Raw genomic sequence first — 57,671 nt, forward strand, 5'->3', positions numbered from 1 at the left:
CGCCGTCTCATGGACGGGGTGGACCCGGCGCTGGTGGACGCGGCCGAGCACACACTGGCCGCGGAGCCCGGGGTGCTTGGCGTGCGGAGTGTGAAGATGCGGTGGATCGGACACCGACTGCACGCCGACGCCGAACTCGACATCGACCCCCGCAACAGTCTCCGCGATGCGCACCGGGTTGCCCACACGGCAGAGCATGCGCTCATCGACGCGGTTCCCAAGCTGAGCACTGCGCTGATCCACGCCTACCCCGCGCACGACACGGAGTCGGTCGGCTAGCGGTTCGGCTCCCTCAGCGTTCGGGGTCGGGCCCGGTGGCCACCGGGCGTTCGGGGTCGTTCGACCACTGTGACCACGACCCCGGATACAGGGCCGCCTCGACACCGGCAAGGGCCAGCGCCGCGATCTGATGGGCAGCCGTCACCCCCGAACCGCAGTACACACCCACGACGGCGCCCGGTTCCGCTCCCACCGCGCCGAACCGATCTCGCAGCACGTCGACGGGCGCGAACCGGCCGTCCGCAGCCAGATTTTCGGTTGTGGGAGCGCTGCGCGCGCCGGGGATATGACCGGCCTTTGGATCGATGGGCTCAGCTTCCCCGGTATAACGTTCGGCGGCGCGGGCATCGAGCAGAACGCCGTCGGCGGCGAGCGCGGCGGCATCATCCGCCGTCAACGTCGGGAAATACCCCTCCTCGAGAAGTACGTCACCGGGTGAATCCGGGTGTTCGTCGCCGGAACGGGTGGGATTGCCGGCCTCCGTCCACGCACGGAGACCGCCGTCGAGCAAAGCGACATCGGTAAGCCCGGCCCATCGAAGCAGCCACCACGCACGGGCGGCAGCGAGACTGCCCGCGTCGTCGTACGCCACGACGGCACTCCCGGTGCGGATACCCCAGCGGCGCGCCGCATTCTGGAGTGCGCCGACCGAGGGGAGTGGGTGACGACCGTGTGCCGGAGTCGCGTGGCCGGCGAGTTCGCTGTCGAGGTCGACGAACACTGCGCCGGGCACGTGCGCCTCGAGGTAGTGCCGACGGCCTTGCGTGTCACCGAGTGCCCATCGGACGTCGAGGAGCACCGGGGGTCGTTCGCCGGCCAACGCCTTCTTCAGTTCGTCCACGGTCACGACAGGTCCCATCACACGTGCCCTTTCCCTCGGTCCGCGATGTCGGCGTCCCGCATCACCCGCGATGAACGGGCGCACGACCGTACGGCTGCCGGACGGCGGGACTGTCCGGGGCGGCGGGAATCGGTTTGGTGACCGGTGAACCGTCCAGCGTGAATGTGCTTCCGTGATGAGCCAATTCGAGGGGCTCACCGGAGATCAGCCGGTACGTTGCCACCCGCGGACGGACGTCGACGTGGATCTTGCTGCCGCGCACGGTCATGCGGAACGACAATCTCGTCAACTGCTGCGGGATGCGGGGTGCGAACGTCACGTCGCCGTCGTGGTCCCGCATTCCGCCGAACCCGGCAACACATGCCGTCCAGGTGCCGGCCAGTGACGCGATGTGGAGCCCGTTCTCCACGTTGGCATGGAGGTCGTGGAGATCGGTGAGTGCGGCCTCGGCCAGGTAGTCGTAGGCGAGTTGCAGGTGCCCGACCTCCGCCGCCATCACCGCCTGCACGCACGCAGACAGGGACGAGTCGCGGACCGTGAGCGCCTCGTAATAGGCGAAATTGGCGACCTTCTGTTCCGGGGTGAAGGCATCGCCACGCAGATACATCGCCAGAACCAGGTCGGCCTGTTTGACCACTTGTTTGCGGTACAGATCGAAATACGGGTAGTGGAGAAGCAGGGGATAGTGCTCGGGCGGGGTGCCCTCGAAGTCCCATTCGTCGTGATGGGTGAAGCCTTCGGACTGCTGATGCACGCCCAGTGCCGCGTCGTACGGAATGCGCATGTGCTCGGCCGCATCCCGCCACCGCGCCGCTTCCTCGTCGTCCACCCCCAGCTCGCGCGCCCTTCCGGGTCGCCGCTCGCAGGCGATGGCCGCGTCGCGCAGGTTCTTCTGCGCCATGAGATTGGTGAACACGTTGTTGTCGGCGACGGCTGTGTACTCGTCCGGGCCCGTGACTCCGTCGATGCGGAATTCTCCGCGCGAATTGTGGTGGCCCAGAGTGGCCCATAACCGTGCCGTCTCGACCAGCAGCTCGAGGCCGCACTCGGCCTCGAACTCGGCGTCGTGAGTGGCTGCCAGGTACCGCGACGTCGCCACCGCGACATCGGCGCCCACATGGAACGCCGCGGTTCCGGCAGGCCAGTACCCGGAGCACTCGTCACCGTCGATCGACCGCCACGGAAAGACGGCACCGCCCTGACCGAGTTGCAGGGCCCGATTCTTCGCCTTGTCCAAGGTGGAATGCCGCCAGCGAAGAGCATCGCGGGCCGAATCCGGCACCGTGTAGGTGAGCAGCGGCAGCACGAACGTCTCGGTGTCCCAGAACGCGTGTCCGTCATATCCGGGGCCGGTCAGACCCTTCGCGGGGATCGCGCGCGACTCACCGCGCGCACCGGCCTGCAGCACGTGGAACAGTGCGAAGCGCACAGCCTGCTGGAGCTCGGCGTCACCGTCGATCTCCACATCCGCGGTTTCCCAGAAATCGTCGAGGTACTCGCGTTGCCGACGCAGCAGTTCGTCCCACCCGGTCTCGAGCGCACCGGCCAGGGCGCCCTCCACCTGACCGCGCAGTGCGGGCGTGGACCTGCGCGCCGACCATCCGTAGGCCAGGTACTTGGTCATCCGCAGTCGCTGTCCGCTCGGCACATCGGCGGCGACGGTGAGGCGGGCGAGGTCTTTCTCCGTCTCGATGCCGCAGCGGGCACCCGCCGGGAGGTCGATCTCGTGGTCCATGCCCGCGGCCATGCGCAGTCCCGACGTCCGCGTGTGATGGGCGAGTACCGCCCGGAAGTCGTGGGCGGCCGCGAAATCGGATATCAGTGGGTTGTCGAGGGCTGCGGCCACTCTCGGGTCGTCCGTCCGCGCCGGAATCGGCTCGTTGGCCAGGAGGTCCGACTGCATGACGAGTTCGATGTCGCCGTCGAGGGGTTCCACCTCGTAGTGGATGGCGGCGACCGCCCGCGACGTGAACGACACCAGCCGCTCCGAGTGGATGCGGACCTGCCTGCCCGTCGGGGACATCCAGTCGGTGGTGCGGCGCAGCGTGCCGGTCCGGAAGTCGAGCACTCGCTCGTGGTGCGTGGCACGGCCGTAACGCATGTCGAGTGGTTCGTCCTGCACGAGCAACCGGATGATGCTGCCGTCGGTGACGTTGACGACCGTCTGGCCGTCCTCGGGATAGCCGTAGCCGGCCTCGGCGTACGGCAGCGGACGCTGCTCGTAGAAGCCGTTCAGATAGGTGCCGGGCAGACCCCGTGGCTCACCCTCCTCGAAGGTGCCCCGAATGCCGATGTGGCCGTTGGAAAGGGCGAAGGTCGACTCGGTGGCGTGGAGTGCTTGCAGATCGAGTCCGCGCCAGCGCAGGTGCCACGGCGCGATTTCGTAGCCCTTGTCCTCTTCCATGCTCACCTTTCCAGGAGTTCGGCCAAATCGTTGACCACCACGTCGGCACCGTGCGCGCGGAGGGCGTCGGCTTGATCGTTGCGGTTCACGCCGACCACGAATCCGAACTCACCGGCCCGTCCCGCTTCCACCCCGGACAGGGCGTCCTCGAACACGGCCGCCTGATCGGGATGCACGTTGAGTGCGCGCGCTCCGGCGAGAAAGGAATCCGGTGCGGGCTTGCCCCGAAGCCCCTGATCGCGGATCACCACGCCGTCGATGCGCACATGAACGTATCGGCTGAGATCGGCGGCGTCGAGGACGGCCTTACCGTTCGCCGAAGATGTGACCACAGCGATCTTCAGGCCGGCGTCGTAGGCGGCCTTGATGTATCGCACCGAACCCGGATACGGACTCACGCCCTCTTCGTCGATCACCCTCAGGAGCCGGACGTTCTTGTTGTTACCGACGCCGTTCACCGTCTCGGCGCCCGGCGGATCGTCCGGGAGTCCCTCCGGCAGCGTGATGCCACGGGAGGTCAGGAACGTGCGCACCCCGTCGGCGCGGGGCCTGCCGTCGACGTAGTCGTAGTAGTCCTGGTCGGTGAACGGCCGGAAATTCGGGCCTTCGCGATGCTTCAGGAAGTCGTCGAAGGAGCGTTTCCACGCCTTCCGGTGCAGCACCGCGGTACCGGTGAGCACACCGTCGAGATCGAACAAGCAGGCCGAGATCGCATCAGGCAGTCCCATCACCTTCTCGACGGTACCGCCGTGGCCGGTGGTTTCGCCGAGGCGCGCGCGGGTGTCGGCGGATCGGAATCGGGTCGGTCTCGGTTTCTGTCGAAACCGGACAAACCATACCGTTCGGACTGTAGGTTCCGCGTGACCGGTAAATAGATGTGCACACGAAGGAGCTGTCCTTGAAACGCTTGGTGGTAACCGCGGCAAGTTGCGCACTCCTCACACTGTCGGCCTGCGGATCCGACACCGAACCGACACCGACATCTGAAACATCCAGCTCCACCACGAAGGCCACGACGACCTCGGCCACTTCGACGACGAAGACCTCGGAGTCGGTACCACCGGTCGTCCCGCCCGGCTCGAACGACGGTGTCGGCGGCGGTACGTCGGGGACAGGGTCGGGCGGCGGTGGCGGCGGCGGGCAAGCACCGGCCGCAGGCCAGCCGGCACCCGTGGTACCGCCGCCCGCACCCGTGGTACCACCGCCAGCCGTCGTGGTGCCGCCGCCAGCGGTAGTTGTACCGCCGCCGGCCGAAGGTGAGGATCCTCCTCCGGTCGAGGGTGAAGACCCACCGGTGGAGGGCGAAGACCCGCCTGCCGAGGGTGAGGACCCGCCCGCAGAAGGTGAGGACCCTCCTCCGGCCGAGGGTGAAGACCCGCCTGCCTAGCGCGGTTGCTGACCCGCGCCACGCGCACCCGCACCTTCTCGGCGAATGCGGCGTACCGGACCTGTCAGGTCAGGCCAACGCCCGCGTCCTCGCGTCGGTCAGGTCAGTTCGCTGAATCGTTCGGTGTCGCGGACCTGTCCGGAGACGATGATGGTGTCGCCCGCAGCGATGACGGTGTCGGCGGTGGCGTAGGTGAAACCCTCGCCGGGTCGTTTGATCGCGACGACGGTGACCCTGTATGTGGTGCGGACGGTGGTGTCGCCGAGCCGTTTCCCTATCACGGCCGCGGGTGGGGTGGTCTTGACCATCGCGAAGCCGTCGTCGAACTCGATGTAGTCCATCATCCGGCCGCGCACGAGGTGCGCTACGCGCTTGCCCATGTCGTGCTCGGGCCGCACGACGTGCGTGACACCGATCTGACGGAGGATCTTCGCGTGGGCGTTGCTGATTGCCTTGGCCCATACGTTCGGCACCGACATGTTGATCAACGCCGACGCGGTCAGCAGGCTGGCCTCGAGATCGGAGCCGATCCCGACGACGGCCCGGTCGTAGTCGTGCACCGACAGCTGGCGTAGCGATTCCTCGTCGGTGGTGTCGGCGACAGCGGCGTGGGTGAGGCGGTGGGAGACTTTCTGGACCACCGCCTCGTTCGAGTCGATGCCGAGCACCTCGGCGCCCTGTGCCATCAGTTCGAGGGCGAGGGACTTGCCGAACCGGCCCAGGCCCAGCACCACCACGACATCGGAAGTCGGTTTCCTAGCCAATGAACGGCCTTTCTTCGGGGAGTTCGTAGCGGCGATCCCGCTGCCGCGCAGCGAGGGCGCTGACCAGTGTGATCGAGCCGATCCGGCCCAGATACATCAGCAGGACCAGGATCAGCTGGCCCCACGCGGGTAGTTGCGCGGTGATGCCGGTGGACAGGCCCACCGTCGCGAAGGCGGAGGTGACCTCGAACAGCAGCACGTTCAGGTCGAAGTCGGTGCCCGCCAGCAGCACGATCGTCGGGACCATCACCAGGGCGACACCGATCAGCGCGACCGACAGCGCCTGCCGCTGCACCCGCGGCGCGATCCGGCGGTCGAACACGACCACTGCACGATCACCGCGCACCTCGGCGACGATCGCGAACAGCAGTAGCGCGAACGTGGTGACCTTGATGCCGCCGGCGGTGCCGCCGCTGCCGCCGCCGATGAACATCAGCACGTCCGTCACCAGCAGGGTCGCCGGATCCATCTGCGCGTAGTCGACACTGTTGAAGCCGGCGGTGCGGGGCATGATGCCCTGAAACGCGGCCACCAGCAGCTTCGCCCCGAGATCGTGGTCGCGCAGGGTGTAGCCCCACTCGAGTGCCAGCACCAGCACCGGACCGGCCACCAGCAGCACCGCGGTGACCGCCACGGTCAGCCGGGTGTGCAGGCTCCACCGGCCGGAGGTGGTGCCGCGGACCCGCCGCCCCACCTCGAAGAGCACCGGAAACCCGATCCCGCCGAGGATCACCGCGGCCAGCAAGGGGATACAGATCCACGGGTCGTCGGCGAATCCGATGATGTTGTCGCTGTAGAGCGCGAAGCCGGCGTTGTTGAACGCCGAGATCGAATGGAACACCCCCAGCCACAGGGCCCGACCGGGCGGCTCGTCGTAACCGACCGCGAACCTCATCGCGAGGCACAGTGCGGTGACAGCCTCGATGAGGATGCTGACCCGGACCACGCCGACGACGACGCTGCGCACGTCCCCGAGCCCGGAGGCCCGGACCTCGGCGGCGGCGTTGAGCCGGGCCCGTAGCCCGATCCGGTTCGCGAGCATCAGCCCGACCAGCGACGCCATCGTCATGATTCCGAAGCCGCCGACCTGGATCAGACCCAGGATGACACCCTGACCGAACCCCGACCAGTGGGTGGGGGTGTCGACCACGATCAGTCCGGTCAGACACATCGCCGACGTCGCCGTGAACAGCGCGTCGATGACACCGGTGTCGATGCCCGGCTGGGTCGCCGCGGGCAGGAGGAGCAGCCCGGTCCCGACGGTGATCGCCGTAGCGAAACCCAGGGCCACCACCCGGACCGGGGTCAGCGTCACCTGTCCCGCGGCACGCCGCAGCGCGGAAGCTTGCGACGCACCGGTGCGTGAAGTCACGAACAGGAGGTTAGACCTGGACGTCGCCGATGCCGTGCGCGGCACAGGACTTCGCTGTGCGACTTATCGGAAGGTCCGACTCTTGCGTCCTCGCTGATCACGCGTTTAGCATACTGACTATGCGTTCAAACGAGCGTTTTCGGGGGCCGCGTGCCGCGGCCCGCGACGGTGATCTGACGGCAGCGGCGCGGATCCGCGACGCGGCCATACTCCGGTTCAGCCGTGACGGGTTCGGGGTCAGCATCCGCGCGCTGGCCGAGGATGCCCAGATCAGCGGCGGGTTGATCCTGTATCACTTCGGGACCAAGGAGGGGCTGCGCCGCGCGTGCGACGAGTGGGTGCTCCGGGAGATTCGGGAGTCCAAGCGGGCGGTGTTGGGCACCGGTGAGACCGGGCCGTGGCTGGCGCAATTCGGGCAGGTTGACCACTTCGCGCCGCTGGCGATGTATGTGGCCCGCACCTTGCAGGCCGGCGGGGAGGCCGCCGCGGCGTTCTTCGATCACCTGGTCGACGACGCGGCCGGCTACCTCGAGGAGGGGGTACGCAACGGCGTGATCACCCCGTCCCGGGACCCCTACGCGCGGGCGAGATTTCTTACCGGCATGAGCGTAGGAACGGTGCTTCTGGAGATGTCGTTGCGCCCGCAGATGCTGCGGGACGGCGACTTCACCGGCTTCTTCCAGGCCATCGCGGAGGCCACGACCGGGCCCGGCCTCGAGCTCTACACGCAGGGATTGCTCACCGATCGGCAGATGCTCGACGACTACCTGATGTATGTGACGGATCCGCCTGCCAGGGCAGACGACGGCGGCGATATCGCCGCCTCCCACCCCTGACAACAGCAGATCCTCCCCCATTAGGAACCTCCATGAACACTGTCATCGAGGTCGCGAACCTCACGAAAACTTTCGGAACCGTCACCGCCCTCGACGAACTCGACCTGACCGTCGGCCGCGGCGAGGTCGCCGGCTTCCTCGGCCCCAACGGCGCCGGCAAGTCCACCACCATCCGGGTGCTGCTCGGGCTGCTGCGCGCCGACTCAGGAAGTGCGAGCGTCCTCGGACTCGACCCGTGGCGCGACACCGTCGAACTCCATCAGCGGCTGGCGTATGTGCCCGGGGACGTCAGTCTGTGGCCGATGCTGACCGGCGGCGAGGTGATCGACCTGCTGTGCCGGTTGCGCGGAAACGTCGACCCCGCCCGCCGCACCGAACTCATCGACCGCTTCGAACTCGACCCCCGCAAGAAATGCCGCACCTACTCCAAGGGCAACCGGCAGAAGGTCGCACTGATCGCCGGTTTGGCCTCCGATGTGGAACTGCTCATTCTCGACGAGCCGACATCGGGGCTGGACCCGCTGATGGAGCAGGTGTTCCAGCGGTGCATCGACGAGGTGAAACAGCAGGGCCGATCCGTCCTGCTGTCCAGTCACATCCTCGCCGAGGTCGAAAAGCTTTGCGACACCGTTACTATCATCCGGGACGGGCGGCGGTCGAGACCGGGACGCTCGAGCAGTTGCGGCACCTGACGCGTTCGACGATCTCCGCCGCCACCGACCGGGACGCCTCCTCGCTCACCCAGCTTCCTGGCGTGTACGAGCTGCGGTTCGAACGGGGCCGTACGGTTTTCGAGGTGGACAATGCCCACCTCGACGAGGTGATCCGGGCTCTCGCCGAGTACGGGGTGCGGAGTCTCGAGAGCGCACCGCCTTCGCTCGAGGAGTTGTTCCTGCGCCACTACGGTGATGCCCGCCAGACCGATCCGGTGGGGGGTGTGCGATGAGAGCACTCCGCGCCACCCCGGCTCTGCTGCGATTCAATCTGCGGCGGGACCGAATCAAGCTGCCCGCCTGGGTGCTTGGCATCGCGGTGATGACGATGTACTTCGGTAACGCCCTGAAGCTGGCGTACCCCACCGACCAGGACATCGCCAACGTCGCGTCCTTCGCCAACAGTCCCGCCGCGATCATGATGTCCGGGCCCGGCTACGGCATGGACAACCCGACCCTGGAGGCGTTCCTCGCCAATCAGTACGCGCTGTACCTGATGGTCGCCTCGGCGTTGATGAACATCCTGCTGATAGTGCGTCACACCCGACTCGAGGAGGAGGGCGGCCGCACCGAACTAGTCCTCGCCGGGGTGGTCGGCCGATTCGCGCCGCTGACCGCGGCGATGCTCACCGCACTGGTCGCGAACACCGCCCTGGTCGTGGCCGGAACCCTGGCCTTGGCCGGCACCGGGTTCGACGCCGCCGGCTCCCTGCTGCTCCTGACCGGTTTCGCCGCCCTCGGCCTGGTCTTCGCAGCGATCACGGCCGTGATGTGTCAGGTGACCGAACACGCGCGGGCCGCCACCGGGCTGGCCGCCGCCGTCCTCGGGGCCGCCTTTCTGGTCCGCGGGATCGGTGACCTTACAGCCAAGCACGGCAGTGCCCTGTCCTGGCTGTCCCCGATCGCGTGGTCGCAGCAAACCCGGGTGTTCGTCGACCCCCGCTGGTGGCCCCTGACGCTATCGATCGTATTTGCCGGTGCCGCGTTGGTCGGCGCCTACGTGCTCGTCGGCCGCCGGGACGTCGGCGCCGGCCTGATGGCGCCGCGGCTAGGGGCTGCGGAAGCGTCTGAGGCGCTGTCGCATCCGTTCACCATGGCGCTGCGGCTGCAGCGCGGCGCCATCATCGGCTGGGCGGTGGGACTGAGTGTGGCCGGGTTGTTCTACGGTGCGTTCACCGAATCGATCGCCGACGCGTTCGCGGACCTCCCCGACGACATCCTGGTGATCATGGGTGGCGCCGAGGACAACCTCGTCGACGGCTACCTCGGTTTGATGGGCTTCACGATGGCCTTCCTCGTCTCCTGCTTCGCGATCTTGTCCGTCCGCCGCCTGCGCAGCGAGGAACAGGCCGGGCGCGCCGACCCGGTGCTGGCCACGAAAACCAGCCGGATCGGATGGATGGGATCGGGTGTGGCCGCCGCCGCGGCCAGCTCGATCGTGCTGCTCGGCCTCTCCGGCGTCGCCACCGGAGTCGGTGCGGCGTTGGTGACCGGGGATCTCGGGTACGTCGTGACACTCAAACTCGCGTACCTCGCGCACACCCCGGCGGTTCTGGTCGTGGCCGCGGTCGCTGCGCTGCTGTTCGGTGTGGTGCCCCGGGCGTTCAACGTGGTCCGGGTCCTGCCGGTGTTCGGGTACCTGGTCGGCACCTTCGGCCCCCTCCTGCAACTGCCGGATTGGATCGGCGATCTCTCACCGCTGGGCCACATCCCGCAGATGCCGCTGGAATCCTTCGCGGCGGCGCCATTTGTCGTCCTCCTACTGGTTGCGGGTGTGGCCGCGGGTGGGGGAGTGACGGCATTCCGCCGTCGCGACATCGCCGCCACCTGAGCGCACTTTCGCGGACACCTCGGGTCGGCCGATCGGGGGACGGGGGACTTCCACCGGAACTGCGCCCGATCGGGGGACAGACGGCAACCGGCGAGGGCGGGAGAGTTGTTCCGGTGCGCCCTGCTGCACACCGGAACGCTCACCCTCGTCGACAGGAACACCCAGTCATGTCACCCATTTCCGATATCGCGGCGGCGCGGTCGCGACGGTCGCGGCGCCTGCTGTTCGTCGGTAATCCCACTCGGCATTCGGACGTGTCGCAGTGGGCGATGGTCAGGCAATGGGTGATGCTTCAGGGACTCGAACCCATCCGGTCCTTCGGCGGTGACGTGCTGTGCGTGATCGTGACCGAGGACGTTCTCGACGGCAGATGTTCCTCGGCCGACTCACTCCTCGTGCGGCAGGCCCGGGACAACGGGGTGCCGTGCATCAGCGTCCACGACACCACCACGATCTGGCACACGACGGCCCGGGTGCGAGCCCGCATGGCGCTGGGGAGCTCTGCGGTCAGGTGAACCCGCTGACCGTGAACGCCGATCGCTGGTCGGCGAGCTTGCGGTAGAACTGGAGATTGGGATTGCGCGGCGTCGTCCCAGCTGTGCGAACGGGCAAGCGCCCGGCCGTGTGCGAGGCGTCGTCGGTCTGCCGGCTGGGCGAGTGCGTCGGCCATCTCTGCGTGGGTGGACGCGAAGTGCACTGCCCCGCCGAAGATTTCGCGGAGAACGGGGAGGTCGCGGGCGACGACGCGCACGCCGGCGGCAAGGGCTTCCATCGCGGCGACGCCGAACCCTTCCTTCGTCGACAGAGCAATCCCAGATGGTCGCGCGTACGTAGGCGAACAAGACCCCGGCCCCGACCACACTGCTCGTTGTTTGCCCTCCGGTTAGACGATCTCCTCGTCGACACGGCTGTCGATGACTTCGGCAACAATGCCGCGCATGTATGCCGATAGCATTGCATTCGGTCACGGTCTCAATTCGTTGTGCGCGCTCGATCGAGAGTGTCCTATAGGCCCAACTCGGATAATCGCGGCATGTGGCGGCGATCTCCGCACGGTTTTTGCGCTCCGCACGGGTTTTGCGTCGAGAGTGGTGGCGGCACGATATAGGTCCCTTCGACGGTCCGCACGGCAACGTCAGCTGGTAAGCGATCCGCTGATTCGACAGACGTTTAGGCGCCGCTACACCGGTTTCACGTTGGCCGACGGTCACGACCGAGGGTAGAGGTGACGGCGATGTCGATCAGGACCTTGCCCGGGCACTCACGGTGAAGGCGGTAGGCTAGCGCGATTCTGAGGGGGGCTCGAGTGTTGGATCGACAGGTGCGGGACGCTCTAATTGTGCGATTACCTCTGTGAGGAAACGTTCAACTCCCTCCTGTTGGCTGCTCGTGAGCATCCCGTAGATCATGGCGGTCCTTGCCCCGAAGTCGCTGTACAGCGTCGTCGCGGCCTTCCTGCCATTCGAAGTAAGATCTACCAAGCGTTTGCGGCGATCGGTGAGGTGTGCGCGGCGGTGGGCGTACCCGACTTCTTCCAGTCGATCGATGAGTTCGGTTGCTGACGCGCTGGTGATCACGAGTTCGGCCGCGAGTTCGCCGGGCGTGAGGGGCCCGTTCGCATATAGGTGGCCTAATGCCACCATTTCGGTGAGTCCGATGTCGCGGTCGGTGGCGGCAGCGCGATACCGCGATACCGCCAGCGCAAAATCACGAACGAGCAGCGCAAGCGACTGATTTCGATCGTGATTCACCAGCACAAGTATAGCGCCAACCGCACTGAAAGAATCGCCAGAGTCGGGTCGACAGTATTTCGGCCCCTAGCCTCCGCGTATGGAGTTCGCACGCGAAACGCTAATGCACCCAACATGAGTGAGGGGCTGACACCGAGGCGAGCGCGGAGATTTCCGTCAGGTGGAAAGTTGGGCTCGGGTTCGATATGTCACGCGCAGAAGCGACCCGTGGCTCACGGGACGCTACTCCGAGGGTCCGTTGGCTGCCGACTCGAGAAAGAGTCGACATCTTCTCGCGCCGCAGGCATTCGACCGAAACCGACTCCGCAGGGGTGACGTTCGCAGCGGAAGTGGAAGAATGCAATGTGGGCCGGACGTCTACAGCTGGTCCGCCAACCGGAGCAACTGGTATGAAGTTGCTCTAGAAACACGGCAACCGAGAGAGTAACTTGAGATTATCGGCCCATACTCGACGGCCCGATGAGCAGAGAGCACCTCCAAGCGCAGTTCAAAGGCAGTTTCATGATCGACTTCGGGCTCGACCTTGGCTGTTCCCGCAGCAAGCATTCGCCTGTGGTAGCACCATCCCGACGATCATCATCGAGATTTCAGCCGGCCGGTGGCGTCGCGCTAGCGGCAGCTGCCCTTCTCCTTCTGATCCCCTAGTTACAAAGGAGTCACTTCCGAGTTCGGTCAACGACGACCGGCAAATCCGCCAAACAATCTGTGGGTGAACCAATTTCGGAGCGACATCATGTGCCCGAACGGGTAGCCCATCGTTCTACACCCGCAGCGTGTCGCAAATGAAGTGCCTGTAGCTGTAGACGGCCAGTCGGATGATCGCCGTGATCATTGGTCTGAGGATCCGGATTCCTTCTCCGGCAGGGCGAGAGGTGCAGCTGAATATGGCACGGCTAAGCGACATTAGCGCGGTCGCTCAATATGTCCTTGCCAGCGTGGTCGATGTTCCATCGCTGTACTCCGACCGGACGAACGTTGCGAACTCGGGAAGCGGATGTTCGTCCGTGGGGAGCCGCCTCAGATTCATTTCGACAGGAGTCCCCATCATGAAACCGACCAAGGCAGCCGTCCTTGCGACTGCGGCCATCTCATCCTTCGTGCTGATCGCAGGGTGCTCTAGAGAGTCGGCACCCGCTGTCCCGACGAACGAGCAGATCGACGACAGCATCGTCTACATGGAGATGACGTCGACCGGATGGGTCTACTATCCCAGCACCACCGGGTGGAAGTGGACGTCGGAGTCAGTCGACGTGTTCAGTAGCTGCACCGGGTGGTTTGCGGGTGCATCCGGCGAGATTATGACGGCTGGACACTGCGTGGATCCGGAATCGGACACGAAACGCGAGAGTCTGATCCGGGCAGTAGGCAAAGAAAACGGCTGGAATGCGGCTGACGTCAGCAAATGTTTGGACGAGTGCTCTGTCGGCGGAGAAGAGTCCGGGTCGCCCCCCGACCTGAGGGTTCAGGTGAATCAGCCCGACATCGACGGCCGCGTGATCTCAGAATGGCGAGACGTGCAGGTCGCAGACATGGTGCCCGCAGAGGACGGTGACCTAGCGCTGCTGCGTGCGAACGGCCTGAACAAGGAGACACCGTTCTTGGGTGTCGCGACGGAGGCGCCCAAGAGTGGGGAGGCCGTAACCGCGATCGGCTTTCCTGGCGTGGTTGATGCAGCCGACGGCAGCAAGACCGATGCGCTTTCGAACCCGTCGTTCAAGACAGGGACCGTGTCCTCGTCGCAAGTCGGTCAGAACGGGGTTGCAACGTTGGAGATCAACGCCGATGTCTCGTCCGGAATGTCGGGCGGGCCAACGATCAATGACCAGGGCGAAGTCATTGGTGTTAACAGTCGCAAGGCCCTCCGCAGCAGTACGGGCGGCAGCGTCGAGGGGAACGCGTTCAACTTCGTCACCGATACCGCGGATCTGAATAGATTTCTGCAAAAGAACGGGGTGACGGAGAAGTGACCCGTGTGCCGGGTACTTCTGCTGACGCTCATCAGCCCCAATGTTACTCATAGCAGCTGGGTTTACCGGACCTACATGTTCGGGGAACGATGCGGCGGTGGACAACTGAAGGTGGTCTCGTCCCCGCGATGAGTGCTGACCAAGACAGGAATCGCGAGGGTTGGCCACGGCCTCTCCGCATTCATTTGTGTTTCCCCGGAGTGCTGCACTAGCACCTGCGATTCCCGTCCCTGGCAGTGACGTGGTCTAGGCGACCGATTCCCACCATTGGAGCAAATTTTCGCTATCCGCCCCGAACGTCACCACCATGGTGAGGTCAGCCTCGTTGGTCCAGATAACTGCTGGTGAGCTTTTGATGATCGCGCAGGCACGTAGACCAGTGCTTTGTTGCCCGTAGCCCCACTCTCCGGGACTCTCGGAACCATCCAGGCAGGCCGTGACCCTCACGTTTCCAAGAACGTTTGCGAAGTCTGCATTAAGACCGTCGGAGCTGGTGTACTGGTAGTACAGAGTCCCAGCCGGGCCGCCCGACGCTGGATATTTACCGCACTCCAAGGACGCCACCGCAGGAGCATTCGGTGTGCCTACCGCGCAGTTTGAGGTGTCGTATCCGGTCGGTAGTGTGCTCGCCAGATGGTTCAGTGCAGCTTGGTTCTGTGAGTTTGTGGGCGACGAGTCGGGGGCCGCGTTGGCGACCGCCGTACCGGCGACTCCCATGGTCGACAATCCGAGTACGACGGTTGCGCTGACCAAGTTGGCGAGTGCAGAGCGAGTAAGCATGTGAAGTGGCTTTCTCTTGGCTGATGTTCTTGCTGACACCTCAAGGATCGGACCATCAGCTATCCAACTTCTTGCAAGTTCCTTATGGTCAAGACTTCGCCCGACCACGCGCTTTGTGCAGCATCGGTCTAGCCTGATATCTCGAAGGCCAGCTCGTGGTGGCCGATTCGGATGACGTCATCGTGTGAGAGGGCTGCGCTGTTGACGACGCGCTGGCCGCCGACGTAGGTGCCGTTGGACGAATGCAAATCTCTGATGACGTAGGTATCGGTGGTACCTACGATGACCGCGTGGTGCCGGCTGACGTTCCCGTCGTCGAGTACAACATCGTTGTCGGGCATCCGGCCGATGCTCGTTTCCGTTGCGTTGATGGGGAATACACGACCTGTCCTGTCGTGGAGGCGAGCATGATTCGTCACCTGCCGATCGTCGACGATCGTCATGGCGACTGCGGCTGTTGCGGCGGCCTTGGCGCGAACATTGAGGGCTTCCTGTCGCAGAATGGACGATTCCAATTCCTGGATCCGAGGACTTGGATCGATACCGAGTTCGGCGGCGAGCAGTGAACGTAGGCGCCGGCAGGTGCCGAGTGCGTCGGATTGCCGGCCGCCGAGGTAGAGCGCTGTGATCAACTGAGCCCACAGCGGTTCTCTCAGTGCATGCCTTTCCACGATTGGTGTGAGTTCGGAGATGACCGCGTCGACATGACCGCATGCGATCTCGGACTCGGCCCGGGCGGTGATGATCGCTAGTTGGTCTTCTTGCATGGCAGCGGCAAACGAATCGGCGAAACCCATGCCCCGCAGATCGTTGAGCGCTTCGCCCCGCCATTCCTGCAAGGCGTGGGTGAAGTGGGTGAATGCCTCTTCGAAGCGGTGGTCGGCGGCCGCTTTGAAACCTTGCTTCTTTCGCAGTTGGAACCGACCCACGTCACACCGCTCGTCGGAAAGGGTAAGTCGATACCCGGGCGGCGCAGAAGCGAGGACGGATCGTGCCTCGATCTTGCTGTCGCTGATCAGCTTCCGGAGGTTTGATATGACGACTTGCACGCTACCTCGGTAGTCCGGTGGGGGTCGGCCGTCCCAGGCGGTGGTGGCCAATGTTTGCGCTGACAGGGGCCGGTTTCGGTTAATGGCGAGCATCGCGAGCACCGCCCGCTGCTTCGGGCCGCCGAGGGGTCGCGTCGTATCATCGACGATCATTTCCACCGGCCCGAGCATGCGGCATTCGATTACCGGGGGGTTCCCTCGTTCGCCTTGATTCATGGTGACCCCGTTGGTGCCGGTATGGGTGCGCGTCCGATACGCCCGAGCACATGGGGGTGGGTCTTGACCAGTCGCGTCGTGGTGGCAGCGTGCTGCCTGATGTTCCTTCCGTTCACGAGTTGTTCGACCACCAATTCCACAATGCGGCCAGGTCGGTTCCCCGAACTATGGTCATGGTGAGTGCGCTGTCGTTGCTCCAGACGATGAGTGGATCGTTGCTCTCGGTGTAGCAGGCGTAGTCGCCGGCATTCTGGTTCGGACTGCGTTTGTAGTGCCATTTGAGCGGCCCAGGAGCGGTGTCGCCGGGACATGGAATCAAGCCCGTGCCGTTGTACTTCACGGTGTTACTGACATCGCGAGCAAGATCGGTCGTGTCGTCGTAAAGATAGACAGCCATGCTAATTGGTCCGCCTTGGCCAGGGTAGGCGTCACACTGGACCCCGGCCTCCGCTGGCGCGAGGTCCTCGGTGTCGGGGTCGCAATTTGCGCGGCTGTATCCGGCGGGGAGCAGACTGAAGAGTTCCTCTTGTGCTTGGTCATCCAGTGCCGTTGACGTAGATGCTCGAGCCGACGCGCCCGGATCCGCATTTCGGGAAGTAGTTACCGTGTACCACAGCCCAGCGATGCCGAATAAGCCCAGCGCAACAACGGCCGCGACGACCAGAGCTCTCCACCACCCGCGCCGGGGCTCCTGACGCCTGGGTTCGCCAAGTGCGGGATCCCACCGGGGAGCGAAATACTGGCCGGGAAAGGGAGGCGGAGGAGGTGGCGTAGAGCCGAAGTTGGGCGCATACGGCGCCCTGGGTTCTGGTGGTGGGGTCGAGTGCGTGATGAATTTGCCTGCGTCGTGGATCGTCTGAGCGTGCCCTCCTGCCGTGAGCGCGTCTTGTGCGGCGACGGCGAGATCACCCGCGGTATGGTATCGGTCGTTCGGGTCCTTAGCCATTCCTGTGGCGATCACATCGTCGAATGCCGTGGCAATGCCCGGTCGAACCCGGCTGGGAAGTGGGATGGGCTCCAGGAGGTGAGCCTTGACGACGACTCGGACACTGTCCGCGGGATAGGGCCGCAATCCCGTAAGGCATTCGTACAACACGCAGGCGAGCGAGTAGACGTCTGCGCGACCGGTGACCTCGCGATCGTCGAACCTTTCCGGTGCCATGTACGCGTAGGTGCCCACTGCTGTTCCCATGGACGTGAGCTTGGTGTCGCCCGCCGTATGCGCGATCCCGAAATCCACCAGGTAGGCGAAATCGTGTCTCGTGACAAGTATGTTTTCCGGTTTGATGTCGCGATGCACCAGTCCGTCCGCGTGTGCCGCATCCAGAGCGGACGCTATCTGGCCGACGATCTCCACTGCCCGAGTGGCTGCCATCGGCCCGTTCCTGGCCAGTAGCTCACCGAGACTTGTTCCCTCGACCAGCCGCATGTCGAGGTAGAGGACGCCGTCGATTTCACCGTAATTGTGGATCGGGATGACATGTGGTTCCTGAAGACGAGCGGCGGTGCGAGATTCACGCTGGAAGCGTTGACGATAGATCGGATCCTCAGCGAACGTCGGGGGCAGCAGTTTAACGGCGACGACACGGTCTTTCGAAACGTCGTAGGCCTCGTAAACCTCGCCCATCCCGCCCCGGCCGATCATCCTTCGCAGGAGATAAGGACCGAACTGTGCGCCTACCCGCGAACCACGCGCCATGTCACTCATGCCGTACTCCCCGGCCGCAGAAGGTGCAACGGCTTCGATGTTCTGCCGCACCAAATCGCGGGTGGTCCCTAGGTAAAGAAAGGCTGCAGGTGGCGAAGGGGCAGATCACCGCTAGAACTCACTCTAATTCGGGGCCTTACCTGAACACAAGGCGTGCGTGAGACACGGCAACCTTGGAACGTTGTCAGCTTCGGGCGAACTCGAAGTGTGAGAGGAGGGCCTTGATGTCCTCCGACACCAAGGCCCTCCTCTTCAACCAAGCCGGCTACCCGCCCGCATTGCAGCGGCCGATCAGGCTGCTACAACCATTAGATGATCGCTTGTCGCCCACGCTGCGGCGAAGACATCGACGGGAATCGCCGCGCCACGCCCCTCGTCGATTCCGCTGTCATTGAGATACACCGTCGCAGTGGCGGTGTCGATGCCGATGACGGACACGGCATGGTCTGGCCGGGTGCGATCCCCCGAAATGTTCCAAATGGTGTCGGAGTCGAGTATGGCGACGACCCGGTGGCCACTTGCGAGGGCGCGCATCACTCCCTCGATTGCTGCTTCCGGGTTGGGTGTCTGTGAGACAACGCTGTCGATGTTGTATGCCGCGAACAGAACGGGGATGTCTGCGGGCTGGGTTCCTCCCGCTGCAGGTCCAGCCGGCGACGGGTCGTCCTTGCGACGCACATCGGGATCGAAGATGGGTCCTTGCCGCACGGTACTCGGAGTGGTTTGCGCAATTCCGAGGATTTCACGTTCTGATGGCAGGTATCCCGTCAGGTCTCCCACAATGCTCGCAACCGCCATCTCCGCGCAGTCCGAAAAGTGCTGGCGTTGCCAGTACCGTACCGATTCTGCCGGATCGCCGATCATGGTCGACACGGAGACTGTGGAGGAGGCTGCGGCCGCAGGAGCAGCCGCGTTCGCGGCTTCTACGTAGCCGAGTGCGGCGAGTCCGATGAGGGCCGAGACGACAGCGGAACGGGTGAGTGTCTTGATTCGGTGATTGAACACGGTGAATGCCTTCGATCGAATGCCGGATGTGGGTGAGGCCTACTTAACGAGGTTGTGCTTATCCACTTCTGAACGGATCCTTATGCCGAAAGCGCCCCGCCGGGACGACTTGCTCGAGCCTGTCACGCTTCCGTACGTGATCCCCTCCGGCTGGATCGCGGGGGAGAGTAGCGTACGACAGATATGTCTAGGCAGAATCGGGCGGTGCGCGTCCGGTCGGCGGCCCTGCGCGCAGTGAGTGAGAATCGACCATGGGCGACAGTGAAGCGCTCGATGCGATGCGGGAGGCAGCCCGGCTCTCGCCCGGCAATTTCCCATTGCGGCGACTCCTCGCCGATGCCCTACTCGCGGCGGGGAAGTCCACAGAAGCAGAGGCGGCATATCAGGCGGCCCTGCTCCTGGCCCCGGGAGACCCGGAAGTCATCATCGGACTCGCGGAATCGTTTGTTCGACAAGGCAAAAGCGGCGCCGCACTGATCGCACTCGAGTCGCTTCCAACCGAACCCAGGCGGCCGGCCCGCGCCGGGATCGTGGCCGCAATGGCTCTTCTCGGAAACGGTGACAAAGCGGCGGCAGCCGCTCAGTATCAACAGGCCATCAACGAGGATGCCGCACTCGCCGATGCTGATATGGCAGCACGGCTGGGCGCTCTTGACACCCCACCGACAGTGGCGCACACTCCACCGGCTGACTCACAGCGGGTGCGTGTAGGTGGTGCCGGCGCGCAAGAGGACGAGCGTCCGGAAGAACCGATACTCGATGCACAGCGCTCGCACATAACCTTCGTCGACGTCGCCGGAATGGAGGACGTGAAGAACACGCTGCGGATGAAACTGCTGCTTCCCATTCAGAAACCGGAGCTGTTCGCTGCATACGGGAAGACGGCCGGCGGAGGGCTGATGCTCTATGGCCCGCCGGGCGCGGGAAAGACCCATCTCGCGCGGGCCACTGCGGGTGAGCTCGGCGCCGACTTCATCGATGTCGGACTCGCCGATATCTTGGACATGTGGGTTGGTTCGAGTGAACGCAACCTGCACAGCATCTTTCAGATGGCGCGGCGCCGCACTCCGTGTGTGCTGTTCTTCGACGAAGTGGACGCGCTCGCGTCACGTCGGTCGGACATGCGTGGGCATAGCCGCCACGTCATCAACCAGTTCCTCGCGGAACTCGACGGCGTCGATGACCGAGCAAATGAGGGGATACTCGTGCTCGCCGCCACCAATGCACCCTGGTATGTCGACACCGCATTCCGTCGACCGGGACGCTTCGGCGAAATGGTTTTCGTGCCCCCGCCCGACGCTAAAGCACGCGCAGCGATCCTCGAAATTCTGTGCCGCGGCAAACCGACAACTCGACTGGACATGAACGCCCTGGCAGCGGCCACCGAGGGGTTTGTCGGGGCCGACCTCGAGGGCGTCCTCGAGCGAGCTATCGAGACCAAGCTCGTCGACTCCATCCGCGCCGGATACCCGCTGCCGTTGACCACCGACGACTTACTGAGGGCCATTCGCACTGTGACACCGACGGCGGTGCGTGAATGGCTTCTGACAGCGCGCAACTATGTGCTCCACGCCAACGAGAGCGGTGTCTGGGACGAACTGTTGCCCTGGCTGCGCGATGTCCGATGAACGTCGAGGTCCGCATACCGGCCGTGGTGGCGCGCAGGTAGCGGTGGAGCGTGCCCGAATCCTGATGGCCGTCCGCCGGCATCTCGATGCCGAACGTGAACTGCGCCGCGCTCTGTCGGACGAACCCCAACATGCTGAAGCGCACGCCGTCCTGGCTGTTGTGCTTGCCGGGCTCGATCGGTCGGCGGAGTCGGTGATCGAAGCGCACGAGTCTGTGCGTCTTGCACCCGATTGGTGGTATCCGCATTATGTTGTGGGCCGGGTGTTCTATAACGCCGGGCACAACGACGAGGCGCTGCAGGCTGCATTGGCTGCGACGAAGATCGATCCGACCGTTTCGTCGGTCTGGACATTGATTGCTCGCGTGCACATGGCACGTCGGGAATTGGTCTGGGCGATGGGCGCCATCCGCGAAGGACTCGCACACGATCCCGAGAACAGTGAACTACTCAGCCTGATGTCGATCGCGCTTATCAACACAGGCGACGTACCAGGTGCTTTGGCCTGGGCGGAGCGGGCAGTGAGCCTCGCGCCGGAAAGCCCGTTCGCTCATCTCGCCTATGGGTTCGCAGTCCGCGCGACTGATAAGCCAGAGCGCGCGTATGCCACCTTTCGTGAAGCGCTGCGCCTGGACCCCACCATGGATGCCGCGCGGGAAGCGCTCGTCGAGACGGTAAAGCGACGGAACTCGTTGTATCGAAGCTTGTTCGATACTTTGCATGCAGACACTCATGAGTCGTGGCTGCCGTTTTGGATATGGGCGGTGCTTTTCGCGTGCCTCACCGTCGCCCATTGGGCGCTGTGGGTACTCGACGCAATACTGACCACCTTGATGTCGTACCACAGAACCGATCGTCATCTGCTCCCCTTCGCGGACGTCCGTGTCGCCCGGTTGTGCTCCGCGGTGCTCTGCGTCGGGTGCGTCATCGTTCTGGCGGGATTCGTCATGGGAGTGGTGTCGGTTGGTTGGATCGGTGTCGCGACGCTCGGGCTTGCCACCCCGATACAGGAGGCTCATGCCCAGGACGGACGGCTGGGTAAGCGACTGCTGTTGGCATGGTCAGGGTTGCTTGCCGTTGTACTTGCATGTTCCCTGGTCATGACCCTCTCGGCCGCTTCTCCCGACAGCGTCGAGGAGATCGGATTCTGGGTCGGTGGCGCCGCAATACTCACAGTGTGGGCACCACCCCGGGTACGGAAATCCTGGGCGTTCGGCCGACGCGCCGACAGGTCCGCACATCGCCGACCATCGAGTAGTAGCGGCCACTAGCTTCCCCTCGACCTTGGATTCTCGCCCTGACCGCGGCAGGACACAACCGTGACCATGCAACGTCCAACTGAGTGCCGATGTGCGCCCGAGCGTACTTTCGCGGACACCTCGGGTCGGCCGATCGGGGGACGGGGGACTTCCACCGGAACTGCGCCCGATCGGGGGACAGACGGCAACCGGCGAGGGCGGGAGAGTTGTTCCGGTGCGCCCTGATGCACACCGGAACGCTCACCCTCGTGGACAGGAACACCCAGTCATGTCACCCATTTCCGATATCGCGGCGGCGCGGTCGCGACGGTCGCGTCGCGTGCTGTTCGTCGGTAATCCCACTCGGCATTCGGACGTGTCGCAGTGGGCGATGGTCAGGCAATGGGTGATGCTTCAGGGGCTTCAACCGATCCGGTCCTTCGGCGGTGACGTGCTGTGCGTGATCGTGACCGAGGACGTTCTCGACGGCAGATGTTCCTCGGCCGACTCACTCCTCGTGCGGCAGGCCCGGGACAACGGGGTGCCGTGCATCAGCGTCCACGACACCACCACGATCTGGCACACGACGGCCCGGGTGCGAGCCCGCATGGCGCTGTCGGCCGAGACGCCGGGCGAGGGGGCGTGACGGTCCGGGAAAATGCGTCTATTCCTGCTCACGGCGGTTTGGCTGGTTCCGGCGCGTGCACCCCAAAGTTGGGGAAAGTTTTCGCCTTTGGAGTGAATGCGTCATGTCGACGACATCCGGAATGTCGATCGATAGACACCCCGGCATTGCCGCATTCGTGATCGCTACGACGGGGTCGCGGAAAGGCCCGTCACGCAGGTGGCAGAGGGCCTGATGTTCATCGCGGCGCTGTATGTGCCGGCGTCGCCGTGGATCGTGGGCTTCGGCGATAAGACCGGGTTGGCGATGTGCAACCTGATCTCGGGCATCGCTGTTGCACTACTCGCCGTCGGATTCACATCGGCGAACGGCCGCACCCATGGGATGACATTCGTCGCGCCGCTGCTGGGTTTGTGGATGATCGTCAGCCCGTGGCTGGTGGACGGTGTCACCACGACCACAGGCATGATCTGGTCGAATGTGCTCGGCGGCGCCATGGTGTGCCTGCTCGGTCTCGGTGTGACAGCAATGGGGACGATGCGTGAGGACCGCATGCAGTAATCGGTCGACTACGTACGAAAGGGAATCGGAGACAGCGCTCGCCGATTGCGACGGGCGCTGTCGCCCGCGGGGCTCGTTCAGAGCCGCCGGCGGAGGAGGCTTCGCGGGCCGCGCTGCGGTCCTCGCGGTCCTGCCTCGAGGAATCCCCACACGGCGACCAACAGGGCGGCGGCGGAGAGCAGGTCTGACATGGTCAGTCCGTGCGACGGGGTCACCACCCAGAGAATCCGACCTTCGAGTTGGCCGTTGCCGAAGATCCAGAGCACGGCGGCGACGACGGTCGCCGTGGCGGTGAGCCGCGACGGCCGGGCGAGGCACAGGGTGGTCGTCGCGAACAGAAGGTTCATGAAGACCAGTGACTGGAAGAGCGACGGCATCGGCCCATCTTCTCCGATGACGCCGTGCCGTGCGCGCGATGGGCTCTGTGCTCAGCGGTTGAGGAAGGCGTCATGATCCGCATGGGCGCGCTTGATCAGATCCAACAGAGCCGTCTCCTCGCGCACCATCTTCTTGAACTTGGGGTCGAGGTTCTTGAGCTGCTCCTCCTCCTTGACGAGCTTGGTGTAGATGCGCTCGCGCTCGTCGGCATCTGCCGTGTAGTCGAGATCAACGTAGTTCGCAGCATGGTGTCGGGCGCCGGCGATCGCCGCTTGGGCCCGGCCCTTCTGGCTTGTCAGGGAGGCGATGACGGTGACGATCAGAACTCCGATGATCACACCGAGGGACAACGCGGTGCTCACTTCCACCACGGCGACGGGTTCGCCGTCGTTGACGAACGGCAGGTTGTTCTCGTGCAGCGCGTGCAGGATCAGCTTGACGCCGATGAAGCCGAGGATGGCCGCCAGCCCGAACGAGAGGTAGATGAGGCGGTCCAGCAACCCGTCGAGGAGGAAGTACAGCTGCCGCAGTCCCATGAGGGAGAACACGGTGGCCGTGAAGACGATGAAGACATTTTGGGTGAGGCCGAAGATCGCCGGGATCGAGTCGAGTGCGAACAGAATGTCGGTGCCACCGATGGCGACCATCACCAACAGCATCGGTGTCATGGCCCGCTTGCCGTTCTCGATAGTGAAGAGCTTGTCGCCGTCGTAGTGCTCGGTGGTGTGCATGAACTTCTTCGCGATCCGGATGATGAAATTGTCGGCCGAGTGCGACTCCTCGGTCTCGGGCCGGAGCATGTTGCCGGCGGTGATGAGCAAGATGAGGCCGAAGATGTAGAACACCCACGCGAAAGAGTTGATCAGCGCGGCGCCGAGGAAGATGAACGCGGTGCGAGCGAAGATCGAGAATACGATGCCGAACAGCAAAACCTTCTGCTGGTCTTCGCGTGGCACCCGAAAGCTGGAAATGATGATGAGGAAGACGAAGAGGTTGTCCACGGACAGTGCCTTCTCCGTCACGTAACCGGCGAAGTACTCCGACCCCATGGTGACGCCACCGAAGATCAGAACGACCACGCCGAAGATCAGAGCAAGTCCCACATAGATCGACGACCAGATTGCCGCTTCCCTCAGGGTCGGAACGTGGGCGTGGCGGACGTGGAAGAAGTAGTCGAACGCGAGCAGGGCGACGATCACGACAATCGTCAGGCCCCAGACCAGCGGAGTTACATGCATCGTCTCTACTTTCACCAAGGGGAGAGGATGTTCATTTCCTTGAGCCTAGCGGGGGATCACGCGGCTGGCAGGCGCGTTCGTCAGGCAATCTTCCCGTCGGGCGGGTCGGCCTCGATGCCGTCGCCGGACGGCGGCGCGGTGCGTTCGCGCACGTCCTTCTGTGCTGCCGCTTTGCCGATCAGTATCGCGATCGGGATCGACAAGGCGATCCACGCGGCTACTGCGCCGATAATCCACCACACCGCTCAAGTATGCGACGCCTACCTTGGGGAATGCTGAGAGCGCAGCCGCGCATCATCACGCGTGCGCAACCGGTCGTTGGAGGGCACGCTGGGCCGCGGGCCAGAACTTGAATCCAGCGGTCATCAGCCCACCCAGCCCGATCAGGGTCACCGCGGCGTCGACGCTTGTAGCAGCCCTAATGCAATGGCTCAGGCGACTATCCCTCTCATCTGGGCGTCTATCTGCCAGCTGCCGGTGCGGCGGTCGTGGGTGTGGGCGCACCGGGGTACAGGCCATTCAGCGTCGACAGAACCTCGTCGGCGATCCGCATCTGCCCGAGGTTGTTCGGGTGGAAATCGTCGGCGCCGAAAGTGGAGTGGTTGTTGGCTGGGCCCCGGTTGCGCGGATCCATGAAAAGTTCGTTGATCTGCACGTAGTAGCCCCCGGCGCGCAGGCAGGTCTGGCGAGCGGCGGCTTCGTGCTCCGTGGACTTGCCGCCGGGGATCGTCCAGGCACCGGGGCAGATGAGTGTTGCTGTCGGGTTCTTCTGTCGGAACGTACCGATGAACTCTCCGTACTTCTCGCGGTAGGCGCCGATCTCCGAGCGCGACACGTCGTTGGTGACCAGCTCGATGACGCCGAGATCGATCCCTGTTGGGATATCGGCGGCAGAGTAAGAGAACACATTCCGTGCCGTACCCGGTGGCTCGCGAAGGATCGGCATGGTCACGCGCTCAGCAGGACCACCCTGCTCGAGAGCACGGAGGACGAGGTTCGGCCACGCGTACTCGACACTGGATGCGGCCATGCCCGCCGTAATCGACGTGCCGACGAACAGCGCCTTAAGCGGCCGGTCAGCAGGTCGCACCTGGTCGGGAGGTTCCACAGCGGGAATGTCCACACCGGTCGGAAGGGCTGTCGGCGGCGCGGTATAAGAACTGGCGTAGTCGTTGCTGGTGGATCGGGTGCTGTACGCAACACCGACACCGACGATCACCAGAAGCACCAGAGCACAGATCGACCCGACGATGATTCGGTTACGGCGAGTTACGGCTTCACGACTCGAAACACTTCTGACTTTGGGCACGCCTCAGCATAGGTAGGCAGCTCTGTTTTCTCTCGGCAAGCGCCCATAAACCCACACAGCAGGAGGATTCGAACGCGACCGCTCCCTTCGTGCCTGCACGAGTTGGACATTCGCGCGACATTCGACCTCAGTGACACCGGAATACAGTCGTGAGGCACTGGCAGGACGATCTGAGATCGTCCTGGCCGCAACTTTCGGCGTTCTCTCGGATTGCCGGTGCCATTCGTCGGGGCTTGGGCGGAGGCGCCTGCACCGCGCCGATCGACAGGGAGCCACCCAATGGTCCGGAGGGTGACAGTTGCTCGGTGACGGGAGACAGGCCGATGCTCGGCGGGCGTCGATCGTGTCGGCTGCGCAGCGAATGGCTGGTTCGGGGCACGACTATGAGGATGGTGGCTCCGGGAACGCAATCGGGGGAACTCGTTTACGCCGAATAAGAATCGTCGTCCGTCGAATTCGCGCTCGACACGTACCGTCACCGACTCGCTCGTGTGGTAGCGCCCCGATCGAGGTACCGGTGGAGTAACTACTGCGGGCAGACCGCGGCCTCCTGGAGGTTGTTCGCAGGAGCGAGTGGTGGAACCCGACTCGCCCGGCGGATGAATATCTCGCGGAGCCCAAGAAACATACCGGAGGATCTAATAACGCCCGAATGTCTGCAGCCTGAACAGTATTGCGACCTCAGCACCCGGGTCTGGTTTCCTTTCCGGCAGATTCTCCGTTCATCGGCACGTGAGTGGAGCCAATTTCGGTGGCCGGACGATTTGGCCCGCCGAGACGAATGCAACGTGTTGCAGTGCGGCACTTGGCCGTTGCGGTTGCGATGTCCGGCAAGTCGTGTAGAAAGAACGAGTGCCCGACAGGGTGCAGATCGGGAGTTCTCCACCAAACGCCTCGACAGGAGCAGATATGTCTTCAGCTTTCGGCAGCCTCACGGAACTGGTCACCTTCCTTGCGCAGTTCCTCACCTTCGGGTCAGAAGCTGGATCCAGCGGCGCCTAAGTCGGCATCTTTCTGAACTGGGGCTCACAGAGTGTGTGGCCCCAGTTCAGGTTTCCGGCCGTTGCACGAGTTACGGCCTCGTCATCGCGCGCTGGGCAGCGGTCCAGAACTCCAGTCCTGCCGTCATCAGCCCGCCGAGGCCGATGATGATCACTGCAGCGTCGACGCTGGTACGTCCCTCCTTGGCCCAGTACACGTCTTCCAAGTCGAGTAGCAACGCCAGTTCGTCGACAATGAGCGCGAGTCCGGTGCCATACGACAAGGGAACCGTCGGATGCCGTCGCTGCTTCTCGGAGCCGCGTACCGCGACGGCACCCACCCCGGCCAGTGCACAAATCCCGAGGTTGTAATGGTGGAAGTGGCGGCCACCGAGTGTCATCCCGCCGCTGCTGGGCCCGTGCCCGTCCTTGATCCAATGGGTCAACGCACGCACCCCACCGAAGGTCAAGGTGAATGCGGTCCATGCCACGACGGCGGACTGTTCGCTCGGGTCGAGGTTTTTTCGCCACGCGGTGCGTAACCGCATTAGGCGAGTCCGTTTCAGAGCTGTCCCGGGACTATTTCCGTTCACGAGTTCGATCGTGCCACCGAACTGTGGAATTCATCCGCGCTTCGGTCCGATGGCAAACCCCACTCGGAAGGTAACGAAACGAGACCAAACTGGGTAGTAAGTCTCGTTTCGGCAAAAAAACAGACCGGACGTCTGTTTAACGGCATACTGGACAGCATGTGGTGGGTCATAGGGATAGCAGTGGTGTGGGTACTCGGCGCGATACCGCTCGCCGTTCTCCTCGGGTCGGCTGCGCGACTGAAAGACATGCGCGAAGCACCGGGTCACGAGCCGGCGTCATCGGCCTCGAGCGCGGATGCTTCCGCGACCCCGGGTTCCGGGGCGAGTGCCGGCCACTCGGGAACGCTGTGGCTTTCAGACGTTTCCACGACACCCGAGATCGTCCAGCGCAGAGCCTGATCCGCGAGAAGACGCGCCGTCGCCGACGCACCTGCTGGACACATTCGGCCCTTGGCCGCAGCGCAGAGCCTGCCCCCGTCGGAAGGAACCTCACCATGACTACTGTCTCGCACATCGAGGTCGCGCGGGCTCGGAGGTCCCGGCTGGTGCTGTTCATCGGGAACCCCACGAGCTATTACGAGGTCACGCGGTGGGCGAAGCTCCGGCAATGGATGGCAGCACACGGTCTGGAACCGGTACGGGAACTCGACGGTGACATACTGTGCGCGATCGTGACGGACGACGTCCTCGACGGAGTCGGATCACCGAAGGACGAGGCGACGACGCAACGAGCGCGAGAGACCGGCGTTCCCTGTGTCAGCCTCCATGACACGAGCCGAATTTTGGGGCTCACCGCTCGCGCCCGGACACGCAGCATGCCCACCGCAGGCGGCGTGTCCGCGCATACCCGGCACGAAGGGGCATAAAGTGCAGCGCCCGAGCCGCTACGCGCTGCGTTTCGTCACGTACGTCCCTTGAACCGAGTACGCCTGCTCGTCGAGGCTGCGACGCACCGTGTGGAGACCGGCTGCGAGTAGTCGTTGTTCGAAGGGAACAGGTGCCTCGAACAGCATCGAGATTCCCGACAATCCAATTCTGTCCAGACGAGATGCTGACGCGCCCAGCGCCCGCAACGCGCGATAGGCGCGATAGCTCGGCTGGAGTCGCCGGCGCAGGGAACGCGGGGGTGTGGGGAAGTCGATCACCGCGTAGCCGCCGGGCCGGAGGGACGAGCTGATTTTCCGTAGGGCGGCGTCGACGCTGTCGAAGGTCTGGACGTGCTGCAAAGTGATCAGAGAGATCGCGACATCATGCCCGGGCTCAGGGTCTCTGTCATTGAGGTCGAGCGTGTCAATGTTGGTGATTCCGCGATCAGCAGCGCGCTCTTCGAGTAGTGCAATCATGCTGCGCGAGATGTCTGCAGACGTCACGCGATCGTACCGCTCGGCCAGCGCGAACGAGAGCCTGCCGGTTCCGGAACCGTAGTCGAGCACACTGTGACGCCCGGCGTCGTCCGGCAAGAAGTCCAGCACCTCGTCGATGCGTCGTGCTCCCGAGGCGTAGAACTCGTCGAGGTTCTCTGCCCACGCTCCGTGACGACGCTCCGGCCTCGACGCGACAGCCCAGTCCGCATCTACCTCACCCAGATGTTCCCAAACATTCCGTTGGCTGGTCATCGCCGAATCCTAACTCCCTCGCCGGACTCCCTCGGGTGAATTTTCGGAAAACAAGCGCTCGGGAGCGGAACGCGGTGCACGGTGAATTGCCCTCGGAGCCAATGCATACAGAAACTGAACGGACCGATGCCGGAATCAGGCCACCGACCGGTCCGGTGGATCTTCCTTACGATCCTCGTCCAGAGTGGAGGACCGCTCGTAACGGTCTTTCAGCCGAGCAGCCCGGCCCCAGCAACATCACAAGTGGAACTGTCAAGGCTGCCCCACAACCCCTATAGCCCACAGAACCCACCGCTACACGTATTGAGTATGCCGGCGGTCGGACGGCCGACCACGATGCTGCGTCTGTGCAAATTCTGTGGAAATCGATGATGAAGCTCCGGTGTCATCAGTCCGGAAAGTCCTGCGGTGAGGGAGAGGCTGCTCAACAAATGCTTGTCGAGGCAAGACCCGGGCGCGTTAACAAATACGAAACATACTCTGCCCGGCGGAAACCGGAGGCGCATCGGGTTTTCGAGCCTAGGCCGATCTCAGGGTTGGGATTCTCGTCGGTTTTGCGTAAGCCTCGCAGGTTCGGGGGGTTATAGATAGTCACTCCATGGCGAGCAGGCTGGATTACCCTGTCTCGGTAAGGATAAAGTCTACGAATCACGGAGCGCAGTCGAGAGTGCATGTGAGACTGTCTTTTCGCATCCGTTCATGCAGGATCACCCGCCATAGCGCGAATCCGTGTTGTCAAGGGCCTTTAGGCCCCATACTCGCCAGTAGCCGAACTTCCTGTGCGGGAAAAGCTCCGCTGCCCGTTGTGATTTGCCTCACATATTTCGCCGAAAATTGCTTTCGACCATGAGTCGGTGATGAAGATTAGGCCCTGACCAGCCGAATTATTGTGTTAGATCCCAACTTTGCAGTCGGCCGCAAATTCACGGTTGGCACGCGATGTACGTGTCGCGAATGCGATCATCGACACGGCAGCAATCGGGGGGACGGTTCTCCTTCTCCGTCACACAGCAATCGCCACACGGGCTGCCGACTCGGACCGACTCTAGGTGGAGGGCGTGTGATGGTTACGGCATTCAATGTTCCACTCAGCCCTATGCTCGGTGCGCGACATCCAGCGGCCGGGCCGAATGCTGGAACCGTGGGCAGCCGCCGGGACTGGCAATCGGCTTACATTCGGAGACTGAGAATCTCGGACACGGTGATTGTCATTGCGGCGGTGGCGTTCGCGCAGTGGGTCCGATTCGGAAACCGCGACGTCCTGGCGACATCCAACTCGATCCCGAACCTCAGCTACTCACTCATCTCAGCGGCGCTCATCGTCATGTGGCTCGCCACCTTGGTGATCTACCGAACCCGCACAGTTCGGGTAATCGGTAGCGGTCCGGAAGAATACCGACGCATCTTCGTCTCCGCCATTCGCCTCTTCGGAATGATCGCGATCGTATCTTTGCTCTTCCGAGTAGATCTGGCGCGCCTGTACCTCGGTATCGCATTTCCACTGGGGCTTGCAGGACTGATTACCAGCCGATGGTGCTGGCGCAGGGCGATCGCGCGCAGGCGGGCGTTGGGAGAATTCCAGACTTCCGTACTGGTCGTCGGGGGTGAGCGGGCTGTACGCAGTCTCGCGGAATCGTTCTCGCGGGGGACCGCCGACGGTTACCGCGTGGTCGGTGTCTGCACGCCCGGACGTAGTACCGAGTGTGGTCAAGCAATTCGTGTCGGCGGACACGATATCCCGGTCCTCGGCGACGAGCGACACGTACTGAGTGCGCTGGAGTTCTGTGGTGCGGACACCGTGGCAGTCACGGCTACCGAACATCTCGGCCACGATGGTATGCGTGCGTTGGCCTGGGCCCTGGAACCCCATCACGTCGATCTCGTGGTGGCGCCGGGAATGATGGACGTTGCGGGTCCGCGGCTTTCGATGAGGCCAGTGGCAGGCCTCCCTTTGATTCACGTCGAGAAGCCCCAGTATCACGGCGCTCAAAAGTTCATGAAGACCGGATTCGATATCGTTTTTGCAAGTGTGGCGCTGATCGCCGTCAGCCCCGTGATGCTCGCGGTCGCCATCGCGATCAAGCTGACAGGCAAGGGACCGGTCTTCTATAAATCCGAGCGAATGGGGCTGGACGGTAACCCCTTCCCCATGTACAAGTTCCGCAGCATGGTGGTGGACGCAGACAGGCATGTCGCATCACTGATGCAGGCGAACGAGGGTGCCGGCGTTCTGTTCAAGATGCGCGAGGACCCAAGAGTTACAAAAGTCGGCCGAATCATGCGGAAGTTCAGCATCGATGAGCTGCCGCAGTTCATCAACGTTCTGCGCCGTGAGATGAGCGTGGTCGGCCCCCGCCCACCGCTTCGCCGCGAGGTGGAGACGTACGACGGGACCGTGCGGCGCCGACTGCTGGTCAAACCGGGAATCACCGGACTGTGGCAGGTGAGCGGCCGGTCCGACCTGTCCTGGGAAGAGACCGTCAGACTCGATCTTTCGTATGTCGAGAACTGGTCGATGACGGGTGATGTCCTGATCATCGGCAAGACGCTCAGGGCGGTGATCGCGGGTGATGGGGCCTACTAGCAGCAGTAGCGACTGTGTGATCGACTCGGCCCGGGTGCGTCACCCTACCGAACGAAGCGATGAGGAATGTGTATGACTCGGTCGGTAGCAATTCTGGGAACACGGGGCTACCCGAGCTATTACGGTGGCTTCGAAACTTTGGTCCGGCGTCTGGCGCCGCACCTCGTCTCACGCGGTTGGGACGTCACCGTCTACGGGCGCAATAAATCCACCTACGACGCCGACCCGAACCGCGATCCCCGCGTGCAGGTGAGGACGACACCAGGCGTCGAATCGAAGTCCGCCAGCACTCTGTCGTACGGACTGACGTCCACAGTGGACACTGCAGTGCGTAAACCGGACGTTGCACTCGTCATGAACGTGGCCAACGGTTTCTGGTTACCCGCACTGAAGATGCGGGGCGTACCGTCCTTGGTGAACGTCGACGGAATCGAATGGGAACGGGCGAAGTGGAGTAAACGGGCCAAACAGGTGTTCAGGCAGGGTGCCCAGTTGACGGCAAGATATGCCAACGGTCTCGTGATGGACTCGCTCGAAATCCGGAGACGGTGGGAGACCGAGTTCAACCGTTCTGGATACTTCATTCCATATGGCGGCGATGCTGTTGCGCCTCTCGACGTGGTCGACGGTCTCACACCCGGTGAGTATGTGCTCATGGTCGCTCGGTTCGTGCCGGAAAATACAGTTCCCGAGTTCATCGAGGCGGCAGAGGTTCTCAGCCGAAGCCACGATGTCGTCATAGTGGGGTCGTCGGGATACGGCGGGGAACTGGATCGGAGGGTCGAGGAACTCGTGGGGCGATCGGCCCGTATCAAGTGGTTGGGACACGTCAGCGACGACACGAAACTCTTCTCGCTCTGGCAACATGCCGGAGTCTATTTTCACGGACACAGTGTCGGTGGAACAAATCCCGCACTGGTACAGGCGATGGCCTGTGGCGCCCCCATTGTCGCGCGCGACACCGTCTACAACCGAGAGGTGCTGAGAAACGCCGGAATCTTCGTCCATCCGGCCCCCGATGACATAGCGACGGCGTGTCTGGCACTGCTCGGCTCGCCCGATGAACGAAAGGAGCTTTCCCTCAGGGCCCTGGAAGAGGCGAGGACCCGGTACACGTGGGAGTCTGTGTGCGAGAGCTACGGAGAAAGTCTGCTCAGCGTTCTCGACGCGACGCGGTCTGGACTCTCTGACCTTCATCCGGGGCAATCATGCTGACAGGTGCTCTCAACGCATACATTTCGAATGCCAAGGGCAGCGACTATCGTATCGATCAGAGGATCGGCTCCGGCTACCTCGTCGACTTGACCGTGCGTCGACTGTTCATGAAACTTCGGGGATTCGCGAAGTTCCCATCCCGTCAGCACAAGCCATTCATCGGTCCTGGCGTAGGACTCAAGGCCCGGCACCTGATCTACTTCGGCAAAACTGTGACGCTCGACAGTGGCTCGTACATCGACGCCATGTCGTCGCTCGGGGTTACTCTCGGGTCCAACGTGTCGCTGGGGAAGAACTCGCGGATCGAGTGCACCGGCAATATTCAAAACATCGGTCGCGGATTCCACGCGGGCGACAACGTCGGACTGGGAACCGACAACCTGTTCGGCAGTGCAGGTGGAATCGAAATCGGGTCCGACACAATATTCGGTAACTACGTTTCGCTGCATTCCGAAAACCACAATATTTCCGACGTCGATGTACCGATACGACTGCAAGGCGTGACGCGGCAGGGGATTCGGATCGGTTCCGACTGCTGGATCGGTTCTCGCGTGACGATTCTCGACGGAGCAACTATCGGCGATGGTTGCGTCTTCGCGGCCGGCTCAGTGGTCCCGGCGGGGGAGTACGAACCGTACGGAATCTACGGCGGCGTACCTGCGAAGCTCCTGCGCAAGCGGAAGGCGTGAACACCGATGAGTGGAGAAATGATTGTCGTCGCGCATCCGTCCCCCGATCTGTATGGATCTGATCTGCAACTCCTCGAAAGTGTCGCCGCGATGGTGGACGCCGGGCACACAGTGCTCGTTGTGATACCGGAGAGCGGGCCACTCGTCCCACGCCTCGAACACGAGGGCGCTCAGGTGCGGATTGTGCCGATGCCTGTTCTGAGGAAGTCCGCACTTTCTCCACTCGGGCTCGTCCGGTTGGCGTTCGAGAGTGTTGTCGGCCTGATCTCACAGATCCGTTTGCTGCGCGAGGTTCGGCCCGCAGCAGTGTACGTCAACACCGTGACGATTCCGGGTTGGATCATTGCGGCGAAGGCAGCACGAGTGCCGGTGCTCTGCCACGTTCATGAAGCCGAGGACGCCGCGCAGCGCGTGATCCGGACGGGCTTGGCCGCACCGCTCGTGTTTGCCGACCGGGTCGTCGTCAACAGCAATGCATCCAGGATTGCCCTCACAGACGTCATTCCGCAGTTGAATCGCAAGATCGAACGGATCTACAACGGGGTTCCCATGCCACCCGGTCCGACCGTCCCCTCCGACCCCTCCGGATCCGGAACCAAACTGGTGCTGGTCGGTCGGCTGTCTCCACGAAAAGGAATCGATACAGCGATTGACGCGGTCCGAATCTTGCGACTGGATGGATTCCCCGTCGAACTCGACATCTGCGGTACCACCTTTCCCGGCTACGAGTGGTTCGAGGCCGATCTACGGAAGAAGGCCTCCGAACGATGCCTCGTCGACGCAATCTCGTTCTCTGGATACGTGTCTCCCATCTGGCCGGCACTGGAGCGCGGTGACATATCGCTCGTTCCCTCACGTGCAGAACCCTTTGGGAATACCGCAGTCGAAGCGCAGTTGGCGGGAAGGCCGGTGATCGTCTCCCGTATACAAGGCTTGATCGAAATCGTCGAGGACCGCGTAACCGGCCTACATTTCGAGGCCGGTAACGCCCACGACCTGGCGGACAAGATTCGCCAACTGATCACCGAGCCGAGCCTTGCGGCACAACTGTCGACGCACGCGCAGGGAGCCGCGCAACTCAATTTCGGCGTGGAGCGCTACCGGAAAGAGATAGTGCGCACCGTCGATGAGCTGATGGGGGATACCAATGCGTAGGCATTCTCATCCCATTACCTCCGAGACCCCCGGCGAGAACACCGATGACCCAGTATGCCGATTCCGGGTGATCGGCAACGACGCGAGAGAGGTGCACGTTGGTCTCTAGCAACCCGGACCCGCTCGTGTCGATTGTCATCGTCACGTACAACAGTGCTGCGGTGATAGAAAGCTGTCTCGCTCCGCTGAGTGATCGCGACGACATCGAACTCATTGTCTTCGATAACGCCTCCAGCGACACCACCGCGGACGTGGTTCGGGCAGCGAGCCCGCAGGCAACACTCATCACCAGCGACGACAACCTCGGATTCGCTGGCGGGGTCAACGCAGCCGCCGGCGCCTCGACAGGCAAGGCGATCCTACTGCTGAACCCGGATGCAGTGATCAGCGCGGAATCCGTCCTCGACCTGTTTCGATCGATGGAATCGGATACGCGGATCGGGATCGTCGCGCCGGTACTGCACCGGCCGGGACAGCACTTGCATGTCAGGGAAGGCGGCCATGTACCGAACCTGTGGCGCGTTTTCTGCCACTACACCGGCGTATCCCGGTTATCGCATCGCTTCCGGATATTCGAAGGTGCCTACCTTCTGCACAAGCACGCCCTGACAACTCGCGAGGTCGGCTGGGTGTCAGGTGCATGCATGATGGTGCGCTCGAGCACCTGGCGGAAGTTGGGCGGCATGAGCGAACGATGGTTCATGTACGCCGAAGACGTGGAATTGTGCCTTCGCGTACGCGACACCGGCCAGAAAGTCATCATGAATGCCGAGGTCTTCGGAACTCATGCCCTCGGCGGGAGTTCCGGAGACGCGGAGCGCACGGAACCCGGAACGGCATGGATCGAGAATCTCTACGATCTGTACAGATGGAAGATCGCATCCACCCGTCTCGCCAGTATCAGTTGGAAAGCGACGGTGGCGTCGGGATTCGGCGTCCGAGCGCTGGCCTACCGTGTCCGATCGCGACTGAAGCCGGCGACGAGGGACTCTTCCTTGGTCGAAGCGAAGCGCGCCCAAATATTCGCACGCACCGTCCTGCGGCAGAACAGTCGTTTGGTCCGGACAGGCGCCGCGGAGGGAGTGAGTTCGCGATGAACTCGACAATGACGCCCCTGACCCACGGCGCCCGACGCAGCGTAGGAACTGGAGCGACCATCGCTCTCGGAGTAGTGCTCTTTCTCGCATGCATGATGATTGCCGGTCTCCCAGAGCTGTCGATGCTCGTTGGCGCGGCCCTCGTGTTCGGTATCTCTATGCGCCACCCGCAGTTCGGATTGGTAGTCTGGCTTCTCTCCATCTGCTACCTGCCGTTCTGGTTCGGTCTCAGCAAGCCGATGTATCTACCCCCTACGTCCATCGTTGCCTTGCTCCTACTCGGAGCAATTTTCACGCGAAATCGGTGGATTCTGAATCGCTTCGATTTCTGCGTCCTTCTCTTTGCAGTGCTCTCGGTGACGGCAGGTCTCACCGGAATGTCGCGCCCCGGAGACGTGACCAATGTTGTCACCCAGTGGGTTCTGTCCTTCCTCGTAGGCAGGCTTATCATCCAGCGCGTCGGGTTCGATGCGACATACAGGTTGATCACCGTACTGTTTGCGTCGGTCGGCGCATTCGCTGTTCTCGAGTTCTTTCTCGACTGGAATCCGTATTACGAGATGGTGGCGGACAATGCTCAATACCTCGCGTGGGGAAGGCCGCAGGAGCGTGGCGGAATAATCCGTGCGGAGTGGGCCTTCGGTCACTCGATTGCTCTCGGTTGCTCACTGGGCATGGCAATACCCGTCGCACTGTCGAGCAGCTTTCGTCCGGCGATCCGCATCCTGTGCGCCAGTCTTCTGCTCGCCGGGGCGGTGGTTACCTTCAGTCGCGCCGGCCTTGTCACCGCATTGCTTTCGATCCTGATCTACCTGCTGTTCGCGCCGAGCAGGCACCGGCGGCGCGGGGCCATTCCACTGGTCGCGGTGTGTGGTGTGGCGATCATGTACTTTGCGCCGAAGGTGCTGGCGATCTACACGGCGAAGGGCACCACCGTGAGTGCCGAATACCGGGCGGAACTGTCGCAGCTGATTCCGTCGTTCAACCTGCTCGGGCTCGCGAACGGCTACCTCGAACCCTCGCCGGGTGTCTACTATTTCGAGGGCTTCAAGTCGATCGACAGCACTTTCATCCTGCTCGGGCTGAGCTTCGGAATCATTCCACTCGCGATCATTCTCCTCGGTGTGATCGCTATCGTGATTCGTGTTCTGCGGCGAGCGGGCACACCGGCGATGATCGCCCTGGCCTCAGTGATCCCGGCTTTGTTCACGGTTGCCTTGATCACTCAGTTCGGATCTCTGGTTTGGTTCTACGCCGGGCTCGCGGCACTCGCGTGGACAGCGCGCGCGAACACCGACAACACGGCGACATCGGAAGCGGTGGTTTCGACATGATGACCTCGGGCGCCGGAAGCGCAGACCGACCCTTCAGGATTCTGGTGTTGTGGGCGGACGGTGAATCTACCAACCTGGGATTGAGAGCCTTGGCCGAAGGCGTGCGAGAGGTCGCGTCCCGCGCGTGGGGGACCGACTGCGAGATGGTCTTCCACACTCATGCGAGCGAGGGGACGCCCTTGCAACGGAAGAAGGTAATGGCGGATCTCGGCAGGGGCAAGGGCCCAGTCAAGACCGAGATCCACAAGTACGACATTGTCCTCGATACCGGCGGCGGAGACAGCTTCACCGACATATACGGGTTACGCCGCCTCATGCTGATGGCATACGTCCACCGGGCCGCAAAGAAGTCCGGCGTACCCCTGGTGCTCATGCCCCAGACGATCGGACCGTTCCACAGTCTTCTCGGCGGTGTGATCGGCGCGGGTGCACTCAGGCGTGTATCGGCGGTATTTGCACGAGACCCGGTGAGCGCGGACTACTCGATGCAGCGTGGTCGCCCCGTCGATGGAATTTCGACGGATATGGTCTTCGCGCTTCCGATCCCGGAGGTCGCATCGTCTTTGGCACACGATGTCATCGTCAATGTCTCCGGACTGTTGTGGGAGCCCAACAGTCACATCGACTTTGCGAAGTATCGGGAAGCGACATCCTCCTTGATCGAAGCATTGATCAGTCGGGGGCGTACGGTATCCGTCCTTGCGCATGTACTGGATTCCGATATGGCAGACAACGATGTTCCGGCCGCAGTCGCTGTGGCCGAGAACTACGGATCCCAGGTCGAAGTGCTGGTACCGGAGGGTCTATCCGAAGCGCGGTCGCTCATGGCTAGTGCAGAACTCGTTATCGGGGCGAGGATGCATGCTTGCCTGAACGCTCTGTCGGTCGGAACCCCCGCAATTCCCTGGGCATACTCGAGAAAATTCGAGCCGCTGTTGTCGGCTTTGGGATGGGACTGGAGTATCGATCTCAAGACTGTGGGCGATGCGGCGGCGACGACGTTGGGCATGATCGATTCGCTGGATTCCGAGACGGTGCTGGAGCAGACAGCGTCTCTGCGTGCTCGAAGTGACGAGAAGATGGTTGATCTGGTGGCCCACATGCAGAGCCTTGCGACTCGTCAGAGCGTTTCGTAATCAAACTTTCCACGCAGGACGATCGCCACGAAGTGCTTCGAATCGCGCGGCCGGGGAACGAGAAGTCGTAGCGGCACCTTCAATGAGATCAGGTGAAGGCTAGTTGCGGTCAGCCACCCAGCAGCTAATCCGATTGCCGCACCATTTGCGCCCAATCGTGAGCCGAAGAGAAAGAAGAAGGCAACGCTGATTGCGAGCCCGGCTAGCTGATTCACCGTCATCCGCGCACCCTTGTTCTGCGCGGCCAGGATCTGCGCCAACACGTAACCGCCGGCGAGGAATACAGATGCCGAGAGAGCAATCAGTGTGGTATCGACTGCAGGCGCGAACGCTTGCCCGAATATCAGTGGGATGGCAATCGGCGCCGAAAGTGCGAGAGCGACGGTCGGCACGGCGGTGGCAAGCACGGTCACCCGAATTGCGATGCCACTCAGCACCGAAGAGTTGCGATCGGCCACAGCGGCATCCTTGTAGATCACCGCGGTCACGGTATGTGCGATGGTCAGCGGCAGGCCGGCTATCGTTACGGCAATCGCCAGAAAACCCGTCTCGGCAGCGCCGATGACTCCGACGGCCAACACTTGTATTAAAGTAACGTTGGCTGTTTCGGCGATCTGGCTGCCCGAATAGGTGACACCTTCGCGGAACATCCGCGGAATGCTCTCGCGCTCGCCTCTGAGCCGAATACGAGTAAGTGCAAGCCCGGCGACGAAAGAGCTGAACATACTGACGGCTGCGACAATCAGAATCCAATCGAGGGTGAGTGACCCGGCAGCCCAGCCGATGACGATACCGACCGTAAGCGAGATCGGTTGTACAGATTGGACCACCGCGATGCTCCGGTATCGCTGCTCGGCAATGAGTATGCTCTGGATGCATAGTGTTCCGATGAACAGCACCGAACATCCCATCCCGACGATGTAGAGCATGCCGGTATGAGGGGCGATTTCCGACAAAAGTGTCTTCTCGACGAGAATCCCAACCCCTACGGCGAACGGGATTGCTATAGGAAGGACGAGGTACACCGAGCGCAAGGCCCGCGCCGCAGACTCATTCGCGGCTCGCCGTCGAACAACCAGTGGCAGGCCAACGCCCAGAACAACTGGTGTCAGAATCATCGCGGCGAAACACGCGGCATAGTAGCCCCGCCCATCGGGCCCGAGTGCCCGTGCCACGACTGGCGCCGTCAGTAGCGGCGAAAGTTGTACGAGCAGGCGCGACGCAGCGATGATGCTGGGCGAATTCGATACAGAGGACAGTTTTCCGCGTTCGGTCGGTGGGCTCACGCGGTGCGTCATCTCATCATTCCTTCTCGCGCGAGTCACTCGTGGTGGGAGTTGGAGTAGACCCAGCTGACGTACTCGTCCGGGCGCATGTTCCATGGTTTCGCCTTCGCGACGAAGTTCTGTGTGTCTTCATCGAAGCGATACTTCACAATTCTGGCTGGATTACCGGCGACCACAGCGAAGTCCGGAACCTCCTTCGTCACTATGCTCCCTGCGCCGATGACGGCGCCGTTCCCGATGCAAGTGACGGGCGCCAGGATTACGGTATTGGCGCCGATCCAGACGTCATGCCCGATGACCAGAGAAGTGCGGTCGACATCAGACGAAGCATCCACCATTCCCAACGTGGGGTTGTAGAGGTAGGGGTGCAGTCCCAACTTCTCGAAGGGGTGGTTGGCACCGAAACGCCTCACACCGGGGCCGATCGAGACATAGTTCCCGATGGTTGTCCCTCTGTCACATGACGCAGGGTCCAGAAGTGAGCCGTACGAATGGTGGCCGACCTCCAATCCGTGGTGCCGGGAGAGTACTTCCCTGAGAGTCGGCGACTTCATCTCACCGCCTTCGAGGTGCGCAATGAGGCGGCGGACCCGCCGTTGTGCGGGCAACCGGGGATACACGGCTGCCAACATTCTCGCTGTGGAATGTTTGCCTCGAAGTGTCATGTCTCAGCTCCGCCTCGAAGTGTCATCGTTGCCAACGCCGAGCTCGAATGTAGGTTCCCACAGCCGCTCGCGCGGATTTCACCGGTGTCAGGACCGAGAGTCCGAGCAGCCCGAAACCCCTGTATCGCGGTGGCAGATGTCCGGCGACCCGGCCACCCAGCAGCCTGCCCGACAGTGTGCGACGCCGGACGCTCTGGGAGGGTTGAATCGCTGCTACCGAGTCCGGGTCGATGCTGCGGATCGTGATGATGCCCGCGTCTGCTGCCTCGCGAAGCAGTGTCTCACCGCGTGCAGTGCGGGCAATGAGCACACTGACGCCATCGGCATTTGCGAAGTCCGGATAGCCACGCTCATCGGCCCGCCAGTAGTCTCCGGCAGTGATGTCCGCGCTTTCACCGACCCCGTCCGGACATATTTTGCAACGACTTTGGATTGCCGGTCCCAGATAGGATCCCCAGGACACGTCATAGGACGTTCGTGCGACGTTCCCTGCGGTGTCCTGCGCCGTGAACTCGCCGGGCCAGCCGTGACCTCGGTAGCGAAGTGATGCCAACTCCTGGTCGGCTGCGATCCCCAGCTGCTCGACCAGGTTGTCCGTTGCGTGCTGGCTCGGTACTCCCGCGCAGAAGAACGACAACAGAACCGGTCCGTCGGTGCCTCTCAACTGCGTGAGCTTGCGGAGCGCCGACACTTCGCATGGTTTGGCCACCACTGCCGAACTGCTGCTGTCGATATCCACTGTCGGTGTGACGGATACCGGCGCATACCTCGAGCCGGCGGTCCTGAGTGTGTCTTTCGAGGCGGTGACTCGCACTGCCTCGGTACGACGTGGATCGGCGAGGCTGGGCTCCGCGGCATGTACCTGGGCGACACGCCCCGTCTCCAGAAGCCACGTGGACAGCGCAGTGAGAGTGCCACCGCTGCTTCCCTTGAATCTGATCTCGGGGTCGGTGGCATACGCCTCCCAAATCGAGGTGATCGGGCCGAGGATCGCGTGGCGCGTGGACGTCTCAGGCCGCTGCGCCTCGACCATTCGACCGGGACAGCATTGCGCGAACTCGCGAAGGCGGCTGGTGTCGGTGCTCGACTCGTGTCCCTTCTCCGTAACGGGCCGCATGTAGCCGTCCTCGGACAAAGTCATCCTCGTAGCGGGGTCCAGCAAAGCGCATGTGCCGCATCCCGAACAGTTCCCCCGATCGACTACGCGAGCTATCTCTACAAGCAAGTTCGTCTTCTTCACGTCAGGTCCTCCGGGTGTTCATGTTCGTACTGCCAGTCCGAGAGTGCGAGATCGCGATGTTGTGGATGGGATTGGCTGCCACCGCATCTTCTCTTAGGCGTAACCCTCTCTCAACACGGAGCTATCTGCCACCGCACCCGCTGTGTGACTGCAATATGAGAGGTCGAAATGCCGGCATGTCGTAGCTTTCCTGTGTCTACAATGACCTCGGTCGTATTCAGGGGTGCTGCAGCGCATCATCGATGGCGGAGACGATGAGAATCAGGACAGAATAATGCCTGTTCGGTTCCGAGGGAAAGACTTCCGGTGCCACCGGGCACGCAGTCGCATATATGGACGTCGCCAGCTGTGGCGTCGGACACTATGGGCGCGAACTCTGGTTGGTGCCCTTGACCGAGAGTAGGCTCTGAGCGTCGGCGCGAGAGTATTCCTGGCGCCGGGATGTCTGCAGATTTCTGCGAAGTTACGTGGGGTGGATGTGCGGATTCTGGTTACCGGCGGCGCCGGCTTCATCGGATCGAATTTTGTGAATGCGACCGTGCGAGAGCGCCCGGATGTCCAGGTCACCGTGCTGGACGCGCTGACATACGCAGGTTCCCTCTCGTCACTCTCGGCGGTGCGCGAGTCGATCGACTTCGTCGAAGGCGATATCACCGATGTCGACTTGGTCGACGCACTGGTTGCGGAGTCGGACGCTGTCGTGCACTTCGCGGCCGAGTCACACAACGACAATTCGCTCGCGGATCCATGGCCATTCCTGCAGACGAACGTGAGCGGCACCTACGCACTGCTTCAAGCGGTGCGAAAGCACGACGTTCGCTACCACCACATTTCGACAGACGAGGTGTATGGCGACCTCGCGTTGGACGATCCTGCCAAGTTCACGGAGCACACCCCGTACAACCCGTCAAGTCCGTACTCGTCGACAAAGGCTGCGTCGGACATGCTCGTTCGTGCGTGGATCCGGTCCTTCGGTGTACGGGCGACATTGTCGAACTGTTCGAACAACTACGGGCCGTACCAACATGTGGAAAAGTTCATTCCGCGGCAGATCACCAACATCCTGAACGGCGTGCGGCCCAAGCTTTACGGCGCCGGTAAGAACGTGCGCGACTGGATCCACGTCGAGGACCATAATTCAGCAGTCTGGCGGATTCTCGAATCGGGGGAGACCGGCCGCACCTACCTCATCGGTGCAGACGGCGAACTCGACAACCTGTCAGTCGTTCGGATGATCTTGGAGCTGATGGGCAAAGATCCCGATGACTTCGATCACGTCACCGACAGAGCCGGGCACGACCTGAGGTATGCCATCGACTCGTCCACGTTGCGGACCGAGTTGGGTTGGGAACCGCGGTACACCGACTTTCGGCAGGGCCTGCAGGCCACTATCGATTGGTACCAGGACAACCACACATGGTGGGAAACAGAAAAGCACGATGTCGAGGTGCGCTACGCGGCACAGGGGGCGTGACGGTGAAGATTCGACACTTGCAAGTGCCAGGCTCATGGGAGGTAACGCCCGAGCAGTTCGGCGACCACAGGGGTGCTTTCCTCGAGTGGTTCAAGGGCTCGATTTTCGAGGACAGTGTCGGGCATTCCCTCAACCTCGCCCAGGCCAACTGTTCGGTATCGGCCGCCGGAGTGTTGAGAGGAATTCACTTCGCGGACGTGCCTCCCGGACAGGCGAAGTACGTGACCTGTGTGCGAGGCGCCGTACTCGACGTCGTCGTCGACATACGAATCGGATCACCGACCTTCGGCGCGTGGGACTCGGTGCTGCTCGATGATGTCGACCGGCGCGCGATCTACCTGTCCGAGGGACTGGGCCATGCATTCCTTTCGCTCGAGGACAACTCGACCGTGGTCTACCTGTGCTCCACGGGGTACACGCCGGGCGCCGAGCACGGAATCCACCCGCTAGATTCGGAGGTCGGTATCGAGTGGCCGACGACGACACGGGCAGGTGCGCCCATGAAATTCACGCTGTCCGACAAGGACGCTGCCGCCCCGTCTCTGCACGAGGCCGTGCAAGCCGGCATTCTGCCCGGCTACGACAAGGTAAAGGAGTGGGTCAGTGGCCTCGACTAACGAACTTGACAACTCGGATGGCGCCCTCAGTGGTTCGAACGAGTCCCGCATGAGAGGCATCATCCTTGCCGGCGGATCGGGCACTCGCCTTCACCCAATCACCATCGGCGTCAGTAAGCAATTGGTGCCGGTCTACGACAAGCCGATGATCTACTACCCCCTCAGCACACTGATGTTGGCCGGCATCCGGGACATCCTGATCATCACCACCCCCCACGACGCCGAACAATTCCAGCGCCTGTTGGGCGACGGCTCCCAGTTCGGTGTCAACCTCACCTACACCGTTCAGCAAGAACCCAACGGACTTGCGCAGGCGTTCGTACTAGGTGCGCGGCACATCGGTAACGGTCCGGCTGCACTGGTCCTCGGGGACAATATCTTCTACGGGTATGGCCTCGGGCAACAGCTCGACCGGTTTGATCAGGTGGACGGTGGCTCGATCTTCGCCTACTGGGTGGCCGATCCCTCCGCGTATGGAGTGGTCGAGTTCGATGATCGCGGCTTTGCATTGTCACTCGAAGAGAAGCCGGCAACACCCAAATCGAATTACGCGGTGCCGGGACTCTACTTCTACGACAACGACGTTGTGGACATCGCGAAAAACCTCCGGCCTTCGGACCGGGGCGAGTACGAAATTACCGATGTGAACCGCGCCTACCTCGAGCAGGGGCGTCTCAATGTCGAAGTTCTCCCTCGCGGGACAGCGTGGTTGGACACCGGGACGTTCGATTCGTTGCTCGAGGCGTCGAATTACGTGCGCACCATCGAGCAACGGCAGGGACTTAAAATCGGCGTACCAGAGGAAGTCGCGTGGAGGCAAGGGTTCATTTCTGATGACGAGCTGGGTCAACGGGCAGGGGCACTACTCAAATCGGGTTACGGTGCATACCTCCTACAACTCCTCGACCGGGGGCGCACCACACCCTGATGCGTCCGGACCTACGGTCCCGCTGGATCTCTGCCAGTTCCTTCGTCCGGCCGACCGAATGATCAGGGCCTAGGCTGAAGCCGTGCGAGGGTGGAGAGGCTTGGTGGTAGGTCTGGTGTGCGCCCTCGTCTTCGCTGTCGTGGGAGTCGGGGTGGTCGGCTACTTCGTCTACACCGAAGCACGTGTAGACGACGTCCAATCGGTTGACGCCATCATCGTGCTGGGCGGTGAGCACGACGGGCGTGAGCAGTACGCCATGAGCCTTGCTCGCCAGGGCGTATCCGAGAACATCGTGCTGTCGAACGCTTACTGGACAGGCGACAAGCAGATGGCCGCCTTCTGTGCCACCACCGACCCACGATTCACCGTGACGTGCCTTCCACCGGAACCGGGCACTACTCGCGGCGAGGCACTCTTCACCCGCGACCTCGCGGCGCAGCGCGGGTGGACAAGCGTGCTGGTGATCAGCTGGCGCTACCACCTTCCTCGGGCCCGCTACATCTTCTCCCAGTGCTTCGATGGTCGGATCCTGGTGCGGGACGTACCGCGCCGGTACGACTTCAGTTTGGCCGAATGGGAATACACCTATCTGTACCAGACGGTGGGTTTCGTGAAGGCGGCACTTCAGGGTGAGTGTTGACGGGGCGGTGCTCTATCGAAGGCGTCCCGGGATCTTCTCGAAGGCAATGCTGCCCATGTCTGCCACGGTATAACCCAGAATCGCCATCGACACACCGGCCAGCGCCGTCCACGCCGCCAGTAGTGCCGTCCGCCGCCACGGCTCCCGAGGAGGGCGGTCCGCCACTGACCCGACCACCGCGGTGAAGGGTGCGATGGAACCGAGAAGACCAACGCCCACCAAGGCGTAACCGTCACCATGACGCCCGGACGCAACGACGATGCCCAGCACAGCGCAAACGCACATGGTGAGTGCCACGGTGAGGCGACGCACCCCTACGGTCGGGCCGATCACCGTCACTGCGAGGTAGTACAGCACAGCTCCCAGGGCGCCGCCCACCGCAACCCACCACCCGAAATGAGCTGAAGGCAGCGCGTTCACCGGACCTGCCGCCCTAAGCGTGCACCCACCACCGCCGCACCCAGCGCCGCCACAGGCGTGACCAGGAGGTACAACCCCCCCACACGGGGCGACGTGAGCGTGACGCCTTGCACCGCGAAGAAGCTGAAGGTGGTGAAGCCACTCATGACACCGAAAACGACGAAGGTTCGGATCAGCCCGACGGGGCCGCGGGCCGGAACGAGACAGAACAGCAATCCGAAGACGAAGCAACCCATCACGTTGATCGCGAAGGTGGTGAAGGGAAACTCGTCGATATCATCGGGCCACCAGCGCCACAACTGACAGCGCGCCGCGGCGCCTACCGCGCCACCCACCATGACGGCGAGTAGCGTGGCGGGACGCAGCTTCGTATCGATCGCTCAACCTCCGCAGACTGGGACGTTCACCGACACCGTCGGATCATCGACTAACGGCTGCACAGGAACCCGCGCCTCACCGGGCACGGTAGGTTCCGTCAGCTCGTACTTCACTTCGGTCGTGGCGCCCAATCGGATAGGGACGAGGGTGTCGAACACCGGATGTCCCAGCTCCTTTCCGGTGAGGAACATCGTCGGCTTCCCGTCGATGGTCACGTTTCGGAGCTGAGCCCCCTGGGTAGCGAGAAGCGAAAGAGCAGACACGTTGGTCCCCTTGGGCACGTTGAGGGTGTTGATGAACGTTCCCGCCACGTAGTCCGGGAAGTCTGCGGAAGGCACGGTGTTGGTCAATCTCACCGTCACCGTGGATCGTCGCGTATCTCCCTCACAGCTCTCCGCCGTGTAGTCGATCTCGCGCGTCAGGTAGTAGTCGAGCTTGCCGCCCGCCTGATTGTTGATCACCACACCGGCGAACGGAGCGGGGTCCTCGGGAACGGTGTGACCCAGTGGGGTCCCCGCGAGAACAGCTTGCTCGTCCGCCTGGGCGCTCCACACGGCGATGCGGCGCTCACTCACACCGCGGCCCAGTGCATCGAGCAACTTCTGCGGTGACGTGATCTGGCCGGTCATCTTGTCGATCACACGGGCCGCGACGGTCTGCAAATACTGCTTGCGGGCGTTGTTGTCGTCGGCGAAACGGACATAGGAGGTTGATTCGGTGAGTTCGACGACGTTGTCGGCGTTGATCACCTCGCCGTCCGGCATGGTGACCGGTCCGATGGCGCCGAGAACATAACTGAGAGCCACCGGATCGGTGGCGATGGCACCGTCTACCTGCTCACCCGAGTCCTGCGCCCACAGCGACTTCCAGATCTGCGCGGCGTACGGGAAGTGCGAGCTGAGATTACTGTTGCGCGAATCCGTGGTGGGGCGGCTGCGGCCGTACTGGGCGGCGAACTCAGGGCCGAGGTCGAGAGGCTGACTGTTCATGGGCAGGTCGGAGTTGCGTCCCAAAGTGTCGACCCGCGTCACCCCGTCGTTCGCCCGGACGACGCCGTACCCACCCAGCAGACCGCCGGTTCCGCGGGCTTCGGCGTTGGTCTGAAAGGCCATGAAATAGCTGCGGGGGCCGTCGGCGCCGAGCATGCCGGGTGCGATCTCGGCGGCAATTGCCGTGTTACCGAGGAGTTTCGCCAACTCTTCGGTTTGTACTTGAAGTTGGGTTCTGGCATCGATAACAGCTCCGAGGTACGAAGGCTCCTCGATATCCTGTGCCTTGATATTCAATTGTGCAGCGGCAGCGGCCGTCTCGGCGAGTACCGGGGCGGCATCCCGGAGCGGCTGCAGGTTTACCTTCCCTCCGGTCGCGATCAACTCGTTGGGGGCCAATGATGTTCCCGCGGCCACCGCCGGCGTCAGCACCTCGGACGTGAGACCCCGTATGACGGCCGAAATTTGCTGCGACGCCTCGAACGGGCTGCCCAGCCACGGTACGGCCGACGCGATGCTCCACGGGATCGAGTGGGTGTTGTCGAACGCTCGGGACGCGTACTTGTCCGCATCCGCCGACGACCGCTCTGCGTCAACTGGATTACCGTCCAGTAGGGCGTCTTTCGCGAGCTGAGCGTGCTGCCGGGCCTCGGTGAGATTGGCCTGTGCCTCGCGGGCGGTGTATCCGAGCCAGGCCCCGAAGGCCACCACCACCACGGCCGCCACGGAACCACCAGCGATAATGCGACGCCGTCGCTTGTAGGCCTTGCTACGCACCGTGGTGCGCTTACGTACACGCCTGGGGGCGTCTGCTGGGTGAGTTGCGTCCTGGGGGTCAGGAATCTCGTCTCCCGATGTGCCCGTGACGTTGTCGTCCATGCAGATCGGCTCCTGTCTAGTCGGTGGGGTGAGCGTAGCGCGAAGTTCGCTGCTCGTCCCTCTCCGAGTAGAGGACCATCGCTCGGCAAAGTATTGTCCCCCTAACGGAACCCGCAATCCTTCCGAAATCGAGAAGGCGGCCACGAGAGCCGGTGGTGTCAGCAAAGATGGGGTTCGGTGACGGGGTGACGGCTCGATGCGGTGCATCGCTGATGAGGGGGTGGCGCTTGTGAGTGCCTTCCCTCTGTCGCGTGCCCAGCAGGGGCTGTGGTTCGCTCAGCAACTCAACCCGGACGTCCCCCTGAACGTGGCGTTGTACGTTGAGGTTCGCGGGGCCCTGGACGTCGTTGCATTGACCGACGCGACCACCCGTGCGGCGCGCGAACTGCAATCTCCATTCGTCCACATCGTCGAGCGCGACGGAGTGCCGTCGCAGTCGTTCGACCCGTTCGATCCAAATGTGCTCAGCTACCTCGACCTGCGGGGATTCGCAGATCCCGTGGCCGAAGCGCGACGGTGGATGACCGAGCGATATAGCCGTCCGCTGGACCCGACCGCCGATCTGATGATCGTGTCGACGCTTCTGCACCTGGGCGAGAACCACTTTTACTGGAACACGTTCGCGCACCATTTGATCGTCGACGGCTACGGCGCGATGAATGTGGTCGAGCGCATCGCGGAGCTGTACACCCACACCGTGCGCGGGACGGAGGCGCCGGCTCCACGGGTGCTGGGGGTACGCGACATCTTCGACGCCGAAAGCGCGTATGAGAGTTCGAGCAGGGCGGCGGTCGATCGGGAGCACTGGAGGGAGCGTCTGGCCGACCTTCCCGCGTCTTCGCGGCTGACTCGCGGCGAGGCTCCACCCGCCGCCGTCTCGCGGACCGTCAGTCGTTCGATCGACACGAAATCCGCCGTTGTGATGGACGAACTCGCGCGTCGCTCGAACTCGTCCGAAGTACCGATCGTGGTTGCCGCCTTCGCGGCATATCTGGCTCGGATGACCGGCAACACCGACGTCGTGCTGAGTCTTCCGGTGTCTGGGCGCACCACCGCGGTGATGCGCCGATCGGCCGGCATGGTGTCCAACCTCGTCCCGGTGCGTGTGGCAATCGGCGCCGCAGACCCCACTGAGGACGTGGTGCGCCGCGTGCAACTCGAACTCACCGGAGCGTTGCGTCACCAGCGATATCGATACGAAGACATGCTGCGTGACCTGTCGCTCGAGTCGCATTCGCGCGCTGCCTTCGGGCCGGTGGTCAACATCATGGCGTTCTTGCACGATGTCACCCTCGGTGACGTAACGGGCGAAATGCACCTCCTTTCAGCGGGGCCGGTCGACGACCTGGCCGTCGACATCTACCCAGGAGTCGGCGGAGGTCCGCCGCGGGTCTGCTTCGAGGCCAACCCCGCCCTGTACGAACAGGTCGAGGTGGAGCGACTTCTCGAGCGGTTCATGTGCTACCTCGCCGACTTCGTGGGAGCGGGCGCCCCAGTCGCCGATCTCGAGCTTCTCGACGAGACCGAGCGCAAAGTTCTCGTGCCGGCATCCGGGCCCAGCGCTGCTGAACCGGTGGCCCTCGCCGCCCTGCTGACCGTTCCGGAGCACGCGGACAAACCGGCAATCCGCTCCGGCGGAGGGGAAGTGACATATCTCACACTCGACGAGTGGTCTAACCGGCTGGGACGGAGGCTGATCGAGCGAGGAGTGGGCCCTGAAGACCGGGTAGCGGTGATCGCTCCCCGTTCCGTCGAGTCCGTCGTGGGGTTGTGGGCCGTCGCGAAGACGGGCGCCGCTTTCGTACCCGTCGACCCCGGATATCCGGCCGAACGGGTTGCGCACATGTTGGCCGACAGTGAGGTCACCCTCGCGCTCGCCATGGATCCCGATGTCGTACCCGAGTGCGTCGAGTGGATGTCGCTGGCCGACGGGGACGGCTCCCGCGCGCCGATCACGGACGAAGACCGCGTACGTCCGCTGCGCATCGATCATCCGGCGTACGTGATCTATACATCCGGGTCGACCGGTACACCCAAGGGTGTGGTGGTCACTCATCGCGGGCTGTCGAGCCATGCGGCAGCACTGCGCAGGCTCTACCGGGTGACGCCGGATTCGCGGGTACTCGCGTCCGCGTCGCCGAGTTTCGACGCGTCGATCCACGAGATGCTGTCGGCGTTCACCGCCGGCGCCACGTTGGTGATCGCCCCGGCAGACGTGTACGGCGGCGACGAACTGACCGCACTACTGCGCCGGGAGCGAATCACGCACTGGACGGTGACCCCAGCCGTGCCGGCCCTGACGAACCCCGACGGGCTCGACGAACTACGGGTGGTGGCCGTGGCAGGCGACGTATGCCCGCCCGAAGTGCTCACCCGGTGGGCGCCGGGCCGGACACTGCTCAATCTCTACGGGCCCACCGAGGCGACCGTGTGGTCCACGGCCACACCGCCATTGCGACCCGGCGACGCCGTCACCATCGGTGCCCCCATCGAGGGTGTTTCCGCGTTGGTGCTCGACTCCCGGTTGCGTCCGCTGCCCGTCGGCGCAGTAGGGGAGTTGTACCTGTACGGGCCCGGGGTAGCGCGCGGATATCTGGGACAGCCGGGGCGCACCGCCACCCGGTTCGTCGCCAATCCCTACGGAGACGGACGCCTGTACTGCACGGGCGACCTGGTGCGCTGGACCCCCGAGCTGGCGCTCGAGTTCGTCGGTCGCGCCGACGATCAGGTGAAGATCCGTGGTCACCGGGTCGAGCTCGGCGAGATCGACGCCGTCCTAAGGACGTATCCCGGTGTGGATCTGTCGGTGACCGTTGCCGCCGCGGGCGTGGGCGGTCGGGAGTTGGCGACCTACGTGCACGGCCGTGACCTCGAGGCCGAGCGGGTGCGGGACTACCTCGTCCACCGGTTGCCGGACCACCTCGTTCCGTCGTCGATCACTGTGCTCGATTCGGTGCCGTTGACACCAGCGGGCAAGGTGGATAGAGCAGCGCTGCCCACGCCGTCGCCGCTCGGGACCGGTGATCGCGCACCGCGATCTCTGGTCGAGGAACTTCTCGTCGGAGCGTTCGCCTCCGAGACGGGGCTGACCACCGTCGGCGTGGATGCCAATTTTTTCGCGATGGGTGGAAACTCGCTGGGCGCAGCGCGCCTCGCCTCGCGGTGTAGCGCGGTCCTCGGGCGCCGGGTGACGGTGCGCGACATCTTCGACCACCCCACCGCGGAAGCCCTGGCCGCTCACCTCGGCGCGCCCGACACCGCTACCCGACCACCGCTGGTGCCGCGGGCCGTGGGCGCAGCGGTGCCGGTGTCTGCGGAACAGCGACGCCTGTGGTTGGTGAATCAACGGAACCCCGAACGCGACCCGTATGTGGTGACGTTCTCGGTGGACCTTTCCGGCGATTTGGATGTCGCCGCGTTCCGCGCCGCGATCGGTGATGTGGTGCAGAGGCACCCGACGCTGCGCACGGTGTTTCCCGACGACGGGAACGGCCCGCAGCAGGTGGTGCGAGGCGCTGAGGTCGAGCTGACAGATGCAGAAGCTGTGGCCGTTTTCGACCTCACACGCGAGGTGCCGATCCGGATGCAGCTGCGCCGAGCAGCCTCCGATCAGTACACGATGTCGGTAGTGGTGCACCACATCGCGATCGACGGTCTGTCCCTTCCTCTCTTCGTCCGCGATGTCTCGGCCGCATACGCCGACCGTCGTCGAGGGCGCCCGCCGGTGTGGGAGCCGTTGCCGCTGCAGTACACCGACTACGCGTGGTGGCAACAGGAAATGCTCGGCGATCCGGACGACCCCGCCAGCCTGGTCCGCCGGCAACTCGACTACTGGGCCGACACTGTGCGTGGCCTGCCCGAGGTGCTGCCACTGCCGGTGGATCGTCCCCGGCCACCGTCCTCGCAGTCCCTCACCGCCGGAAGCTCCGAGTTCCGGGTAGATCCTGAGTTGCATCGGCGTCTGATGGCGCTGGCCCGCGACCACGACGTCTCGGTGTTCATGGTGCTGCACGCGGCACTCGCCGTACTGCTGCGCGGGGTGACCGGAACCGAAGACATCGCTGTCGGCACAGCCACCGGGGGCCGCCCCGACCCCGCGCTCGACGGCATCGTTGGCATGTTCGTGGGCACCGTCGTGCTGCGCACCCCGGTAGCGGCAGGGTCGACCTTCACCGACCTACTGGGCACCGTCCGGCGCGCCGACGTCGACGCCTTCACAAATGCCGACGTGTCGTTCGACATGGTGGTGCAGGAGGTCCTCTCCACCCGCACAACAGGCGCTCACCCGCTGTTCCAAGTGATGCTGGCGTACCAGACTCCGAATGTCACGGACATCGAGCTCGACGGGGTCACCGCCCATGTGCGGGAGCAGGAATCGCACGTCCGCGCTTTCGATCTCGACATCACGGTGGACGAACTCCCGGGCGAAGACGGCAACCCGAGCGGTCTGCGCGGTGTCATGACGTACCCGCGTGAACTGTTCGACGACCGGACAGTGAACCGGTGGGCAGGGCAACTCGAGACGATCCTGGCTGCCGTCGCGGACGATCCGTCGCTCCTGGTCGATCACATCGACCTGGTCGGTCCGGCCGACCGGGCGGCGCTCGTGCCGGCGTCCGGCGCTGCCTCGGTACCCGCGCGGACCTTGCCGCAACTTCTGCACGACGGGCTGAACCCCGACGGCGTCGCACTACGGTTCGACGGCAGCGCAATGACGTACCCGGAACTCGAACAGCGCTCGAACCGGCTGGCCCACAGGCTGATCGCACGCGGCATCGGGCCGGAAGACCTGGTGGCGGTGATGGTGCCTCGGTCTGCGGAGTCCGTCGTGGCCATGTGGGCTGTCACGAAATCCGGTGCGGCCTTCGTGCCGATCGACCCCGGCTACCCCGCCCCGCGGATCGCGCACATGCTCCGCGACTCCGGAGTCGCGGTGGCGCTCGCGCGGGACGCCTCGGTGGTCCCGTACGGTATCGACTGGATCGGCACGTCAGATCCCACCGGCGACGGCACCGCGATCGACGACCGGCACCGCACCCGTCCCCTACACCCCGACCATCCTGCCTACGTCATCTACACGTCCGGCTCGACCGGAATACCGAAGGGCGTCACGGTGACTCATCGGGGTTTGGCGGCCCTGGTGGCGGCAAATGCCGAGTACCGGAACCTCGGTCGCGATTCCCGTGTCGCGCACGTCGCCTCCCCGTCCTTCGACGTCTCCGTCGGAGAGCTTCTGCTGGCCTTCGCTGCCGGTGCCACCGTGGTGATCGCGCCTCCCGAGACCTACGGTGACGATCTCACCGAACTCTTCCGGCGCGAACGCGTCACCCACTTCCTCACCACCCCCACGGTGCCGCGACTGATGAACCCGGAGAGCCTCGACGACCTCCGCGTCCTCGAGGTCTGCGGCGAGGCGTGCCCGTCCGAACTGGTGACCAGGTGGGCACCGGGCCGTGTACTCCTCAACAGCTACGGCCCCACCGAAACCACCGTGGTCTGCACCAGCGCGGAACCACTCCACGTCGGTGATCGCATCACCATCGGCCGGCCCTACGCGGGAACCTCGGCCGTGGTGCTCGACGACCGACTGCGGCCGGTGCCCGTCGGCGCGGTCGGGGAGCTGTACCTGTCGGGCGACTGCCTGGCCCGCGGCTATCACCGCAGATCCGCTTTGACAGCCCAGCGATTCGTCGCCGGCGCATTCGGGAGTTCGGGGTCCCGGATGTATCGCACCGGTGACCTGGTGCGGTGGACCAGCGACCATCGGCTCGAGTTCGCGGGGCGCACCGACGACCAGGTGAAGATCCGCGGATTCCGGGTGGAACTCGGCGAAGTAGACGCAGCCCTGGCGGCCGCCCACGGTGTCGACACCGCCGCAACGGTGGTGCGTACCTCGGCCGAGGGTGAACCGGTGCTCGCGTCCTACGTCCACGGCACGACACTCGATTCTCATGCACTTCTGCAGTTCCTGCGTGAACGCCTGCCGGGCTACATGGTGCCCGCCTCGGTGACCGTGCTCGACGACGTGCCGTTGACCAGCAGCGGAAAGCTCGACCGGAAGGCTCTGCCCGCACCCACGGCTGCGCAAGTCAGCACCCGCGCGCCGCGCGGGCAGCTGGAAGAGCTCCTGGCCGGCGTGGTGGCCGACGTGCTGGGTGTGCCCTCGATCGATGTGGACGCCGATTTCTTCGCCCTCGGCGGAAGCTCGCTCACCGCAACACGATTGGTGTCACGATTGAGGGCGGCGTTGAACCGCCGGATCAGCGTCCGCGACGTGTTCGACGCGCCGACCGTCGCCCAACTTGCGATTCGGCTGGGGGATGCGCGCGTCACCGCACCTCTGCCGCCGCTCGTCGACGGACGTCCCTCCGGAGACCAAGGCCTTTCGCCCCTCGCGCCTGCACAGGAACGGCTGTGGTTGCACGACCGGATGAACCCCGGCTCAGCCGACTACGTGGTTCCCTTTGCGATCGACCTCGACGGTCCGGTCGATGTGAGTGCACTCGCGGCAGCCGTACGCGATGTGGTGGGGCGGCACGAGCCGCTGCACTCGGTGTTCGAGGACACTTCCTCGGGTGTGGTGCAGGTGGCGCGGCCGGTCGACCTCCACCTGTCGCCGATCGCTGTTGCCCCCGGTGCACTCGACGACGCGCTCGCGGCCGTGTCCGGGCACGGCTTCGACCTCACCCGCGAAGTGCCCGTACGAATTCGGATATTTCAACGCGCACCCGAGCTCTACACCGTCGCCGTCGCCGCGCACCACATCGCGGTGGACGGACTGTCGTTCGGCCCCTTGACCCGCGACATGATGACGGCGTATGCGGCGCGCCGCGCCGGACACGAACCCGGGTGGCCGGAGTTGCCGGTGGGCTACCGCCAGTTCGCGCGGTGGCAGCGATCGGTGTCGGCCGCCGCCGCGCCGGCGGACATCACGTACTGGTCCGAGCGGCTGCAAGGCAGTCCCGAGCTGCTTCCGCTGCCGACCGACCGCCCGCGGGTACCGGCCTCCGCCCGGACTGCCGGAAAGGTGGCGTTCTCGGTGGACCCCGCGTTGCACCGGGCCGTGGACGGCGTGGCCCGCAGCTGTGGCGTCACCCCCTTCATGGTGATGCACAGCGCGTTGGCGCTAACGCTCGCCGTGCTCAGCGGAAGCGAAGACATCGCCGTGGGCACCCCGACCTCCGGACGGCCCGACCCGGCGCTCGACGACCTGGTGGGGATGTTCGCCGGAACAGTAGTGCTGCGCACTCAGGTCGATTCCCGCAGCACGTTCGCCGAGTTCCTGGCAACGGTCCGGGATAACGATCTCGAAGCGTTCGCGCACGCCGACCTGCCGTTCGATCAGGTGGTCGACGCCGTCGCCCCCGTGCGGTCGGCAACTCACCACCCGCTGTTCCAGGTGATGCTCGCGTACCAGAACTTCGGCGAAACCGAGCTACAGCTCGACGACGTCGCCGTCCGTCGTCGCAGCATCGAGAGCGCCGTCAGCCGGTACGACCTCGAACTGTCTCTCCGCGAGACGCGGGACCACGACGGGACACCCGCCGGCCTGGACGGCGACCTCGTGTACCCGGCGGAACTGTTCGACTCCGCCACCGTCGTCCGGTGGTCGGAGCTGCTGCACCGCATTTTGTCCGCGGCGGTGGCGGATCCTTCCCGGACACTCGGCGACATCGAGTTGGTAACGCCCGCCGAGACAGCCGCGCTGGTGCCGTCCCTGGGACCGAAAGCCCCGGAGCCACAGACACTTCCGGAACTGTTGCGGGGTGATCGGCCCGGAGTCGCTGCACGCTGCGGCAACGAGGAACTGACCTACCGCGAACTGGATGCCCGGTCCAACTGGTGGGCCCGCCGCCTGATCGCACTCGGTGTCGGGCCCGGTGACCGGGTCGCGGTCCTGATGCCGCGCTCGCTCGAATCGGTGATCGCGGTGTGGGCGATCGCGCGCAGCGGCGCCGCGTTCGTACCGATCGACGTCGACCAGCCGGCTGAGCGCACCGCGCACCTCCTCACCGATGCGGGTGTCACCCAAGCGCTCACGCTCGACGCCTCGCTGGTGCCCGGCGGTATCACACCACTGGACCTGTCCGGCATCGGCAGCGACCCGATCCCGGTATCCGACGACGAGCGGGTTCGGCCGCCGTCCGTCGACCACCCCGCGTACGTGATCTACACCTCCGGGTCGACCGGCACTCCCAAGGGCGTCGTGGTGACACACCGCGGCCTGTCCGGTCACGCCGCCGCACTGCGCCGCTTCTACGGGGCCACCCCGCAGTCGCGGGTGCTGCACGCGGCGTCCCTCATGTTCGATGCGTCGATCCACGAGATGCTCCTGGCGTTCACCACCGGGGCCGTGCTGGTGATCGCTCCCCCCGACGTCTTCGGCGGTGACGAGCTGCGAAACCTCTTACGGCGCGAGCAGATCACCCATTGGACGTCGACCCCGGCGGTGCCGGCGACGATCGACCCGAGCGGACTCGAAACCCTCGAAGTTCTCGCAGTCGCAGGTGACGTATGCCCGCCGGATTTGGTGTCCCAATGGGGCACTGGACGCACGGTGCTGAATCTCTACGGCCCCACCGAAACGACGATCTGGGCGACGGCCGCCGAGCTGTCCGGATCGCACATCGCGATCGGCGGCCCCGTCCACGGCATGTCGGCAGTGGTACTGAATGCGCGACTTCGACCCATTCCAGTCGGCGTAGTGGGGGAGCTGTACCTGTCGGGACCCGGTCTGGCGCAGGGGTACGTGGGCAGGCCGGGATTGACCGCGGGCACCTTCGTCGCCAACCCATACGGCGGTGGACGCCTGTACCGCACCGGTGACCTGGTGCGGTGGAACCAGTTGGGTGAGCTCGAGTTCGTCGGGCGTGCCGACAGCCAGGTGAAGATCCGTGGATTCCGGGTCGAACCCGGCGAGATCGACGCGGTGCTGGCCTCTGCTCCCGGGGTCCGCGCTGCGGTGACGATCGTGCGGGGCGGCGCACTGGCGTCGTACGTCAGCGGCAACGACCTGGAGTCGGGGGCACTGCGCGCCCTCGTCGCCGCGCGACTGCCGCGCTACCTCGTGCCGGCATCGATCACGGTGCTCGACCAGATGCCGCTGACGGCGAGCGGAAAGATCGACAGATCCGCGCTTCCCGCGCCGGAAGTGCCAGTCTCGTCCACGCGTGGGGCACAGACACCCCTCGAACAGGTGGTGGCCGACGCAGTCGCCCAGGTGCTCGGGGTGCCCGAGGTGGGAGCCGACACCAATTTCTTTGCGCTGGGCGGTAACTCGTTGTCCGCTACCCGGGTGGTGTCGCGACTGTCATCGGTGTCCGGGGTGCGCGTCGGGGTGCGTCACCTGTTCGACCATCCGACCGTCGCCGGCCTAGCGGCGTTGATTGCCGAGGGCGGGGAGCAGCGGCCGCCGCTAATGGCCCGCGACATCGACAGTCCGGCACCGGCGGCGTTCGCGCAACAACGGTTGTGGCTGCTGGGTCAGCTCGCGCCAGGGTCCTCCGCCTACAACGTGCCGTTCGCTGTCGACCTGGACGGTGCCCTCGATGTCGAGGCGCTGCAACAGGCGCTCACCGATGTCGTCGAGCGGCACGCCACGCTGCGCACCGTGTTCACGGCAACCGACACCGGCGTCGTACAGATGATCGGCCCGCCCGACGTGGAGTTGACACCGGTCCGCATCGAGGAAGCTTCCGTGGACGACGCCATTGCCGCCCTCGCCACCGAGGGATTCGACCTCGCGGTAGAGCGGCCCGTGCACCTGGCCCTGTTCCAAAGGGCACCCGAGCGATACACCCTTGCCGTCGTGCTGCATCACGTGGCCGTCGACGGACTGTCCTTCGCCCCACTGGTCCGAGACCTCACCACCGCGTAC

Annotated in this window: 43 protein-coding genes and 3 pseudogenes (2 of these 46 cut by a window edge); 24 read left to right on the forward strand and 22 right to left on the reverse strand. The window is 63.8% G+C overall.

The features are described from left to right. Positions 1-279 carry the end of a cation diffusion facilitator family transporter gene (locus NOF53_RS17460; RefSeq protein ID WP_255970973.1) on the forward strand. Its footprint begins 705 nt before the window's first position, so only the last 279 of its 984 coding nucleotides appear in the window; the start codon falls outside the window, past its left edge; it ends in the stop codon at positions 277-279. 13 nt (positions 280-292) lie between these two features. Here the strand turns inward: NOF53_RS17460 and NOF53_RS17465 are convergent, their stop codons facing one another. The 5 genes from NOF53_RS17465 to NOF53_RS17485 all read right to left on the reverse strand — a co-directional run bounded on the left by NOF53_RS17465 (position 293) and on the right by NOF53_RS17485 (position 6,990). Beyond that, a complete protein-coding gene (locus tag NOF53_RS17465; protein ID WP_255971120.1) occupies positions 293-1,138 on the reverse strand; it encodes a sulfurtransferase in 846 nt (281 codons plus the stop codon). Positions 1,139-1,181: 43 nt separating this feature from the next. Beyond that, on the reverse strand, positions 1,182-3,524 hold the full coding sequence (locus NOF53_RS17470) for a glycoside hydrolase family 65 protein (protein ID WP_255971122.1): 2,343 nt from the start codon (positions 3,522-3,524) through the stop codon (positions 1,182-1,184). 2 nt (positions 3,525-3,526) lie between these two features. Beyond that, entirely contained in the window at positions 3,527-4,252 is a 726-nt protein-coding gene (locus tag NOF53_RS17475; protein ID WP_255971124.1) for an HAD family hydrolase, read from the reverse strand. Between the two features lie 757 nt (positions 4,253-5,009). Continuing rightward, positions 5,010-5,675, reverse strand: coding sequence for a potassium channel family protein (locus tag NOF53_RS17480; protein ID WP_255970975.1), 666 nt, complete (start codon positions 5,673-5,675; stop codon positions 5,010-5,012). Then, positions 5,668-6,990, reverse strand: coding sequence for a TrkH family potassium uptake protein (locus NOF53_RS17485; protein WP_374212631.1), 1,323 nt, complete (start codon positions 6,988-6,990; stop codon positions 5,668-5,670). Before NOF53_RS17485 ends, NOF53_RS17480 begins: the two co-directional genes overlap by 8 nt. A gap of 176 nt (positions 6,991-7,166) precedes the next feature. Between NOF53_RS17485 and NOF53_RS17490 the strand changes: the two genes are divergently transcribed. The 4 genes and pseudogenes from NOF53_RS17490 to NOF53_RS17505 all read left to right on the forward strand — a co-directional run bounded on the left by NOF53_RS17490 (position 7,167) and on the right by NOF53_RS17505 (position 10,942). After that, positions 7,167-7,883, forward strand: coding sequence for a TetR/AcrR family transcriptional regulator (locus NOF53_RS17490; protein WP_255970980.1), 717 nt, complete (start codon positions 7,167-7,169; stop codon positions 7,881-7,883). 32 nt (positions 7,884-7,915) lie between these two features. Beyond that, positions 7,916-8,829 (forward strand): annotated as a pseudogene (locus NOF53_RS17495) (ABC transporter ATP-binding protein). Next, complete coding sequence (locus tag NOF53_RS17500) at positions 8,826-10,427, forward strand: ABC transporter permease (RefSeq protein ID WP_255970982.1); 1,602 nt, start codon at positions 8,826-8,828, stop codon at positions 10,425-10,427. Before NOF53_RS17495 ends, NOF53_RS17500 begins: the two are co-directional and overlap by 4 nt. A gap of 167 nt (positions 10,428-10,594) precedes the next feature. After that, positions 10,595-10,942 (forward strand): hypothetical protein, encoded by a 348-nt coding sequence (locus tag NOF53_RS17505; protein ID WP_255970983.1) that lies wholly within the window; start codon positions 10,595-10,597, stop codon positions 10,940-10,942. Here the strand turns inward: NOF53_RS17505 and NOF53_RS17510 are convergent. After that, positions 10,935-11,232 (reverse strand): annotated as a pseudogene (locus NOF53_RS17510) (glycosyltransferase); the annotation flags it as partial. The gene NOF53_RS17505 and the pseudogene NOF53_RS17510 sit on opposite strands and share 8 nt — an antisense overlap. Before the next feature lie 475 nt (positions 11,233-11,707). Then, positions 11,708-12,178 carry a MarR family winged helix-turn-helix transcriptional regulator gene (locus tag NOF53_RS17515; RefSeq protein ID WP_255970984.1) on the reverse strand — a complete coding sequence of 157 codons (471 nt, stop codon included), beginning with the start codon at positions 12,176-12,178 and terminating at the stop codon, positions 11,708-11,710. Between the two features lie 1,046 nt (positions 12,179-13,224). On the opposite strand from NOF53_RS17515, the gene NOF53_RS17520 reads away from it, so the two are divergent. Further along, positions 13,225-14,145, forward strand: a complete 921-nt coding sequence (locus tag NOF53_RS17520) for a S1 family peptidase (protein WP_255970985.1) — start codon at positions 13,225-13,227, stop codon at positions 14,143-14,145. A 908-nt stretch (positions 14,146-15,053) separates the two neighbouring features. Here NOF53_RS17520 and NOF53_RS17525 read toward each other — a convergent pair. The 3 genes from NOF53_RS17525 to NOF53_RS17535 all read right to left on the reverse strand — a co-directional run bounded on the left by NOF53_RS17525 (position 15,054) and on the right by NOF53_RS17535 (position 18,903). Then, positions 15,054-16,190, reverse strand: coding sequence for a BTAD domain-containing putative transcriptional regulator (locus tag NOF53_RS17525; RefSeq protein ID WP_255970986.1), 1,137 nt, complete (start codon positions 16,188-16,190; stop codon positions 15,054-15,056). A gap of 112 nt (positions 16,191-16,302) precedes the next feature. Then, positions 16,303-17,898 (reverse strand): serine/threonine-protein kinase, encoded by a 1,596-nt coding sequence (locus tag NOF53_RS17530; RefSeq protein WP_255970988.1) that lies wholly within the window; start codon positions 17,896-17,898, stop codon positions 16,303-16,305. A 291-nt stretch (positions 17,899-18,189) separates the two neighbouring features. Further along, a complete protein-coding gene (locus tag NOF53_RS17535) occupies positions 18,190-18,903 on the reverse strand; it encodes a C39 family peptidase (RefSeq protein ID WP_255970990.1) in 714 nt (237 codons plus the stop codon). A gap of 251 nt (positions 18,904-19,154) precedes the next feature. On the opposite strand from NOF53_RS17535, the gene NOF53_RS17540 reads away from it, so the two are divergent. From NOF53_RS17540 to NOF53_RS17555, 4 genes and pseudogenes are all read left to right on the forward strand, one after another. Beyond that, positions 19,155-20,531, forward strand: a complete 1,377-nt coding sequence (locus NOF53_RS17540; RefSeq protein ID WP_255970992.1) for an ATP-binding protein — start codon at positions 19,155-19,157, stop codon at positions 20,529-20,531. Then, positions 20,521-21,801 (forward strand): tetratricopeptide repeat protein, encoded by a 1,281-nt coding sequence (locus NOF53_RS17545; protein ID WP_255970994.1) that lies wholly within the window; start codon positions 20,521-20,523, stop codon positions 21,799-21,801. The genes NOF53_RS17540 and NOF53_RS17545 overlap by 11 nt, the downstream gene beginning before the upstream one ends. Positions 21,802-22,057: 256 nt before the next feature. Further along, entirely contained in the window at positions 22,058-22,414 is a 357-nt protein-coding gene (locus NOF53_RS17550) for a hypothetical protein (RefSeq protein WP_255970996.1), read from the forward strand. A 121-nt stretch (positions 22,415-22,535) separates the two neighbouring features. Then, positions 22,536-22,954, forward strand: a pseudogene (locus tag NOF53_RS17555) (SPW repeat protein). 77 nt (positions 22,955-23,031) lie between these two features. Here NOF53_RS17555 and NOF53_RS17560 read toward each other — a convergent pair. The 5 genes from NOF53_RS17560 to NOF53_RS17580 all read right to left on the reverse strand — a co-directional run bounded on the left by NOF53_RS17560 (position 23,032) and on the right by NOF53_RS17580 (position 27,407). Next, on the reverse strand, positions 23,032-23,331 hold the full coding sequence (locus tag NOF53_RS17560) for a hypothetical protein (RefSeq protein WP_255970998.1): 300 nt from the start codon (positions 23,329-23,331) through the stop codon (positions 23,032-23,034). A gap of 51 nt (positions 23,332-23,382) precedes the next feature. After that, positions 23,383-24,570 carry a TerC family protein gene (locus tag NOF53_RS17565; RefSeq protein WP_255971000.1) on the reverse strand — a complete coding sequence of 396 codons (1,188 nt, stop codon included), beginning with the start codon at positions 24,568-24,570 and terminating at the stop codon, positions 23,383-23,385. 80 nt (positions 24,571-24,650) lie between these two features. Next, complete coding sequence (locus NOF53_RS17570) at positions 24,651-24,812, reverse strand: hypothetical protein (RefSeq protein WP_255971002.1); 162 nt, start codon at positions 24,810-24,812, stop codon at positions 24,651-24,653. A 218-nt stretch (positions 24,813-25,030) separates the two neighbouring features. Further along, positions 25,031-25,789 carry an SGNH/GDSL hydrolase family protein gene (locus NOF53_RS17575; protein ID WP_255971004.1) on the reverse strand — a complete coding sequence of 253 codons (759 nt, stop codon included), beginning with the start codon at positions 25,787-25,789 and terminating at the stop codon, positions 25,031-25,033. A gap of 1,162 nt (positions 25,790-26,951) precedes the next feature. Further along, positions 26,952-27,407 (reverse strand): hypothetical protein, encoded by a 456-nt coding sequence (locus NOF53_RS17580; RefSeq protein ID WP_255971006.1) that lies wholly within the window; start codon positions 27,405-27,407, stop codon positions 26,952-26,954. A 201-nt stretch (positions 27,408-27,608) separates the two neighbouring features. Here NOF53_RS17580 and NOF53_RS17585 point away from each other — a divergent pair, with 201 nt between their 5' ends. Then, the gene (locus tag NOF53_RS17585) at positions 27,609-27,851 is read left to right on the forward strand and encodes a hypothetical protein (protein ID WP_255971008.1); all 243 of its coding nucleotides are present in this window, start codon (positions 27,609-27,611) and stop codon (positions 27,849-27,851) included. A gap of 95 nt (positions 27,852-27,946) precedes the next feature. Next, a complete protein-coding gene (locus NOF53_RS17590; RefSeq protein ID WP_255971010.1) occupies positions 27,947-28,318 on the forward strand; it encodes a hypothetical protein in 372 nt (123 codons plus the stop codon). Between the two features lie 18 nt (positions 28,319-28,336). On the opposite strand, the gene NOF53_RS17595 is transcribed toward NOF53_RS17590, so the two are convergent. Beyond that, positions 28,337-29,068, reverse strand: a complete 732-nt coding sequence (locus NOF53_RS17595; RefSeq protein ID WP_255971012.1) for a class I SAM-dependent methyltransferase — start codon at positions 29,066-29,068, stop codon at positions 28,337-28,339. A 1,063-nt stretch (positions 29,069-30,131) separates the two neighbouring features. Here NOF53_RS17595 and NOF53_RS17600 point away from each other — a divergent pair. The 7 genes from NOF53_RS17600 (at position 30,132) to NOF53_RS17630 (ending at position 38,278) form a co-directional block, all read left to right on the forward strand. Next, on the forward strand, positions 30,132-31,652 hold the full coding sequence (locus NOF53_RS17600; RefSeq protein WP_255971126.1) for a sugar transferase: 1,521 nt from the start codon (positions 30,132-30,134) through the stop codon (positions 31,650-31,652). A 72-nt stretch (positions 31,653-31,724) separates the two neighbouring features. Then, entirely contained in the window at positions 31,725-32,867 is a 1,143-nt protein-coding gene (locus tag NOF53_RS17605) for a glycosyltransferase (protein WP_255971014.1), read from the forward strand. Continuing rightward, positions 32,861-33,556, forward strand: a complete 696-nt coding sequence (locus NOF53_RS17610) for an acyltransferase (protein WP_255971016.1) — start codon at positions 32,861-32,863, stop codon at positions 33,554-33,556. Before NOF53_RS17605 ends, NOF53_RS17610 begins: the two co-directional genes overlap by 7 nt. Positions 33,557-33,562: 6 nt before the next feature. Continuing rightward, positions 33,563-34,711 carry a glycosyltransferase family 4 protein gene (locus NOF53_RS17615; protein ID WP_255971018.1) on the forward strand — a complete coding sequence of 383 codons (1,149 nt, stop codon included), beginning with the start codon at positions 33,563-33,565 and terminating at the stop codon, positions 34,709-34,711. 98 nt (positions 34,712-34,809) lie between these two features. Next, positions 34,810-35,808: a glycosyltransferase gene (locus NOF53_RS17620; protein WP_255971020.1), complete on the forward strand. Its 999-nt coding sequence runs from the start codon at positions 34,810-34,812 to the stop codon at positions 35,806-35,808. Next, on the forward strand, positions 35,805-37,142 hold the full coding sequence (locus NOF53_RS17625; protein ID WP_255971022.1) for an O-antigen ligase family protein: 1,338 nt from the start codon (positions 35,805-35,807) through the stop codon (positions 37,140-37,142). Before NOF53_RS17620 ends, NOF53_RS17625 begins: the two co-directional genes overlap by 4 nt. Continuing rightward, a complete protein-coding gene (locus tag NOF53_RS17630) occupies positions 37,139-38,278 on the forward strand; it encodes a polysaccharide pyruvyl transferase family protein (protein WP_255971024.1) in 1,140 nt (379 codons plus the stop codon). Before NOF53_RS17625 ends, NOF53_RS17630 begins: the two co-directional genes overlap by 4 nt. Here the strand turns inward: NOF53_RS17630 and NOF53_RS17635 are convergent. The 3 genes from NOF53_RS17635 to NOF53_RS17645 form a co-directional block, all read right to left on the reverse strand. After that, entirely contained in the window at positions 38,263-39,576 is a 1,314-nt protein-coding gene (locus NOF53_RS17635) for a lipopolysaccharide biosynthesis protein (protein WP_255971026.1), read from the reverse strand. The two genes, NOF53_RS17630 and NOF53_RS17635, sit on opposite strands and share 16 nt — an antisense overlap. 23 nt (positions 39,577-39,599) lie before the next feature. Beyond that, positions 39,600-40,118, reverse strand: coding sequence for a CatB-related O-acetyltransferase (locus NOF53_RS17640; RefSeq protein WP_255971028.1), 519 nt, complete (start codon positions 40,116-40,118; stop codon positions 39,600-39,602). 133 nt (positions 40,119-40,251) lie between these two features. Beyond that, positions 40,252-41,370: a Coenzyme F420 hydrogenase/dehydrogenase, beta subunit C-terminal domain gene (locus NOF53_RS17645; protein ID WP_255971030.1), complete on the reverse strand. Its 1,119-nt coding sequence runs from the start codon at positions 41,368-41,370 to the stop codon at positions 40,252-40,254. A gap of 577 nt (positions 41,371-41,947) precedes the next feature. On the opposite strand from NOF53_RS17645, the gene rfbB reads away from it, so the two are divergent. From rfbB to NOF53_RS17665, 4 genes are all read left to right on the forward strand, one after another. Then, the gene (gene rfbB / locus NOF53_RS17650) at positions 41,948-42,943 is read left to right on the forward strand and encodes a dTDP-glucose 4,6-dehydratase (RefSeq protein ID WP_255971032.1); all 996 of its coding nucleotides are present in this window, start codon (positions 41,948-41,950) and stop codon (positions 42,941-42,943) included. Continuing rightward, positions 42,940-43,560 (forward strand): dTDP-4-dehydrorhamnose 3,5-epimerase family protein, encoded by a 621-nt coding sequence (locus NOF53_RS17655; protein ID WP_374212629.1) that lies wholly within the window; start codon positions 42,940-42,942, stop codon positions 43,558-43,560. The genes rfbB and NOF53_RS17655 overlap by 4 nt, the downstream gene beginning before the upstream one ends. 49 nt (positions 43,561-43,609) lie before the next feature. Continuing rightward, positions 43,610-44,488 carry a glucose-1-phosphate thymidylyltransferase RfbA gene (rfbA, locus tag NOF53_RS17660; RefSeq protein ID WP_255971036.1) on the forward strand — a complete coding sequence of 293 codons (879 nt, stop codon included), beginning with the start codon at positions 43,610-43,612 and terminating at the stop codon, positions 44,486-44,488. A gap of 82 nt (positions 44,489-44,570) precedes the next feature. Then, positions 44,571-45,128 carry a YdcF family protein gene (locus tag NOF53_RS17665; RefSeq protein WP_255971038.1) on the forward strand — a complete coding sequence of 186 codons (558 nt, stop codon included), beginning with the start codon at positions 44,571-44,573 and terminating at the stop codon, positions 45,126-45,128. A gap of 12 nt (positions 45,129-45,140) precedes the next feature. Here NOF53_RS17665 and NOF53_RS17670 read toward each other — a convergent pair whose 3' ends face one another. From NOF53_RS17670 to NOF53_RS17680, 3 genes are read right to left on the reverse strand one after another with little or no spacing between them, the layout of a single operon-like run. Beyond that, the gene (locus tag NOF53_RS17670) at positions 45,141-45,548 is read right to left on the reverse strand and encodes a hypothetical protein (RefSeq protein WP_255971040.1); all 408 of its coding nucleotides are present in this window, start codon (positions 45,546-45,548) and stop codon (positions 45,141-45,143) included. Continuing rightward, complete coding sequence (locus NOF53_RS17675) at positions 45,545-45,886, reverse strand: fluoride efflux transporter FluC (protein WP_255971042.1); 342 nt, start codon at positions 45,884-45,886, stop codon at positions 45,545-45,547. Before NOF53_RS17675 ends, NOF53_RS17670 begins: the two co-directional genes overlap by 4 nt. Positions 45,887-45,928: 42 nt before the next feature. Beyond that, on the reverse strand, positions 45,929-47,794 hold the full coding sequence (locus tag NOF53_RS17680) for a DUF4012 domain-containing protein (RefSeq protein ID WP_255971044.1): 1,866 nt from the start codon (positions 47,792-47,794) through the stop codon (positions 45,929-45,931). Between the two features lie 229 nt (positions 47,795-48,023). Here NOF53_RS17680 and NOF53_RS17685 point away from each other — a divergent pair, with 229 nt between their 5' ends. After that, positions 48,024-57,671, forward strand: the start of a protein-coding gene (locus NOF53_RS17685; RefSeq protein WP_255971046.1) for a non-ribosomal peptide synthase/polyketide synthase. It continues 12,561 nt past the right edge of the window; only the first 9,648 of its 22,209 coding nucleotides appear in the window; it begins with the start codon at positions 48,024-48,026; its stop codon lies beyond the right edge, outside the window.

This window comes from Rhodococcus tibetensis (assembly GCF_024438035.1).
GTDB lineage: Bacteria > Actinomycetota > Actinomycetes > Mycobacteriales > Mycobacteriaceae > Rhodococcus_F > Rhodococcus_F tibetensis.

What these genes read in the sequence shown, in the direction of transcription:
- NOF53_RS17465 (WP_255971120.1), bottom strand. Translation starts at nt 1,138, where the DNA reads ATGGGACCTGTCGTGACCGTGGACGAACTGAAGAAGGCGTTGGCCGGC.
- NOF53_RS17470 (WP_255971122.1), bottom strand. Translation starts at nt 3,524, where the DNA reads ATGGAAGAGGACAAGGGCTACGAAATCGCGCCGTGGCACCTGCGCTGG.
- NOF53_RS17475 (WP_255971124.1), bottom strand. Translation starts at nt 4,252, where the DNA reads ATGGGACTGCCTGATGCGATCTCGGCCTGCTTGTTCGATCTCGACGGT.
- NOF53_RS17490 (WP_255970980.1), top strand. Translation starts at nt 7,167, where the DNA reads ATGCGTTCAAACGAGCGTTTTCGGGGGCCGCGTGCCGCGGCCCGCGAC.
- NOF53_RS17500 (WP_255970982.1), top strand. Translation starts at nt 8,826, where the DNA reads ATGAGAGCACTCCGCGCCACCCCGGCTCTGCTGCGATTCAATCTGCGG.
- NOF53_RS17505 (WP_255970983.1), top strand. Translation starts at nt 10,595, where the DNA reads ATGTCACCCATTTCCGATATCGCGGCGGCGCGGTCGCGACGGTCGCGG.
- NOF53_RS17520 (WP_255970985.1), top strand. Translation starts at nt 13,225, where the DNA reads ATGAAACCGACCAAGGCAGCCGTCCTTGCGACTGCGGCCATCTCATCC.
- NOF53_RS17525 (WP_255970986.1), bottom strand. Translation starts at nt 16,190, where the DNA reads ATGAATCAAGGCGAACGAGGGAACCCCCCGGTAATCGAATGCCGCATG.
- NOF53_RS17530 (WP_255970988.1), bottom strand. Translation starts at nt 17,898, where the DNA reads ATGAGTGACATGGCGCGTGGTTCGCGGGTAGGCGCACAGTTCGGTCCT.
- NOF53_RS17540 (WP_255970992.1), top strand. Translation starts at nt 19,155, where the DNA reads ATGGGCGACAGTGAAGCGCTCGATGCGATGCGGGAGGCAGCCCGGCTC.
- NOF53_RS17545 (WP_255970994.1), top strand. Translation starts at nt 20,521, where the DNA reads ATGTCCGATGAACGTCGAGGTCCGCATACCGGCCGTGGTGGCGCGCAG.
- NOF53_RS17550 (WP_255970996.1), top strand. Translation starts at nt 22,058, where the DNA reads ATGTCACCCATTTCCGATATCGCGGCGGCGCGGTCGCGACGGTCGCGT.
- NOF53_RS17560 (WP_255970998.1), bottom strand. Translation starts at nt 23,331, where the DNA reads ATGCCGTCGCTCTTCCAGTCACTGGTCTTCATGAACCTTCTGTTCGCG.
- NOF53_RS17565 (WP_255971000.1), bottom strand. Translation starts at nt 24,570, where the DNA reads ATGCATGTAACTCCGCTGGTCTGGGGCCTGACGATTGTCGTGATCGTC.
- NOF53_RS17580 (WP_255971006.1), bottom strand. Translation starts at nt 27,407, where the DNA reads ATGCGGTTACGCACCGCGTGGCGAAAAAACCTCGACCCGAGCGAACAG.
- NOF53_RS17585 (WP_255971008.1), top strand. Translation starts at nt 27,609, where the DNA reads ATGTGGTGGGTCATAGGGATAGCAGTGGTGTGGGTACTCGGCGCGATA.
- NOF53_RS17590 (WP_255971010.1), top strand. Translation starts at nt 27,947, where the DNA reads ATGACTACTGTCTCGCACATCGAGGTCGCGCGGGCTCGGAGGTCCCGG.
- NOF53_RS17595 (WP_255971012.1), bottom strand. Translation starts at nt 29,068, where the DNA reads ATGACCAGCCAACGGAATGTTTGGGAACATCTGGGTGAGGTAGATGCG.
- NOF53_RS17600 (WP_255971126.1), top strand. Translation starts at nt 30,132, where the DNA reads ATGGTTACGGCATTCAATGTTCCACTCAGCCCTATGCTCGGTGCGCGA.
- NOF53_RS17605 (WP_255971014.1), top strand. Translation starts at nt 31,725, where the DNA reads ATGACTCGGTCGGTAGCAATTCTGGGAACACGGGGCTACCCGAGCTAT.
- NOF53_RS17610 (WP_255971016.1), top strand. Translation starts at nt 32,861, where the DNA reads ATGCTGACAGGTGCTCTCAACGCATACATTTCGAATGCCAAGGGCAGC.
- NOF53_RS17615 (WP_255971018.1), top strand. Translation starts at nt 33,563, where the DNA reads ATGAGTGGAGAAATGATTGTCGTCGCGCATCCGTCCCCCGATCTGTAT.
- NOF53_RS17625 (WP_255971022.1), top strand. Translation starts at nt 35,805, where the DNA reads ATGAACTCGACAATGACGCCCCTGACCCACGGCGCCCGACGCAGCGTA.
- NOF53_RS17630 (WP_255971024.1), top strand. Translation starts at nt 37,139, where the DNA reads ATGATGACCTCGGGCGCCGGAAGCGCAGACCGACCCTTCAGGATTCTG.
- NOF53_RS17635 (WP_255971026.1), bottom strand. Translation starts at nt 39,576, where the DNA reads ATGACGCACCGCGTGAGCCCACCGACCGAACGCGGAAAACTGTCCTCT.
- NOF53_RS17640 (WP_255971028.1), bottom strand. Translation starts at nt 40,118, where the DNA reads ATGAAGTCGCCGACTCTCAGGGAAGTACTCTCCCGGCACCACGGATTG.
- NOF53_RS17645 (WP_255971030.1), bottom strand. Translation starts at nt 41,370, where the DNA reads ATGACTTTGTCCGAGGACGGCTACATGCGGCCCGTTACGGAGAAGGGA.
- rfbA (WP_255971036.1), top strand. Translation starts at nt 43,610, where the DNA reads ATGAGAGGCATCATCCTTGCCGGCGGATCGGGCACTCGCCTTCACCCA.
- NOF53_RS17675 (WP_255971042.1), bottom strand. Translation starts at nt 45,886, where the DNA reads ATGGTGGGTGGCGCGGTAGGCGCCGCGGCGCGCTGTCAGTTGTGGCGC.
- NOF53_RS17680 (WP_255971044.1), bottom strand. Translation starts at nt 47,794, where the DNA reads ATGGACGACAACGTCACGGGCACATCGGGAGACGAGATTCCTGACCCC.